The organism is Variovorax sp. 160MFSha2.1 (assembly GCF_048305075.1).
In the GTDB taxonomy this organism is placed as follows: Bacteria; Pseudomonadota; Gammaproteobacteria; order Burkholderiales; family Burkholderiaceae_C; genus Variovorax; species Variovorax guangxiensis.
On sequence record NZ_CP157624.1, the window covers coordinates 5,529,024 to 5,584,727 of the forward strand.

The window sequence follows — 55,704 nt, forward strand, 5'->3', positions numbered from 1 at the left end:
AGTAGAAGGCGAGCCGGAAGCCGACCGAGCGCCATAGCCGGCGCAGAGCCGCGGTCATTGCGGCGCTGCCAGCGTGTAGCCCACGCCGCGCACGGTGTGGATCAGCGTGGGGGCGCCGCCCGCGTCGAGCTTGCCGCGCAGCCGGCTGACCTGCACGTCGATCACGTTGGTCTGCGGATCGAACTGGTAGTCCCACACCGCCTCCAGCAGCATGGTGCGCGTGACCACCTGGCCCGGATGCATCATGAGATAGGCCAGCAGCCTGAACTCGCGCGGCTGCAGCGCGATGGCCCGGCCGCCGCGCTCGACATGGCGGCGCGTGAGGTCGAGCGTGAGGTCGGCGATCTGCAGCATGCGTATCTCGGGCCCGGTGCGGGAGCGCCGTACCAGCGCTTCGGCGCGCGCTGCAAGCTCCGAGAAAGCGAAGGGCTTGGCCAGGTAGTCGTCGCCGCCGGCCTTGAGCCCGCGCACGCGCTCGTCGAGCGCATTCAGCGCGCTGAGCACCAGCACCGGCGTCTTCTTGCCGAGCGCGCGCATGGTCGAGAGGATCGAGAGGCCGTCCACCTCGTTGGGCAGCATGCGGTCGAGGATGACGATGTCCCACTGCTCGCCGGTGGCGCGAGCGAGCGCGTCGGCGCCGTCGCGGCTGATCACCGCCACGTGGCCGAGCGAGCGAAAGCCGTCGGCGATGTAGCGCGCGTTGTCGGCGTCGTCCTCGACGATGAGGCAGCGCCACATGGCGGTGGGGCCTAGCACCCCTGCGCGGCGCTCCGGCAGGGAGCGGCGATGGAGGCTGGCGACGGAGGATGAAGACGGGGAAGAGGCTGCGTTCTGATGATGCTCATGGCGACGGGGTCGGCCGGCGCCCATCGTCACGTTCACGCGGGCGCCGCCGGGGCCATCCTAGCCGCCATTGGATCAGAGAAAGCGCTGCCCCATCATTACCGTTTGTCCATGTTCGAAAGCCGCGCTCAGGCCCGCAGCAGCGGCAGGCGCAGCGTGAGCCCCAGCACGCCGCCGCCATGCGGCGCCGAGTAGATGCGCCCGCCATGGTGGCCGGCGATGCGCTCGCAGGCCTTGGCGCTGGCCGCCATTGCGGCCGGGAGCCTGCCGTCGAAGAACCTCGCGAGCGGCGGATGGGCATCGACTGCATCGAGGTCTCGCCAGTGGACTACCGCCTGCTCGCCATCGGCATGCGCGGACACCTGCAGCGTCGCGCCGGCGCGCATCACGCTGGCCGCGTAGGCCGTGACCTTCGCGAGCAGCTCGCGCAGCTCGGCCTCGATCGCGAACACGCGCACCGCTTCCTGCGGCAGCTGGATGTCGAGGCGGATGGCCTTGCCGTCGGCCTGGGCCGAGGCGGCGCCGAGCAGCGCACCGATGTCCTGCGCGCGGCTCGCGCTCATGCGCTGCCGCGCTTCCCCGCGGGCCTGCGCGGCGAGTTCGCGCGCCTTGGCGCTCTGCCGCAGGTTGGCGACGAACAGCGAGAACATCATGCCGGCCACGCCGCCGAGCCCCAGCAGGATCGCGGCGGCGATGATGAATCCGAGGTTGCCCGATTGCAGCTGCCCTCCGCCCGTCATCAGCGCGCTCCCGGCGGCTGCGGCGCGGGTTCGCCCGGCAGGTCGCGCGCGCAACGCTCCTGCGCCGGTGCGCGGCCGGCCTCGCATGCGCCCCAGCCCGGAGGCGGGCGGCGCGCATCGCCGAAGAGCATTGGAAGCGGCGGTCCCTCGCCGCGGAAGCCGTGCGGCGGCGGACGATAGGGCATGGGCGGCGGGGGCAGCATGATGCAGCCGGCCAGCCCGGAGGCCGCCAGCACGCCCGCGAGAAGTCGGACTCGGTTCATCGGTCGAAGCTCACTGCTGGTTGTGTGGAATGAGGAATACAGGCGCAAACGAAAAAGCCGCGCGGAAAAAAAAGGGCAGCGCGTGCATGCCCCTTCCCTTCCGCGCGGCGCGCGTTCGATATCAGAACGCGTGGCGGATGCCGAAGTCGTAGCCGGTGGAAGAACGCGGCAGGCCGGTGTAGCTGGTGCCCGTGCTGCCGTAGCCGGTGGTGCTGGCCGACACCAGGCTGCCCGTGTAGTTCACGTCGTTGCGGTTGTTCACGCGCGCCACCGTCGCATACAGCGCCGTGCGCTTGGACAGGTTGTGCACGTAGCCGATGGCGAACTTGCGCGCCAGCGGGTCCTCGCCCGTGATGCCGGCCGCGCCTTCGTTGTAGCGCACCTGCGAGTACGCCACGCGGATCAGGCCCGCGCCCACCGGCACCGTCGCGCCGATCAGGTAGCCGTTGTAGCTGTCGTGCGTGTCGGCCACTGCCGCGTAGTCGAACTTGTTCTTCACGTTCGACAGCTCCCCGAACAGCTTCACGGGACCGAAGTCGTACGAGGCGCCCAGGTTGATGGTCTGCACGCTGCGCTGCAGCGCGGTCGTGTCCACGACGGTGCTGCGGCCCACGCCCAGGGCGACGTCCAGCGGGCCGTTGGCGTAGCCGAAGCGGCCACCCACGTAGCGGCCCGCGCTGCTGCTCGAGGCGGCGGTGGTGCTGGTGGCGTCGGTGCTGGCGTTCTCGTGCAGCGCGTACTGGAACTGGCCGTAGAAGCCGCCCAGGTTCGGCGGCAGGAAGTAGCCGATCGAGTTGCTGGCGCGCACGTAGTTGGCGTTGTTGAGGGTGGTGTTGCCGCTGACGGTGCTGATGACGTTGGTGCCCGAGCCGTTGGTGCCGAACGGGTCGAAGACGGTGTCGTTCCAGAAGGTGGGCGTGTAGTCGCGGCCCAGGCGCAGCTCGCCGAAGCCACCCGACAGGCTCACGGTGGAGCGGCGCGCGAAGGTGGAGATGCCGGTGGCGCCGTCGTCGTTGGTGATGGGCGCTTCGAGCCAGAAGCTCGCGGCCAACCCGCCGCCGAGGTCTTCGGTGCCGCGGAAGCCGATGCGGCTGGAGTTGTAGCCGGAGTTGCCCAGGCTGGTCTTGCTTTGCTTGACCGACGCGCCGGTGGTGGTGTCGCGCGAGGTCGTCGACTGGTAGGTCAGGCCGGCGTCCACGACGCCGAACAACGTGACGGACGATTGGGCACAAGCCAGGCCGCAGACGGCCAGGGCAGCGAATGCCGTGAGGGTTTTCTTCATTCAGGTTCTCCAGTTGCAGCGGCTCTACATCGAGCAGCAGACACGCATGGTCCCGTTCAAATTCGGAGGAATCTTGTGATTGACCATTGCTTTGGGAGAACTGTTGTTTGCACGCAAACCATGGCGCTCCACCGAAGGAAACACCTCGTTCAAGAAGTCTCCCAAAAGCGGCGCGATGCTCCCTCGATCGAAGGAGCCCTCCATGACCGTCGCCTTGCCGCCGAGCACTACCGCCACCTCGCTGGGCGTGCAGCAGCTCGCCAGCGCATTCAGCCCCACCTTTTCGTACCTGCGCATTCTTCGCAACCTCATCATCCCGATGCCGGAGGGCCACACGGTGCCCACCGCGCGCGTCGACGCGGTGCTGGTGTGCGAGACCGGCGTGTATCTCTTCGAGATCAAGGCCTGGCGCAACGCGTTCGTCTACCGCAAGAAATCGGACCAGTCGCCGCCGCGCTGGTTTCTGCGCCTGCACGGCGGCAAGAGCGCGCGCGAGGTGAAAGACCCCGCATGGCAAGGGGGGCGCAAGACCACGCAGCTGCGCAGCCTGCTGTCCGACGAGTTGCGGCTGCAGTACTTCGTCCTGCTGCCCTGCGAGGGCATCGAACTGGAAGGCGTGATGCCTGCGGCCGTCATCACGCAGCAGGACCTGCCCTACATCGCGCGCCTGGTTCGCAACAACGGCCGCCTCGCGCGCAACTACCCGCTGCTGGACGAGCGGGCCATCGACCGCACCGTGGAGCGCCTGCTGGAGATACAGGGCAGCCTGACGATCGAGGACCACCTGCGCAACTGCCGCGAAAGAAGCGCGCAGATGCCGGAAGCCGCCGCCGCGCCGGCATGGGCGGCATCGAACGCAATGGGGTTGCAGTAAGCCGCAGGTAAAGACCCCGGCCGGTCCGGGGCAGCCCGGAGAAAGTCCCAAATTTCTCCGACATTGGCGGGAACCATGCGGCGATGCAGTTTCCCAAGTCACTCGCAGCTGCCGCCGCGCTGCTTGCCTCCATCGCCACATCTTCCGCCTGGGCGGTCGAGCCCTTCACCGTCAGGGACATCAGGCTCGAAGGCCTGCAGCGCGTCGAGCCCGGCACCGTCTTCGCCACCATGGGCCTGCGAGCCGGCGACACCTACAGCGACGAACGCGGCAGCGCGGCCATCCGCAAGCTGTTCGAACTCGGTCTCTTCAAGGACGTGCGCATCGACGTGAATGGCAACGTGCTGGTGGTGGTTGTGGAAGAACGCCCCTCCATCGCCGACGTGGATTTCGTGGGCACCAAGGAATTCGACAAGGCGGCGCTGCAGAAAGCGCTGCGCGAGGTGGGGCTGTCCGAAGGGCAGGCCTACGACAAGGCGCTGACCGACCGCGCCGAGCAGGAGCTCAAGCGGCAGTACATCAGCCGCAGCCTCTACAACGCGCAGGTCATCACCACCGTCACGCCGCTGGAGAGGAACCGGGTGAACATCACCTTCACCGTGACCGAAGGCGAGCCCGCTCGCATCAAGGAAGTGCACGTGGTCGGCAACAAGACCTTCAGCGAGAGCACGCTGCTCGATCTCTTCGACCAGGACACGGGCGGCTGGCTCGACTGGTACACCAAGTCCAACCAGTACTCGCGCACCAAGTTCAACGGCGACCTGGAGACGCTGCGCTCCTACTACATCACGCGCGGGTATCTGGAGTTCCGCATCGACTCCACGCAGGTCGCCATCTCGCCCGACCGGCAGACGCTGACCCTCACGATCAACATCACCGAGGGCGAGAAGTTCGTGGTGGCCGGCGTGAAGCTCGCTGGCGACTACATGGGCCACGAGGACGAGTTCAAGACGCTGGTGACCATCCGCCCCGGCAAACCCTACAACGGCGAGGACGTGGCCGCCACCACCAAGGCCTTCACCGACTACTTCGGCACCTTCGGCTATGCCTTCGCGCGCGTGAAGGCCGAGCCGGAGATCGACCGGCAGAACAACCGCGTGACGCTGGTGCTCAAGGCGGAAGCCTCGCGCCGCGCCTATGTGCGCCGAATCAACATCGGCGGCAACACCAGGACGCGCGACGAGGTGATCCGCCGCGAGTTCCGCCAGTACGAGGGCGCCTGGTACGACGGCAACAAGATCCGCGCCTCGCGCGACCGCATCGACCGCCTGGGTTTCTTCACCGACGTGAACGTCGACACCGTCGACGTACCCGGCTCGCCCGACCAGGTCGACCTGGCGGTGAACGTGACCGAGAAGCCCACCGGATCGCTGCAGCTGGGCGCGGGCTATTCGTCGACCGACAAGGTCTCGCTGACCTTCGGCATCACGCAGGAGAACGTGTTCGGCAGCGGCAACTACCTGGGACTGAACGTGAACACCAGCTCGTACAACCGCACCATCTCGCTCACGGCCACCGACCCGTACTTCACCAAGGACGGCATCTCGCGCACGATCAACGTGTTCCACACCACCACGCGGCCCTACTACGAGGCCGACGGCAACTACAAGCTCGCGAGCGACGGCGGCTCCATCCGATTCGGCTTCCCGGTGGGCGAGCAGGACACGGTGTTCCTCGGCATCGGCCTGGAGCGCTGGTCGTTCACGCCGGGCACCAACGGCACCTACACGCTGGTCGACGGCTCGTACGTGTACACCGCCACGCCGCAGGCCTACCTCGACTACTTCAAGTGCACGGGCACGGCGCCGAGCGTGAGCTGCGCCAAGTCGAGCATGATCGCCATCCCGGCCACGCTGGGCTGGTCGCGCGACGACCGCGACAGCGCCCTGGTTCCCACGCGCGGACGCCTGCAGAGCGCAAACCTCGAGATGGGCGTCGGCAGCGAGCTGCGCTACCTCAAGACCAACTACCAGTACCAGCAGTATTTCCCGCTGTCCAAGCAGTACACGCTGGCCATCAACGGGCAGCTGGGCTATGCGCGCGCGCTGGGCGACAGCACCTACCCGATCTTCAAGAACTTCTACGCCGGCGGCCTGGGCTCGATCCGCGGGTTCGAGCAGAACTCGCTCGGCCCAGCCGACTCGGTCACGGGAGGCGCGCTGGGCGGCACGCGCAAGGCGATCTTCAACATGGAGTTCAGCACGCCCTTCCCTGGCGCGGGCAACGACAAGACGCTGCGCCTGTACACCTTCCTCGACGCGGGCAACGTGTTCGCCGACCGCACCGCGAGCATGACCGACGCGCAGTGGAAGGCGCAGAACCGCATCCGCGCCTCCACCGGCATCGGCATCAGCTGGATCTCCCCGCTGGGCCCGTTGCGGCTGGCCTACGCGGTGCCGCTGATCTACCAGAAGGCCGACACCGCGAACAACATCGCGGCCGACCGCACGCAGCGCTTCCAGTTCCAGATCGGAACCTCGTTCTGAGCACGGGGGGTCCTGGCCATGGGTCGCATCCTGCTGGTGGAGGACAAGAGGCACGACAGCGCCTCGCTGCTGCTGGGCCACCTGCACGGCGCGGGCCATGAGATCGAGCAGGTCGGCGACGGAGAGGCCGCGCTCGAGCGCATCCTGGGCGAACCGCCCGCGCTCACCCTGCTCGACGTGGTGCTGCCGCGCATCGACGGCATCCAGGTGCTGGAGAAGGTGCGTTCCTGCGGCAAGCACCCGATCATCATGCTGACCGGGCGCACGCACGAGGCCGACCGGCTGCTGGCGCTGGACATGGGCGCGGACGACTATGTCTGCAAGCCCTTCTCGCCGCGCGAGGTGGTGGCGCGCATCCAGACGGTTTTGCGCCGGCATGCACAGTGGCGCGACAGCGTGGCGCGGCCCTCGACCGCCGTGCGCTTCGACGACCCTCGCGGCAACGCCTGCCTCGAAGGCCGCGCGCTGACGCTCACGCGCCGCGAGCTGCTGCTGTTGCGGGCACTGTCGCGCGACCCCGGACGGGTGTTCACCCGCTCCAAGCTGCTGGAGGCAGCCTTTCCCGAGGCCTTCGACGTGAACGAGCGCGCCGTGGACGGGCACATCAAGAACCTGCGCAGGAAGCTCGCGGCGGCCGTGCCTTCGCACGACTGGATCCGCTCGGTCTACGGCGTTGGCTTCAGCTTCGCGGAGCGGCCGATCGTCAGCTCGTGGTGCGCGGCGGCACCAGCGCCTTGAGGCGCGCGGCGCCGGCCAGCGCGCGCGGATGCATGGGCGGCCAGCCGCCTGCGCCTCCTGCGCCTCCTGCGCCTCCTGCGCCTCCTGCACCGCCTGTTGGCGGCATGCCCTGCGCGCCCGGCGGCATGCCGCCCGCGGAAGGCGGTGGCGGCCGATCGATCGCGGGGTTCGCGGCCGGATCGACCACCAGCGCGAGCGTGGCCACATAGCGCTGCCGCTCCTCGCGCACCGCGCCGAGCACGGTGTCGCCGGCCTTCAGCGCGATGCCGTCGACGCTGTTGAGCGTGTCGCGCACCCGCGTGCGCTGGTAGAGCGGAACCTGCGTGTACAGGAACTCGCTGAGCGCATCGGGCAGGAAGAACTGCGAGGTGAGCACCGCACGCGTTCCGTCGAGCACCTTCATGTGGATGTGCGTGGTGCGCCCCGCGTACCAGCCCGGGTAGATGGTGGCGAAGGCGGCGACGCCCTCGCGGTCGGTGAGCTGGCTGCCCCGCAGGAAGGTCTTGCCCTCGAAGGCGAGCGAGCGGTCGTCGCCCTGCTCGCCGAAGCCGGAATAGCGGCCCTGCATGTCGCAATGCCAGATGTCCACGCGCAGCCCAGGCAGCGGCTTTCCGGTGGCGTCGCAGACGTTGAAGCGCACTTCCAGCGGCACGCCCTCGAGCCCCTCGGTGATGTCCCGGCGCATCCGGTCCAGGTCGAGGTAGTAGGGGCCTTCGGTGGTCTGCGCGGTCAGCAGCAGCTTCTTCAGCGCGGTGGCGGCCCCGGCGGGCCGGGCGGAGGCTGCAGCCAGCGTGGCGGCGCCCAAGGTGGCCAGCAGGCCGCGGCGGCCGATGGCGGTGTCGTCGTGACTTGTCACTCTTCCTCCCTGTGAACGTTGGAGCCTGTGAGTTGCGTACCGGCCGGCCGCGTGACCCGGACCTCGGCCCAGAGCACCAGCAGCACCCACGCCTGGGCAAGGAGGCAGAAAGACACGACGATCGCCCCTCGCAGCGCAAGGCTCGGTTCCGGATTCATGGCCTCATGCTGGGGCCGCATGGTGGAGAAAAGATGGAGATCCCCGAGCGGATTTCCTCCCAGATTCCTCCACATTCGGCCGCGATGATCGGTGGCCGTCCCCTCCAGCCGTCCTCAGCCCGCCTCCCCTCGCCCGCCATGCATGCCGCAGAATGCGGCACTGCCCCTCCGAGCCATGCCTCACCTGACCCTTTCCAGAAAGATCTTCCTGGCGCTGGCCGCCTTGTTGATCGTGCTGCTGATCAGCTTCGCGGGCCTGTCGATCATCGCGCTGCAGCGCGGGCTGGGCTCCTACGTGGCCGAGATCGAGATCCGGCGCATGGACTGGCTCTCGCAGATCCTCCTGAAGTACTACGTGGCCAACGGCGACTGGAAGGGCCTGCACGACAACGAAGACGCATGGCGCCGCCTGCAGATGGGCCGGCTGGCCGCCGCGCTCGACAACGGCACCGGCGGCGCCGACGAAAGGCGCCTGCCGCCCTGGTACGAGCACCGCGCCATGCGCGGCAACCCGCCGCCGGAGGGCAATCGCGGCAATGCCGGCGACGGCAACAACGAGGACGAGGGCCGCCCGCCTCCACCCCCGCCACCGCCGGAATCCGGCCTGCAGTCGCAGCAGCTCGACCTGGTGCCGCGCCGGCTGCCGACGATGCCGCCGCCGTGGTTCTTCCGCGATCCGCGCGAGATGCCGGACTCCATCTTCCAGCGGCTGGCCCTGCTCGACGCGCATGGCGCGCGCGTAGTGGGCGCCGAGGGCGACCTGGCGAGCGCGGCGCGCATACCGATACGGCGCGACCGAAGCGTCATCGGCTACCTGGCGCTGACGCCGATGCAGGGCCTGGAGAGCGAGGCCGACCGGGCCTTCGTCGCGCGGCAGTCGGGCGTGATCGTGCTCACCGGCCTGTGCGGGCTCGGCTTCGCGCTGGTGCTGTCGTGGCTCCTGGCGCGCCGCTGGTTCAGGCCCATCGACGAACTCACGCAGGCAGCGCAGGACGTGGCGCGCGGCCGGCTCTCCACCCGCGTCGCGGTGCAGGGCTCCGACGAACTGGCGCTGCTGGGCCGCACCTTCAACGACATGGCGCAGCGCCTGGACACGATGGAGGCCTCGCGCCGCGCCTGGCTGGCCGACGCGGCCCACGAGCTGCGCACTCCGCTGGCCGCCATGCGCGCAGAAATCGAGGCGCTGCAGGACGGCGTGCGCACCTTCGACGAGCGCACCGCGCTGCGGCTGCACCGGCAGGTGATCCGCCTGGGCCAGCTGGTCGACGACCTGCGCAGCAGCATGCGCGAGCCGCAGAGCGACCTGCTCGCGACCACCGTGTTCCCGCTCTCGCTGCTGAAGGAAGCGCTCGACCACACCCGCGACCGCTTCGACGCGCGCAACATCACGGTGGACCGCCGCGCGGTCGACCGCATCGGCGCCTCCGCGCAGCCCGTGATCGAGGGCGACGCGCACCGGCTGCACCAGGTCTTCATGAACCTGCTGGAGAACGCGCTGGCCTACACCGACGAGGGCGGCGAGCTGCGCATCGACGTCATCGTCGAAGGCGCGTGGACGGGCAACCGCCTCACGCTGGTGTTCGACGACAGCGCGCCGGGCGTGCCCGAGTCCGAGCTGCCGCGCCTGTTCGACCGCCTCTTCCGCGGCGAGAGCTCTCGCAGCCGCGAACACGGCGGCTCCGGGCTCGGCCTTTCCATCTGCCGCGCGACCGTCGAGGCGCACGGCGGCACCATCGACGCGTCGGCGTCGCCACTGGGCGGCCTGCGCCTGACCATCACCCTTCCACTGGCAGCAACGTCATGACACGCATCGTCATCGTCGAAGACGAAACCGACATCGCCTCGGTGGTGCAGGACTACCTGCGCCACGCGGGCTACGACACCGAACTCTTCACCGACGGGCAGAGCGCGCTCGAAAGCATCGTCGCCTCGCCGCCCGGCCTCACGCTGCTGGACATCATGCTGCCGCGTCTCGACGGCATCGAGGTGCTGCGCCGCGCGCGCGAACACACGGCGCACCCGATCATCATGCTGACCGCGCGCATCGAGGAAGTCGACCGGCTGCTGGGCCTGGAGCTGGGTGCCGACGACTACGTGTGCAAGCCCTTCTCGCCGCGCGAGCTGGTGGCGCGGGTGCGCGCCGTGCTGCGCCGCACCGCGCCGGGCCTCGCACAGGGAGCGTCCCCGCAGGGCGACGCGCCGGGACTGGTGCTGGACGACGTGCACTGGCGTGCCTCGCTCGAAGGCACGCCGCTGAACCTCACGCGGCGCGAATTCGGGCTGCTGCAGGTGCTGTCGCGGCACCCGGGGCGCATCTTCTCGCGCGCCCGCCTGCTCGAACTGGCCTACGACGACACGGTGGACGTGACCGAACGCGCCATCGACAGCCACGTGAAGAACCTGCGCCGCAAGCTCGGCGTGGTGACGCCGGAGCACGACTGGATACGGTCGGTGTACGGCGTCGGTTTCGCCTGGGAAGCGCCGGCGGGCTAGCTCCCGTTGTCGACGAGGCTCGAGGCGCGGATCTGCGTCGCGCTCTTCGCCCAGGTCTTCTCCAGCATCCGGGACAGGTACGAGCCCGACTCCCAGCCCACCTGCAGCGCAATGGAAAGCACCGAATCCCGCGTGTTCCTCAGCAGATATTCCGCGCGCTCCAGCCGCCTGCGCTGCAGGTAGGCCAGCGGCGACACGCCGTACTTCGCGCGGAAGACGCGCTCCACCTGGCGACGCGAAAGGCGGTGCTGCTGCGCGAAGGCTTCGAGCGAGAGCGGCTGCGACAGGTCGGCGTCGATGGCCTCCGCCAGCAGTTCGGCCACCAGCAGCGCCGATGAAGGATCGCCGTCGGACAGCGGATTGCCGCCGAGACGCGCAGCCTCCATGACGAGCGCGCCGCACAGCGCGTAGTTCTCGGCGGTGCCTGCTTTCGCCGACTCGAACATCCGCTGCGACAGCGCACGCAGCGCCGTGCTGCCCGCGCGCATGCCCTGCGGCGGCGCCGAGACGCCCTGCGCCTGCAGCGCGGTCGCCCACAGCGCAGGGTCCACATAGACCGCGATGTGCGTCTGCCCCGCAGTGAGCGTGGTCGTCGAATGCGCGCTGCCGGCAGCGAACCAGAGGAAATGCCCGGGGCCCAGGGTCTGCGCGCCGCCCTGCGCATTGCCCACGCTGAAGCGTCCCGCCAGGGGCACGAAGAGCATGTCGCAATCGTGCACGTGGGTGTCGGTGGCGTAGCGCTCGCGGGCGTTCGCGACCATGGTGGCGTGGTGCGACAGCCGCTCGACGAACAGCGACTGGCGCGGCGCCGGTATCCGGGTGTTCGTCAGGTGCATGGGCACTCCTTGTCGCAATTGAACTCGTGCATGTCGCAATCGGCCGCGCGCGTTCGCGCACGCTCAACAGAATCGGGAAACACCACTTCCGCAAGCAAGAAACATGAAACCCCAAGCACTGCGCCGCCGCGCGCTCCTCGGGCTGGCAGCCGCCGGCATCCTGTACGGCCCCGCCGCCTCGTGGTCTGCCCCCGAGGCGGGTTATCCGGCCAAGCCGGTCACGATCATCGTACCCTTCCCCGCCGGCGGCGGCACGGACGTGATCTTCCGCTCTGTGCAGCAGCGGCTGCAGGCTGCCCTCGGCGTGTCGGTGATCATCGACAACCGCTCGGGCGCGGGCGGCACCGTGGGCACGGGCTTCGGCGCCAAGGCGAACCCCGACGGCTACACGCTGGTGGCCGCCACCACCTCGACCATCGCCTCCGCAGACGCGGTGTACCCCAAGCTGCCCTACGACCCGGTCAAGGACCTGGTGCCGATCGGCACCATCGGCACCACGCCCTTCGTGCTGGTGGTGACGCCTTCGCTGGCGGCGCGCGACGTGAAGGGCTTCATCGACTACGCCAAGGCCCATCCGCAGGCGCTCAACTACGGCAGCATCGGCAACGGCAGCCTGAGCCACCTCGCGGGCGAACTCTTCAAGCAGCGCACCGGCATCGAGATGATCCACGTGCCCTACCGCGGCGCGGCGCCCGCGCAGGCCGACCTGATGGCCGGGCAGATCCAGGCGCTGTTCGACAACCCGCCTTCGCTGCTGGCGCAGGTGCGCGGCGGCCGCATGCGGGCACTGGCGATCAGCGAATCCTCCGCCGGCTTCGAGGGGCTGCCGACCTTCGAGCAGGCCGGCATCAAGGGCTTCAAGCCGCAGCTCTGGTATGGACTGATGGCGCCCGCGGCCACGCCACAGCCGGTGGTGCAGCGCCTGCGCACGGCCCTCGACGCCGCCATGCGCGACTCTGCCCTGCGCGCCGACATGCAGTCCAAGGGCGTGACGCCGTGGACCGTGCCGCCCGACGCATTCCAGGCGCAGATCCGCAGCGACATCCAGCTCTGGGGCGGCATCGCGCGCTCGGTGAACGCGAAGGCGGAGTGACGATGGCGACGATTCCTTTCCCCAGCGTTCACGACATCCGCGTCTTCGTGGGGGCCCACCCGAAGGCCGGTGGCAATCCCGCGCCGGTCTGGCTCGATGCCGATGTGCTTTCCGCCGCGCAGATGCAGGAATACACACGGCGCAGCGGGCACGAATCGGTCTTCGTACTCAAGCCGGAAACGCCCGCGCACGCCCTGCGCATGCGCTACTTCGTGCCGAACCACGAGATGGAGATGTGCGGCCACGCCACCGTCGGCGCGCTGTGGCTGCTGCACCGGCGCGGCGAATGGGACGGCTCGCCGGTCGCCATCCAGACGCGGAGCGGCACCGTGACGGGCCAGCGCGTCGACGGCACGGTGCAGATCAGCCAGCCGTGCGCGGTGGTGGAGGAAGTGACGCAGCAGGCTCTGCTCGACGAGATCGCGCAGTGCCTGGGCATCGATGCGGCGCGCATCGTGGGGCCGGTGCTCAATGCCGCGACCAGTCGCGTGAAGACGCTGGTGCGGCTGGCGGACATGGAGCAGCTGCATGGCCTGCGCGTGGACTTCGCGCGCGTCGAGTCGCTGTGCGAGCGGCTGGGCTCCACGGGGCTCTATCCGTACGCGATGTCGGCGCATGAGGCCGGCACGGTCAGCGCGCGACAGTTTCCGAAATCGTCCGGCTACCCGGAAGATGCGGCCACCGGCATCGCCGCGGCGGCGCTCGCGTGGGGCCTGCGCCGCCTGGGCCTGGTCGGCAACGGGGCTTTGACGGTGACGGTGCGACAGGGCGAGGCCATGGGCTCGCCATCCGCCATCCATGTCGGCCTGCCTTCGGAAACGGCCGCGCGGGAAGGCTGTCGCGTCGGCGGCGAGTGCGTCGGGGAGCCCTCGGAGGATCTGCGTCTGGACGTGCTCTGTCCGCCGGAAGCGGCACGCGCCAGCCCCTCGGGCTCCTATGCCACCTTCTCGAAGGTAGGCAATCTGTGGCATTCCAGCGGGATGGTCGGACGCGAGAACGGCGAGGTCATCGCCGGGCCGCTGCGGAGCGCGGACGACATGGCGCATGGGCAGCGTGCGGCAGTGGCCGCAGTTGGCGCGCTGCTGCGCGCGGCGCGCGAGGAACTGGGCAGCCTCGCGCGCGTCGCTCGCATCGTCGCACTGACCGGATATCTCCAGACCGGCAGCGATTTCGCGGAGCACGCGAAGGTGATGGACGCGGCCTCGGAGCTGCTGCGGCAGGTCTTTCCGGAGGCGCCGCTGCCGGCCCGCACCACGGTCGGCGTCGCATCGCTGCCGCGCGGTGGCGCCGCCGAGGTGTCGATGACGCTGGAAGTGCGCGGCTGAGCGGCGCGGCCGCCTCCCTGCTTCCGCTCCTTCCTACTTGTACGCCGCCAGCTCCTGCTTCGCAATCGCGTTGCGATGCACCTCGTCGGGACCATCCGCCACGCGCAGGTGCCGCTCATACGCGTAGAAGTTCGTGAGCAGCGTGTCCTGGCTCAGGCCCATCGCGCCGAAGGCCTGCATGGCCCAGTCGACCACCTTCACGCAGTTGTTGGGCGTGAGCACCTTGATCATCGCGATCTCCTTGGCGGCGACCTTGTTGCCCACGGTGTCCATGCGGTAGGCGGCGTTGAGCACCATCCAGCGCGACTGCTCGATGAGCATGCGCGACTCGGCGATGCGCTCGCGCCACACGCCCTGCTCCGACAGCGGCTTGTGGAAGGCGGTGCGCGACACGAGGCGCTGGCACATCATCTCCAGCGCGGCCTCGGCCATGCCGATGGCGCGCATGCAGTGATGGATGCGGCCGGGGCCAAGGCGGCCCTGCGCGATCTCGAAGCCGCGGCCCTCGCCGAGCAGGATGTTCTCGACCGGCACGCGCACGTTCTCGAACACGATCTCGGGGTGGCCGAAGGGCGGGTCGTACACGCCGAGCAGCGCCATGTCGCGCACGATGGTCACGCCGGGCGTGTTCTTCGGCACGAGGATCATCGACTGCTGCCTGTGGCGGTCGGCGTTGTCGGGGTCGGTCTTGCCCATGAGCACGAAGATCTCGCAGCGCTCGTTCATCGCGCCGGTGATGTACCACTTGCGGCCGTTGATGACGTACTCGTCGCCCTCGCGGCGAATACTGCAGCGGATGTTGGTGGCGTCGCTGGAAGCCACCTCGGGCTCGGTCATCGCAAAGGAGGAGCGGATCTCGCCGGCCAGCAGCGGCTTGAGCCAGCGCTCCTGCTGCGCCTTGGTGCCGTAGCGCGCCAGCACTTCCATGTTGCCGGTGTCGGGGGCGGAGCAGTTGAAGATCTCGGAGGACCAGTAGCGCCGGCCCATGATCTCGCACAGCGGCGCGTACTCGACGTTGCTCAGGCCGGGGCCGTGCTCCGACTCGGGCAGGAACAGGTTCCACAGACCGCGCTCGCGTGCCTTGGCCTTGAGGCCGGCCATCATCGGCAGCTCGGCGTACGGCCGGCCGGCGCGGGCGTTGGCGGCGAGTTCCTCCTCGTGGCGCTTCTCGTTGGGGTAGACGTACTCGTCCATGAACCTGAGCAGTTCCTCGCGCAGCGCGATCACCCGGGGCGTGAATTCGAAATGCATGGTGCGTCCTTCAGCAAGAGTCGGTGTTGTGCATGTGCGCCTTGAAGGTACGTTGCGCGCGGCGTTTCGCACGGTCTTCCGGGTGACAGCGCGGGGCCGGTGCTGTCACCTTGGCAGCACCGGCCGGCGCGACAATGGGGGCATGACAGCCAGCCCCACGCACGACACGCCCCCCTCCGCACAGCCACGCCCCGTGCGCATGGCGGCCACCCTCATCGTGCTGCGCGACGCAAGTGCCGGCCTGGAAGTGCTGATGCTGCGGCGTGCCGAGAAGGCCAACGACCAGAACAGCGGCGCGAGCGTGTTCCCGGGCGGTGTGATCGACGCGCACGACCGCGGCCTGCACGGCTGCTGCAGCGGCCTCGACGACCGGGCCGCGAGCGAACGGCTCGAAGTGCCCGAGGGCGGCCTGGACTACTACGCAGCGGCGATCCGCGAATGCTTCGAGGAAGCCGGGCTTCTGTTCGCGACCGACGACGTCGGACGGCCGGTGGCGCTGGACGGCCTGCCCTCCGGCCAGCTCGCCGAAATGCGCCATGCCGCCGAGCAAGGCACCGACGCGCTGCTGTCGCTGTGCGCGCGGCACGGCTGGAAGCTCGCAGCCGACCGGCTCGCGTACTTCTCGCACTGGCTCACGCCGCCGGGCATGCCGCGCCGCTTCGACACGCGCTTCTTCCTCGCCACCATGCCCGAGTCGCAGAGCGTGCAGCCCGACGGACGCGAGACGGTCGAGCACATGTGGCTGCGTCCCGCCGATGCCGTGGACCCGGCGCGCGGGCTCAAGCTGATGAACGTGACGCGCCGCATCCTGCTGGAACTCGCGCGGTTCGAATGCGTGGGCGAGCTCATGGCGCATGCGCGCGGCCTGAAGCACATTCCACGCGCGATGCCGCGGCTGGCGGACGGTCCGAAGGGACGGCGGCCGGTGAACATGGAGGAGCCTTCGTACGAGGAAGTCGGCTTTGTCGATCCCGATGGCGAAGGCGGCGGCCGCTACGCGCACGAGGCCGGACTGGCGATGCGGCTTTCTGCGCGGGTGCTGCGGGTGACCGGAGAAGCCGGCGACGGATCGGGAACGCTGGTGCACAGCTACTTCGTGGGAACGGCGGGCGGCGATTGCGCCTTGATCGACGCATCGCCCGCGGGCCCCGCGCATGCCGAGGCGCTTGCCGCCGCCGCGCCGGGGCGTGTGCGATGGCTTCTGTCGACGCAGGCGGCTTCCGATGCGGCCACCGTGGTGCCGGTACCGGGCGAGCAGATCCGTATCGGCGACGCCACGCTGCGCGTGCTGCCGGACGATGGCAATGCGCAGGCGCGCCGGTACCTGCTGGTCGAGGAGCGAATGCTGTTCGTGGGCACTTCTGACGCGCCCACGGCCGACGACGAACAGGTGCGGTGGATCGCGCCGCGCCACGGATTCCTGCGCAGCCGGCGCTGACCACCCCGCAGCGCCTCATCCCGCCACATGGCCGTGGCATGCATCGTGCAAGATCGGCCCATCATGCTTCCCCTGTCTCCCGACGCGCTGCGCCAGCGGCTGCGGTCTTTCGCCTCTCGCGCGCAGCCCGTGCGCATCCTTCTCACCCTCGGCAGCCTCATGGCGGGCTGCGCCTGGAGCGGCCACGCCGATGCGGTGATCCCCCTCTTCCTCGGTGCCATCGCCAGCGCGCTCGCCGAGACCGACGACAGCTGGCGCGGCAGGCTGCGTGCGCAGGTGGTAACGCTGGCCTGCTTCGCGGCCATCGCGTTCGCGGTGGAGGCGGCCTTCGGCATGCCGCTGCTGTTCATCGCCGGACTCGCGCTCGCGGCCTTCTGGCTCACCATGCTCGGCGCCGTGGAGGCACGCTACAAGGCGATCGCGTACGCGACGCTGATCCTCGCGATGTACGCCACGCTGGGCATCGAGAACATGGGCGCGCACGGCGTGGCGCATCGCGGCCGCGAGCCCCTGCTGCTGGTGGCGGGCGCCGCCTGGTACGGCGTGTTCTCTGTACTGTGGTGCGCGGCCTTTCCGGCGCAGCCCGTGCAGGCGCGACTGGTGATGCTGTTCACGGTGCTGGGCAACTACGTGCGCTTCAAGGCGTCGCTCTTCGAGCCGCTGCGCGGCATCGACATAGAGCGCAAGCGGCTCGCGCTCGCGCAGCTCAATGCCGAGGTGGTGACGGAGCTCAACGCGGCCAAGGAGAGCATCTTCCGCCGCATCGGCGCGCGGGCACCTACTGGGCGCATCTCGCGCTACCGGGGGCTTTACCTGATCGCGCAGGACGTGCACGAGCGCGCCAGTTCCTCGCACGACGACTACAACGCGCTGGCCGATGCCTTCTTCCACAGCGACCTGCTCTACCGCTGCCAGCGCGTGCTGGGCCTGCAAGGGCTGGCCTGCCAACGGCTGGCCGATTCGGTGGAGCGGCGCGAGCCCTTCGAGGTGGGAACCGAGACCGTGCAGGCGCTGGCCGATCTGCGCAGCGCCATCGAGCACGAACGCGCACGGGCCGACACGCCCGCCCGGCTGGTTCTGCTGGCCTCGGTGGAGGCGCTGGCGCGCAATCTCGCGCTGCTCGATGGCCAGCTCGCGGGGGCCAGCCAGCCTTCGGCGCGCGCGGGCCGCACGGAGATGGGTTTGTTCGACCGCTCGCCACGCTCCTGGCGCGACGCGGTGGAGCGGGTGCGGCGGCAGCTCACGGTGCGATCGCCGCTCTTCCGGCATGCGCTGCGGTTGTCGATCGCGCTGGTGGCGGGCTACGGGGTGATGCATGTCATCCACCCGGCGCAGGGCTACTGGATCCTGCTGACCACGCTCTTCGTCTGCCAGCAGACGTATGGCGACACCATCGCGCGCATGGGGCAGCGCATTGCCGGCACCGCCCTCGGCGTGGTGGCGGGCTGGGCGCTGCTGCAGCTCTTTCCGCAGCCGCTGGTGCAGTCGGTGCTCGCGGTGATCGCGGGGGTGCTCTTCTTCGCGACTCGCGCCACGCGCTACCTGCTGGCCACCGCATCGATGACGCTGCTGGTGCTGATGTGCTTCAACCAGGTCGGCGACAGCGGCGTGCTGCTGTTGCCGCGGCTGGTCGACACCGCCATCGGCAGCGCCATCGCCGGGCTGGCGGTGCTGCTGGTGCTGCCTCACTGGCAGGCCCGCCGCATCAACGAGCTCGCGGCGGCCGCCATGCGCGGCCACGCGGGCTACCTGCGGCAGATCGTCGGCCAGTACCGCACCGGCGCGCGCGACCACCTCGACTACCGGCTGGCGCGGCGCAACGACCACAACGCGGATGCGGCGCTGTCCACCGCCGTGTCGGACATGTTCCGCGAGCCGGGCTACGTGAGGCCGCGCGCGGGGGTGGCGCTGCGCTTCCTGATCCGCTCGCACACGCTGCTGAGCTACCTGTCAGCGCTGGGCGCCCACCGCTCGGCGCTGCCCGATTCGGCCCAGATGGCGGTGCTGCATGCCTCTGCCGAGGGGGCGATCGCGGCGCTGGAGGCGCTGGCGACCGGGCTGGAAAAGGGCGTGGTGGATGCAACAGGCGGCACGGAAGATGAAGCCGCAGCGCGGGCCGCGCTGGCACAGGCCGCAGCCGAAGGCGGGGAAAGCGCCGACCCGCAGGCGCGAACTTTCCATACCGAACTCGGTCTGATCTGGCTGCAGATAGACGCCCTGCGCACCCACGCAAGCGAATGGCTGCAGCCCGAAGGCGGTGATACGACGACCGCGCCAGCCTGAGGAACATCCATGCGATCCGGTCGGTTGAAACCGCCGCCGCGAAGAAAGGCCCGGCGCGGCAGGTAAAATACCCCTACATGTCCCGCTGGTTTGCCGCTACCGTCCTCGCAATCATGTTGTCCTGCTACGGCTTCGCCGTGCTTGCCCACAACATGCTCGGTGCCGGCCATTCGCATGCCGAACCACAGGCGGCACAGGCGACCCAGACGCTGATCGTCAGCGTCGCCTTCTCAGACATCTCCGATCTCTCCGAAGCCAGGAAGCCGGCAGGCGATGCCGACAAGGCATCGGACGACGCCCTCTCCATCGATGAAGCCGGCTCCGAACACGCCGAGCTGGTCGATGCACGCAACGGCGCGCCCGCGCTGCTGCGCTTCACGGAACAGCCGCCGAAACTCGGCCTGACCACCATCGTCTCGCCGTTCCTGGCGCGACCCAAGCGGCCACCCCGCGCCGCGTCCCTCGTCGCCTAGGCCCCAAAAGCCTTCGCGACCGGGAGCCGCCATGGCTCCCGCTCCCCTGTTGTGACCAGGGCCGGCCGCCATCGGGCGGCACCCGCATCGCAACCGCCGCTACCTGATCTCTCTCATTCACGGCCCTGTGCCCCTTTGCGCGCGCCATCCAGTGCGCGCACCCGGCGCCGGTCCAGCTTCAAGGAATCAACACAGAATGAACAACAGCCCTACCACCTATCACGACGGCATCGAGCTGCCGATCGCCTCGCCGCAGGAGCGCAACCGCGTCCTGCGCAACACCTACTGGCTGCTCGCGCTGTCGATGCTGCCGACCGTGCTCGGCGCCTGGATCGGCGTCTCCACCGGCTTCTCGCGCGCCATGTCGCCGGGCATCGGCCTGATGGTCTTCCTCGGCGGCGCCTTCGGCTTCATGTACGCCATCGAGAAGACGAAGGAGTCGGCCGCCGGCGTGCCGGTGCTGCTGGCCTTCACCTTCTTCATGGGCCTGATGCTGTCGCGCCTGGTCGGCACCGTGCTCGGCCTGGCCAATGGCGCCAGCCTGGTGATGACGGCCTTCGCCGGCACCGGCGCGATCTTCTTCGGCATGGCCACGCTGTCGTCGGTCATCAAGCGCGACCTGTCGGCCATGGGCAAGTGGCTCTTCATCGGCGCCATCCTGCTGCTGGTGGCGGGCATCGCCAACTTCTTCATCAAGTCGAGCGCGCTGATGATGACGCTGTCGGTCCTGGCCATCGGCATCTTCTCGGCCTTCATCCTGCACGACCTCAAGCGCGTGAAGGACGGCCTGGAGACCAACTACATCTCCGCCACGCTGGGTGTGTATCTCAGCATCTACAACGTCTTCCAGTCGCTGCTGGCCCTGCTGGGCATCGCCGGCGGCCGGGACGAGTGATTCCCCACGAAGGAAGAAAAGGAAGGAACATCCCATGCGTCTCACCACCAAAGGCCGCTTCGCGGTCACCGCGATGATCGACATCGCCCTTCATGGGCGTTCGGGCCCCGTCACGCTGGCTTCGATCAGCCTGCGCCAGCGCGTGTCGCTGTCGTACCTGGAGCTGCTGTTCGGCAAGCTGCGCCGCGCCAGCCTGGTCGAATCGACCCGCGGCCCGGGCGGCGGGTATTCGCTCAGCCGCAAGGCGGCCGAGATTTCCGTGGCCGACATCGTCCTCTCGATCGAGGACCACGATGCCGAAACCACCCGCCAGCGCGATGCCGACGCGCCGGGCGAGGCCGGCCGCTGCGAGATCGACGAACTCTGGGCCACCGTGAATCTGCGGGCGGTCGAGTTCCTCAAGTCGATCTCGCTGCAGAGCCTGGTCGACGAGCAGAAGGCCAAGGGTGTGCAGGCGGCGGTTCGCAGCGAAGTGCGGCGTTCGCCCAGCGGCCAGCCCGCCACGCGCAAGCCCTTCGTCGTCGACGCGCCGAACTCGGTGTTCGCGCTGGGACGGCGACAGCAAAGCGCCAGCTAGCTCCGAGCCAGCCAGCCCGCCCGGCCCATGCGGCAGGGCCCGTTGCCACGGATCGACGTGGCGGCGGGCTCTCGCCCGCATGGGCTTTTTTCGTTCGCTTCCCCAAGGAAGCCTCAGGAACCCTTCATGTTGCGACGCAACACGGCAGGCAGAATGCACCATAACAGTGCAAATCAACACAGACGCGCGACCCGGGCGATCCCGGCTCGCGCCGCAGCGCGTTTCCGGACGGCCATGACTTTCAAGCTTCTGCTTCTACCCCTCTCCCTGCTCGTGCTCGCCGCGTGCGGCGCCCGGCAGGCCCCTCAAACCGAGACCGCGCCGCCCGAAGTCGGCGTGATGGCGATGCACGCGGGCGATGTGCCCGTGCACACCGAGCTTTCGGGCCGCACGGCCGCGTTCCGCGTGTCCGACGTGCGCCCGCAGGTCAACGGCATCGTGCGCAAGCGCCTGTTCGAGGAAGGCAGCATGGTCCGCGCGGGCCAGGTGCTGTACGAGATCGAGCCCGGCCCCTTCGAAGCGGCGCACGAGCAGGCGCAGGCCGCGCTCGCGACCGCGCAGGCCGGTATCGCGAGCCTGCGCGGCAAGGCCGAGCGATTCGGCGAACTGGTGAAGGCCAATGCCGTGAGCAGGCAGGAGCACGAGGAGGCGCAGGCCGCGCTCGTGCAGGCGCAGGCCGGCGTGAAGGCCGCGCAGGCTGCCCTGAAGGCGGCGCGCATCAACCTCGAATTCACGCGCATCGAGGCGCCCATCTCGGGCCGCATCGGCCGCTCCAGCGTGACCGAGGGCGCGCTGGTGGCGCCGGGCCAGGCCACGGCGCTGGCGACGATCCAGCGCATCGACCCGATCTATGTCGACGTGGTGCAGTCCAGCCTCGAACTCACGCGGCTCAAGCGCCGCTTCATCTCGGGCGACATGGCGCCTGCGAGCACGCGCGTGAGCCTGCGCATGGAAGACGGCCTGCCCTACCCGCACGCCGGCACGCTGAAGTTCACGGAAGTGGCGGTCGACGCCGCGACCGGCTCGGTCACGCTGCGCGCGGAGTTTCCGAACCCGCAGGGGCTGCTGCTGCCCGGCATGTACGTGCGCGCGCAGGTCGAGGCCGGCGTCGAACGGCAGGCCGTGCTCGCGCCGCAGCGCGGCGTGGCGCGCAACGACAAGGGCGAGCCGACCGCACTGGTGGTGGGCAAGGACGACAAGGTCGAACTGCGCGCGCTCGAAGTGCGCGGCGCCTCGGGCGACCAGTGGATCGTGACCGGCGGCCTGCGCGAAGGCGACCGGCTCGTGGTCGACGGCCTGCAGCGCGCGCACCCGGGCGACAAGGTGAAGCCGGTGCCGGTATCGGCGGCGCCGACGCCCGCCTCGGCCGACTGAAGAAAAGACAACACCCGTGATAGCCAACTTCTTCATCCAGCGGCCCGTGTTCGCATGGGTCATCGCCATCCTGATCATGCTGGCCGGCGGCGTGGCCATCCGCACGCTGCCGGTCTCGCAGTACCCGGACATCGCGCCGCCCACCGTCGTGGTCTCGGCCAACTACCCCGGCGCCTCGGCGCAGGCGGTGGAAAGCAGTGTCACGCAGGTGCTGGAGCAGCAGCTCAAGGGCATCGACGGGCTGCTGTATTTCAAGTCGACGAGCAGCTCGGCCGGCTGGGCCGAGATCGCCGTCACCTTCCGCCAGGGCATCAACCCCGACACCGCCCAGGTGCAGGTGCAGAACAAGGTCAGCCAGGCCACCAGCCGCCTGCCGCAGGCGGTGCAGCAGCAGGGTGTGACGGTTGCGAAGTCGCAGAACAACTTCCTGCTGATCGTCGCGCTCTACGACCAGACCGACCGCCGCACCGACACCGACGTGGCCGACTGGATGGCGAGCAACCTGCGCGATCCCATCAGCCGCGTCGACGGCGTGGGCTCGGTGCAGGCCTTCGGCGCTTCGTACGCGATGCGCATCTGGCTCGATCCGCACCGGCTCGCGAGCTACCAGCTGATGCCCTCTGACGTGACCGCCGCCATCGCCGCGCAGAACACGCAGGTGTCGGTCGGCGAGATCGGCGCGCGGCCCTCGCCCGCGAAGCAGCAGCTCACCGCCACCGTGACGGCCCTGTCACGGCTGCAGACGCCGGAGCAGTTCCGCGACATCGTGCTGAAGACGCAGGCCGACGGCGCCGTGGTGCGCCTGGGCGACGTGGCGCGCGTGGAGATGGGCAGCGAGTCGTATGCCGAGACCACGCGCCTGAACGGCCACCCCGCCGCAGGCGCCGCGATCATGCTGGCGCCCGGCGCCAACGCGCTGACCACCGCCAGCGCGGTGAAGGCTCGCATCGCCGAGATGGAGCCCTCGCTGCCCGCCGGCCTGCGCGTGGCCTACGCCGAGGACACGACGCGCTTCGTGAAGATCTCGATCAGGTCGGTCATCAAGACGCTGCTGGAGGCCATCGCGCTGGTGGTGGTCGTCATGTACCTGTTTCTGCAGAACTGGCGCGCCACGGTCATCCCGGCCATCACCGTGCCGGTGGTGCTGCTGGGCACCTTCGGCGTGCTCGCGGCCTTCGGGTATTCGATCAACGTGCTCACGCTCTTCGGCATGGTGCTGGCCATCGGCCTGCTGGTGGACGACGCCATCGTGGTGGTGGAGAACGTCGAGCGCGTGATGCACGAGGAAGGGCTGGACCCGAAGGCCGCCACCATCAAGTCGATGCAGGAAATCACCGGCGCGCTGGTGGGCATCGCGGTGGTGGTTTCGGCGGTGTTCCTGCCGATGGCCTTCTTCGGCGGCTCCGTGGGCGTGATCTACCGGCAGTTCTCGGTGACCATCATCGCGTCGATGGCGCTGTCGGTGGTGGTGGCCATCGTGCTGATTCCGGCGCTGTGCGCACGCTTCCTGCGGGCCAGCGACGCGCCGCGCACGCGCGGTTTTCTGGGCGCCTTCAACCGCCGCTTCGACGCCGCGCAGGGCCGCTACGTGGGCCTGCTGGGCCGCATCCTGCGCAAGCCGCTGCGCTTCGCGGCCGTGTACGCGGCCATCGTGGCCGGCATGGGCCTGCTGTACCTCGGCCTGCCCGGCGGCTTCCTGCCCGAGGAAGACCAGGGCAGCGTGATGGTGCAGCTCACGCTGCCGGCGGGCTCCACCATTGGCCGCACCGATGCGGTGAACCGCATGGTCGAGAGGCACTTCCTCGAAACCGAGAAGGACACGACCGACACCATCTTCACGCTCTCGGGCTGGAGCTATGGCGGCTCGGGGCAGAACATGGGCATGGCCTTCGTCTCGCTCAAGGACTGGTCCGAGCGCGGCCATGCCGACCAGCGCGCCCAGGCCATCGTCGAGCGTGCCGGCACAGCGCTGGGCAGGCAGCAGCGCGACGCCGAGGTCTACGGCATGGTGCCGCCGCCCATCGAGGGGCTGGGGCAGTCGAACGGCTTCGAGTTCTGGCTGCAGGACACCTCGGGCATGGGCGCGCAGAAGCTGGTGCAGGCGCGCGAGTCATTGCTGCGCGACGCGGGCAAGGACACGCGGCTGCAATCGGTGCGCGCCAACAGCGTGGCCGGCACGCCGCAGTTGCAGATCGACATCGACCAGCTCAAGGCCTCGGCCCTGCGGCTGTCGCTGGACGACGTGAACACCACGCTGGGCATCGCCTGGGGCGGCAGCTACGTCAACGACTTCATCGACCGCGGCCGCGTCAAGCGCGTGTACGTGCAGGCCGACGCACCCTACCGCTCCGACCCGGACGACATCCGCCAGTGGTTCGTGCGCGGCGCCACCGGCGCGATGACGCCGTTCTCGGCCTTCGCGACCACGCGCTGGTCGCAAGGCGCGCCGCAGCTGGAGCGCTACAACGGCCTTCCGGCGGTGCAGATCCAGGGCGCGGCCGCGCACGGCACGAGCTCGGGCACGGCGATGTCGGCCATCGAGACCATCGCGAAGAAGCAGCACGGCACCGGCCATGCGTGGAGCGGCCTGTCGTACCAGGAGCGGCTGTCGGGCGGGCAGGCGCCGCTGCTGTTCGCGCTGTCGATCCTCGTGGTGTTCCTGTGCCTGGCGGCGCTGTACGAGAGCTGGTCGGTGCCGTTCTCGGTGATGCTGGTGATTCCGCTTGGCGTACTCGGCGCAGTGATCGCGGCGGCGCTGCGGGGCCTCTCGAACGACATCTACTTCCAGGTCGGCCTGCTCGCGACCATCGGGCTGTCGGCGAAAAACGCGATCCTCATCATCGAGTTCGCCGAAGCCGCGCTGCGCCGGGGCATACCGCTGCTCGACGCGGTGGCCGAAGGCGCGCGCCTGCGGCTGCGGCCGATCCTGATGACTTCGCTGGCCTTCCTGGCCGGCGTGGTGCCGCTGGCGCTGGCCACCGGCGCTGGATCGGCGAGCCAGGTGGCCATCGGTACGGGCGTGTTCGGTGGCGTGCTGGCCGCGACGGCGCTGGGGATCTTCTTCGTGCCGCTGTTCTATCTGCTGGTGAAGCGGGCGGCTGGCACGCTCTTCAGGCGCAGCAGCGGCGTCACCGCCGCATCCTGAGCGAAGCGAAGACGCTGGATCAGTTCTTTCCGGCGGCGGGCACCTGCCTCGGCAGGCCCGGCAGGGTCCATCCGAAAGTCATGCCCGCCGCCGAGATCAGGATGGCCGCTGCGCCCACCAGTTGCAGCGCGCCCAGCCGCTGTCCGAAGACGGCGTAGTCGACACCGATCGCCACCAGCGGATAGATGAACGAGAGCGCCCCCGCCACCGGCGTCGACAGCTTCTGCAGCGCGCCGTACAGCAGCACGAACACCAGCCCCGTGTAGACAACGCCCATCGTCAGGTGCACGCCCCAGGTGGCCGCGTCGGTGGGCAGCGCCTTCAGGTTCGCGAAGGGGGCGAGCATCACGATGCCCACGCACACCTGTATCAGCGCGATGAGGTGCGGCGCGATGCCGTCGAGCTTCTTCGCGACGAAGGCGGCCACCGCGTAGCAGAAGGCCGCACCCAGCGCCATGAGCACCCCGATGAAATACGTGGAACCATCGGCGCCGCCGCCCGGCTTGGCCTGCGCCACCAGCACCACGCCGGCGAACGCGATGCACAGCCAGATCGCCTTCATCGCAGTGAGCCGCTCCGACAGCAGCAACGCACCCAGCGCCACCAGCATGAAGGGCTGCGTGTTGTAGACCGCCGTGGCGATCGAGATCGATGCGCGCGAGAAGGACGCGAAGATCAGCACCCAGTTGACCACCAGGGCCACGCCACCGAATGCGGCCAGCGCGAACTTGCGCGGCGCGAGGCCCCGCTGGAGCAGACCCAGCGCAAGGCACACGACCAGCAGCGTCACCGCGCCGAACACGCAGCGCCAGAACAGCAGGTCGAACAGGGGCTGGTCGAAGCGCACCACGAACCAGCCGATGGTTCCCGAGATCGCCATGGCCGCGCTCATCTCGAGCGCGCCGCGAAGCTGGGTCTGCATGTCCGTCCGTTGTCGCCGCTGTTCAGGGGAAACAAGAGTGCCATGGATCGTGTCGCATGGATATGCTGCGAAGAAGGCGAAAGCCACTGATGGCCTTCGAAAAGAAGGCGTCCATGCCCTTGCACCGGAGAACAGGAAAATACTCGACGCAACCGACGAAGCCATCGTGCTGGCCCTCTCGGGCAATGCGCGCATGTCGCTGAAGGAACTGGCCCGTCACGTGGGGCTGTCGTCGCCCAGCGTGTCGGAGCGGCTGCGCCGGCTCGAGGAGCGCGACGTGATCCGCGGCTACACTCTCGAGCTGAACCCGAAGGCGCTGGGCTATCAGTTCCAGGCCATCGTGCGCATCCGGCCGCTGCCGGGGCAGCTGAAGGCGGTGCAGGAGCTGATCGCGGGCACGCCCGAGTTCTGCGAGTGCGACAAGGTCACGGGAGAAGACTGCTTCGTCGCGCGGCTCCATCTGCAGTCGCTCGAGCAGCTCGACGGCATCCTCGACCGCATCGCGGCCAGGGCGGAGACCAACACCTCCATCGTGAAGGCCCAGACGATCCCGAGGCGGCTGCCGCCCTTCGCGGCGCGGTGAGGCGCCGCAGCCGATCGGCGGCGCCTTCCGGTGGGTTATGTCCTGTTTTTGCATAGATGCGCACCATCGCCACGCGATGCGCCCTTCCAGAATCGATCGGCCGTGAGAGGCACGGCGCACGACGTCCATCCACAAGACCAAGGAGACACATGCCCATGATCACTTCCCGCCGCGGCCTGCTGGCCGGTTCCGCCGCCATGGCCACCGGTGCCATCGCCGGCTGTGCTCTGCCCGCCGGGGCCGGCCGCTCGGCCGCCACGCCGTTCGACGTCGCATCGTCGACCATTCCGATCGTCGGCAGCGACCAGGTCTTCCCGGTGCGGCGCATCTACTGCATCGGCCGAAACTACGAGGCGCACGCGCGCGAGATGGGCTCGGACCCGAGCCGCGAGCCGCCCTTCTTCTTCCAGAAGCCCGCCGATGCGATCCAGGTGGTGACGCCGGGCGTGGTGGCCGACCATCCCTACCCCACGCTCACGAAGAACTACCACTACGAGGTCGAGCTGGTGGTGGCGCTGGGCAAGGGCGGACGCAACATCGCGACGAGCGCAGCGCTCGACCACGTGTACGGCTACTCGCTTGGCCTGGACATGACGCGCCGCGACCTGCAGCGCGAGATGGGCGACCAGAAGAAGCCCTGGGAGATCGGCAAGAGCTTCGACCACTCGGCGCCCGTCGGGCCGATCCACCCGGTGGCGAAGGTCGGGCACTTCAGCGACGGCGCGATCTGGCTCAAGGTGAACGGACAGACGAAGCAGAACGCCACGCTCAGGCACATGATCTGGTCGGTGGCCGAGCAGATCAGCCGGCTGTCGCAGGCCTTCGAGCTGAAGCCGGGCGACATCATCTACTCGGGCACGCCGGAGAACGTCGGGCCGGTGGTGCGCGGCGACCTGATCCAGATCCACATCGACCGGCTGCCGGAGCTGTCGGTGAGGATCGTCTGAGGAAGACGCCAAGGGTGCCGGGGGCTGGGCCGGGGCACCATTTTTTCTACGAGATTGGTGTCGATCATCGGGGCTCACGCAAACACCGAGCCACCATGTCCCAGCAACAGCAGCAGACCCCGCAAGCCACCTACATCGACGACCTGCACGCCCCGCAGGTGTTCGCGGACGAAGTCTCGGGCTACTGGGTCAACGCGGGCTGCGTGCACATCACCTTCGACGCCAGCCGCGTGGACCACAGCTCCGACCGGTGCCCGGTACACCGGGCCGCGGTGCTGCGCGTGACGCTGCCGATACCCATCGCGCAGGTGCTGGCGGTCAGCCTCTACGACTTCCTGAAGCAGCGCGGGCTGGCGCCCTCGCCGGGCAACGGGCACTGAGCGGCGGACAACGGACAGGAGGTCAAACCGTACTCGCCGAAGGGGCAAGCTCCAATATTCCTGCCAGATTCATCGCGAAAATGAGATTCATTCTTATCTACAGAGTGAGTCAACGTTGAACCCCGGACGCAAGAAATCCGCCGCCGCAGCCTCGGTCCTTTCCTTTCCCTCCTTCCTATCTCCTTCTTCTCCCTCCCCGGTTTCATTCCGGCGCAGCCCGTTCGGCCCGCCCGCGCGAGCCACGCTGCTGGTGCTGTGGGCCGCCACGCTGGTCGGGCGCACGCACGCGCAGGAAGCGGCTGCCTCCGCCTCGCTGCCGACGGTGACCGTCACGGCCGAATCGCAGGACGGCACGCAGCAGCATCTGGGCGCCAAGGTGAGCAGCGGCGCGCTCGGTGCGCGCTCGCAGCTGGAAACGCCTTTCTCCACCAGCGTGGTCCGAGGCGAGGACATGGCCGAGCGCCAGGTGTCGAAGCTCGGTGACGTGTTCGCGCTCGACGCGTCGGTGTCCGACAACAGCGGCGCCTACAGCGCCTGGGCCAGCTACATCACGGTGCGCGGCCTGCCGCTGGACTGGCAGAACGGCTACCGCATCAACGGCCAGCCTTTCCTCAGCTACGCCATCACCTTGCCCTACGAACACTTCGAGCAGATCGAGCTGCTCAAGGGCTCGTCGGGCTTCATGTACGGCTTCGGCGCGCCGGGCGGCATCGTCAACTACGTGACGAAGAAGCCGACCGACCAGCCGGTGCGCAGCATCGAGGTCGGCTACAAGACCGCAGGCATCTGGAGCGAGCACGTCGACCTCGGCGGGCGCTTCGGCACCGACAACCGCTTCGGCTACCGGCTCAACGCCACGCACGAGGAAGGCAAGACCTACAACGACGGCAACGTGCGCCGCAACTCGGTGTCGCTCGGCCTCGACGCGAAGCTCACCGACAAGCTCACCTGGACCTTCGACTCGCTCTACCAGAAGCGCAACACCTCCGGCCAGACGCCCTCGATCTACCTCGGCAGCTACACCGGCACGCAGCTGCCCTCCACCATCAGCGCCAACGACCAACGCCTGGTGGGCCCGGGCCAGCACCTGAATACCGACTTCAGGCTCTATTCGACCGGCCTGCAGTACCAGCTCGCGCCCGACTGGACATTGAGCACCAGCTACAGCCACAGCAGCGCCACCCGCAGCCGCAACGAAGGCATCGCCTACCTGCAGGACGCCGGCGGCAGCTATGACGACTACCGCTCCGACAGCGCCGAGGGCCACCGCTTCAACCAGTGGCAGGCGATGGTCAACGGCAAGCTGCGCACCGGCGACTTCGAGCACCGGATCACGCTGGGCACCTCGTGGCAGAAGCAGGCCAACTACTACAGCAGCAACGCCGTCTACCAGCTGATCGGCACCGGCAGCATCTTCGGCCAGAACACCAACAGCTACGCCACCTCTACCGACTTCAGGACCTACCGCAACAGCGACATCACGCAGCGCGCGCTGTTCGCGAGCGACACGCTGAAGCTGTCCGACAGGTGGTCGGTGCTAGCCGGCCTGCGCAGCACCACCTACGAACAGATCGGCTACGACACCACCGGCGCGCGGAACTCCAGCTACCGCAAGAGCGGCGTGATCACGCCCACGCTCGCGCTGATGTACAAGCCCGCGCCCGACACCACGCTCTACACCAGCTATGTCGAGTCGCTGGAGCCGGGCAGCACGGTGAGCACCATGTACGCCAACAACGGCCAGCTGCTCAATCCGCTGAAGAGCAAGCAGTACGAACTGGGCGTGAAGACCGAGCACGACCGCTGGAGCGCGACTGCCGCGCTGTTCCGCATCGAGCGCGGCGCCGAGTACGCCAACAGCTCCAACGTGCTGGTGCAGGACGGCCGGTCGATCTACCAGGGCCTGGAAGTCGGCGCTTCCACCTGGCTGGGTTCGCAGTGGCAGATCGGCGGCAACCTGATGCTGCTCGACAGCTCGTACGAGCGCGGCAGCAGCTACATCGGCAACCGTGTGGCGGGCGCGCCCAAGCTGGTGGCGACCGCGCAAGTGTCGTACCTCGTGCCGCAGGTGCCGGGCCTGAAGCTCTCGGCCGACATGAAGTACACGGGCAACACCATGCTCAACGCATCGAACCAGCTGAACCTGCCGGGCTATACCGTCGCCAACATCGGCGCGAGCTACACGACGCGCATCGCGGGCCACAGCACGACCTTCCGCGCCGCGATCAACAACGTGACGAACCGCCGCTACTGGGAATACCAGTACGACAACTACATCAAGCCCGGCGATCCGCGCACCTTCAGCCTGAGCGCCAAGCTCGACTTCTAGTGCGCAGGATGGCCGCAGCGCAGCGCAGCGCAGCGCAGCGCAGCGCGGCCATCCAATTTTTCTCCCCCTTTGAAATTCACGATACGGGTCATGAACAGTCCCAGGTATCGCAACCCACACAGCGCCTCGCGCGAGTCCCTCGCGGCACTGCGCGCCTTCCGCCTCGACGGCCTGCCGGCATTGGCGCACGCGCAGGGCTTCCCTCCGGAGCTCACCGTGCGGGCCCGATGGGACGGCAGGACGCAGTCTTCTTCCATTGCCACGGCGCGTTCCCGCAAGTCCTCCTGGCTGCCGCGCATCGCGGGTCTGCTGGCCTTCGGTGCGCTGGCCTTCGGCATCTTCTTGGCCGGCAGCGACACCTGCACGCGGCGCGAACCTGCCGCGGGCGGCAGCTACAGCCGATCGACCCTCGCACCGATCACCGCGAGCGACACCGCAAGCACGAGCCCGCGCGACGGCGGCTGCAAGCGCAGCCCAGGCGGCTTCGGGCAATCGAAGACTCGCTCGGTGTCTCCGAGCGGAAGGAGCGATGGCTTTTCTGGAGCGGGCTCGCTGGCGCCCTGCTGTCTCTGATCATCGAAGGGCTGCGCCAGATCCTGCGCCTGGCCGTCCACGGCTAGCCGACGGCAGCCGATGAGCCGGGCGCTTCCCGTTCGATCGCGGGCCGCCTGAAGAAGCCGCGCAAGGCTCCCACATGGCCCGGTACATGGACCGGGCCGACACGGCTCACCGCGCCGCGTTCCGATCCGAAATCATCTTCGGGCTGATGAAGATCAGCATCTCGGTCTTGTTGTTGACCCGGCTGCGGGTTCGGAACAGCGCGCCGACCATCGGAAGTTCGCCCAGCACCGGCACGCGCGATTCCGAGTTGGTGTCGGTCAGCTCGAAGACGCCGCCGATGACGACGGTGCCGCCGTTCTCCACCAGCACTTCGGTCTGGATGTGCTTGGTGTTGATGGCATAGCCCGCGGTGGTCGACTGGCCCACGGTGTCCTTGTTGACGTCCAGCGCCAGGATGATGTTGCCCTCGGGCGTGATCTGCGGCGTCACTTCCAGCTTGAGGTTGGCCTTGCGGAAGGCGATGGACGTCGCGCCACTCGAAGTCGCGACCTGGTAGGGCAGCTCGGTACCCTGCTCGATCAGTGCCTTGGTCTGGTCGGCCGTCACCACGCGCGGGCTCGACACCACCTTGCCCTTGCCGTCCGCTTCCAGCGCCGAGATCTCGAGGTTGAGCATCTTCGTCAGGCCCGAGTTGAAGAGCGACAGCGCGAAGGTGCCGACCGCGTCGCCCGTCGTGCTGGTCGCCGGCAGGTTGACGAAGCTGGTGCTCGAATAGGTGTTGGTGCTCGTGGTGGTCGTCACGCCGCTCGTGGTACTTGAACTCACGGAAGGCGTCACGCCCACCGACGAGTTCGCGTTGACGAAACCGCCGCCCAGCTTCGCGCCCAGGGACTTGCTGAAGGTGTCGGTCGCCTCGACGAAGCGCGCCTCGATCAGCACCTGCCGTATCGGCACGTCCAGCTTCTGGATGAGTTCGGCCACCTGCGAAAGACGCGAGGGAATGTCGGTCACGAAGAGCTGGTTGGTGCGCACCTCCGCCAGCACGCTGCCGCGCGAACTCAATATGCGCGTCGCGCCGCCCGAGCTGCCGCTGCCTCCGCCGGCGCTCGTGCCGGTGCCGGAGAGCCCCTGCGCCACCGTGGCCGCCTTCGCATAGTTGAGCTGGAACGACTGCGTGCGCAGTTGCTCGAGCCCCTGCAAGGTGGCCTGGGCCTCGGCCTTTATCTTGTCCTTGGCGTTGAGTTCGTCCTCGGGCGCGATGCGCAGCACGCTGCCGTTCTTGCGCATGCCGAGGTTCTTCGCCTCCAGGATGATGTCCAGCGCCTGGTCCCACGGCACGTCCTTCAGCCGCAGCGTGAGCGAGCCGGTGACCGAGTCGGAGGTGACGATGTTGAAGCTGGTGAAGTCCGCGATCACCTGCAGCAGCGAGCGGATCTCGATGTTCTGGAAATTCAGCGACAGCTTCTCGCCGTTGTAGCCCACGCCCTGCGTCAGCTTGGTCGGATCGACCTTGCGCGGGCGCACCTCCACCACGAACTGGCTGTTGCTCTGGTAGGCGCTGTGGTCCCAGTCGCCGCGCGGCTCGATCAGCATGCGCACGCGGTCGCCGGCCTGCTGCATGCTCACCGTCTGCACGGGCGTGCCGAAGTCGGCCACGTCGAGCTTGCGGTTCAGGCCCTCGGGCAGCAGCGACTTCGTGAATTCGACGACGAGGTTCTTGCCCTGCTGGCGGATGTCCACGCCGACCTGGTCGTTGGGCAGGCTCACGATCACGCGGCCCGCGCCTTCGGTGCCCAGGCGGAAGTCGACGTCGCGCAGCGGCAGCACGTCGCGGTTGCGGTTCTCCGCGAATTCGAAGGGCGTGGCGGCCACCAGAGCCGGGCCCGCCGCGGATTGCAGCGACACCAGCAGCGACTTGCCGCGCACCTCGGTCTTGTAGGCGGTGGCCTCTTTCAGGTTGAGCACGAGGCGCGTGCGTTCACCCGCCTGCACCACGTTCACGGAACGCAGGTTGCCCTGGTTCATCTCGATGGCCTCGCGGCCCAGGCTACTGCGCATGCCCGGAAAATCGAGCGCGATGCGCGCGGGCGACTGGATGGCGAAGCCGTTGGGCGCTGCGGCCAGCGGCTCGGAGAAATCGACACGCAGCACTTCGCTGCCTGCCTGCAAGGAGCCCGTGACCGACTCGATCCTGTTCTGCGCCTGCGCCGCCGTGAGCGACCCGAACGCGACGAGCAGGAACACGGACGCGCGCAACCAGCGCGCGATCGCGAATATCTGTTTGTTCATTTGACTGCCTTGAAATGCGGCACCTTCTCCTCGCTGCCCTGAGCTTCCCTCCCGAGTGCAGCGTGTTCCGGAGACCGCGCAAGCCGTTGCGCGCGGCCGGAACGGGCAGCGCGGCGCCTCTGCGGCGGCCGCGCTGCCCCGTCACATCCTCACGCGATCAGAACGCGTGGCGGATGCCGAAGTCGTAGCCGGTGGAAGAACGCGGCAGGCCGGTGTAGCTGGTGCCCGTGCTGCCGTAGCCGGTGGTGCTGGCCGACACCAGGCTGCCCGTGTAGTTCACGTCGTTGCGGTTGTTCACGCGCGCCACCGTCGCATACAGCGCCGTGCGCTTGGACAGGTTGTGCACGTAGCCGATCGCGAACTTGCGCGCCAGCGGGTCCTCGCCCGTGATGCCGGCCGCGCCTTCGTTGTAGCGCACCTGCGAGTACGCCACGCGGATCAGGCCCGCGCCCACCGGCACCGTCGCGCCGATCAGGTAGCCGTTGTAGCTGTCGTGCGTGTCGGCCACTGCCGCGTAGTCGAACTTGTTCTTCACGTTCGACAGCTCCCCGAACAGCTTCACGGGACCGAAGTCGTACGAGGCGCCCAGGTTGATGGTCTGCACGCTGCGCTGCAGCGCGGTCGTGTCCACGACGGTGCTGCGGCCCACGCCCAGGGCGACGTCCAGCGGGCCGTTGGCGTAGCCGAAGCGGCCACCCACGTAGCGGCCAGCGCTGCTGCTCGAGGCGGCCGTGGTGCTGGTGGCGTCGGTGCTGGCGTTCTCGTGCAGCGCGTACTGGAACTGGCCGTAGAAGCCGCCCAGGTTCGGCGGCAGGAAGTAGCCGATCGAGTTGCTGGCGCGCACGTAGTTGGCGTTGTTGAGGGTGGTGTTGCCGCTGACGGTGCTGATGACGTTGGTGCCCGAGCCGTTGGTGCCGAACGGGTCGAAGACGGTGTCGTTCCAGAAGGTGGGCGTGTAATCGCGGCCCAGGCGCAGTTCGCCGAAGCCACCCGACAGGCTCACGGTGGAGCGGCGCGCGAAGGTGGAGATGCCGGTGGCGCCGTCGTCGTTGGTGATGGGCGCTTCGAGCCAGAAGCTCGCGGCCAGCCCGCCGCCGAGGTCTTCGGTGCCGCGGAAGCCGATGCGGCTGGAGTTGTAGCCGGAGTTGCCCAGGCTGGTCTTGCTTTGCTTGACCGACGCGCCGGTGGTGGTGTCGCGCGAGGTCGTCGACTGGTAGGTCAGGCCGGCGTCCACGACGCCGAACAACGTGACGGACGATTGGGCACAAGCCAGGCCGCAGACGGCCAGGGCAGCGAATGCCGTGAGGGTTTTCTTCATTCAGGGTTCTCCAGTTTCAGGTCTGTTGCGGCCGCTCGGTATCGACCGGCTGTACGCATCGTTTCGTCCAATTCGGGAGGAATTTGGTGGTTTGGTTTTCCTGCGCGCGGAGTGTTGTTCGCGCACATCAGACCTCTTCGCGTGAGCGTTACACCGCCCTTCAAATTTCTCCCAGATCGCCTGAAAAGATCCGTGCATGACGAAGCTGGAGACCCGAAGGTGATGCGTTCACGAACCCTGCTGGCGGCCGTGTGCGGCGCACTCGCCATCGCCTGCGCCAGCACGAGCATCGCGATGGTCCATCGCACTTCGCAGCAGCTTGCCGCGCACATGCTCGCCGGCCATGCCGCGCAAGGAGCACCCACTGCGCCACGCGCACAGGCGGACACACGCTCCTGGTGGTCCGCCTTCGAAGACCCCGCGCTGGACAGGTTGATTGCCGCGTCGCGCGACGGCAATGCCGAAGCCGGCATCGCCGCGACCTACATCGCGCTCAAGGTGAAGACGCTGGAGTCGAGCTACCTGGAGAACACGCGCGCGGCCATCGCGCGGCAGACGATGCTGATCAAGGGCGCGAAGCTGCCGTACGACGACTTTGCGAAACAGCTCGCGCAGCGCCAGTCGGGCGCGCAGGCCACCATCGAGAAGCTGCAGGCACAGCGCGCGAGCTACGTCGCCTACCTCGCGAAACAGTGCCACATGAGCGAAGCGGCGCTCGGCGAGATGCTCGCCGATGCATTGCAGGACAAATCGCTTCCCCGCTTCGCGGCCGAGGTGCCGCGCGAGCTGCCGATGACGGTGCTCGCCAACAGGAACGACATCAACCTGACTGCCGCGCTCTACGACGCCGACCCGGCGGCGATGCCCGCGGGCACCATCGATGCGGCGGCAACCGACGAAGCGCAGGACATCGAAGTGCCCGGCAAGCCACTCTATGCACGCGCGGTCGCACAGGCGCGCGAGCAGGTCGCCGAGGCGCTGCGCCGCCTGCAGATGCAGAGCGACATCGCAAACACCGCCTACGCGCGCGTGGTGAATGCGCGCGCGGGCTTCGAGGTGTCGAAGCGGCGGCGCGACCGTGGAGAGATTTCAGAAGTGCAGCTCATGGAGGACTTCCAGGGCCTGCTGCTCGACCTGCATGTGCTGGCCGCGGCCAACGGCGAGCTCGCGCTCGCATGGGTCGTTCTCATGAGAAGCATCGGAAGCGGTGCATCCATCGACACCGTCGCCGACCCGCGCTCCGCACAAGCCGAGTGCACAGGACAGAACGAGCAAATTCCGTTTCTGCACAAAGTCTCCCGAAAGTTGCGCAATCCTTGAGTTCCGAAGGAGCACCGAATGACCACAGCCCTGCACAAAGTTCCGGCCCGCCCCGTGCTGACACTGGCCGGCCACGGACACAAGAAGCCGGACCCCGCCGCGCTCGCGCGCCGCGCCTGCTCCCCCGACAGCGAACCCGCGACCAGCGCCGCCACCACGCTGGCCATCCAGCAGCTCGCCGCCGCGTTCCAGCCTGCGTTCGGACGCATGCACGTGCTGCGCGACCTCGTCATTCCCATGTACGAAGGCAGCGCCGTTCCCACGGCCCGCTTCGACGTCGCGCTGGTTTGCGAGGCCGGCGTGTACCTGTTCGAGGTGAAGGGCTGGCGCAACGCGGTGGTGTATCGCAAGACCTCCACGCAAACGGTGCCGCGCTGGTTCCTGCGCCAGCACGGGCACTCTCTGGCCCGCGAGGTGAAGGACCCGGCCTGGCAGTGCGGCCGCAAGACCACGCACCTGCGCAGCCTGATGCCTTCCGACCTGCGCGTGCAGTACTTCGTGATGCTGCCCTTCGACGGCGTGGAGCTCGAAGGCGTGATGCCCACCGTCGTCATCACGCCGCAAGACCTTCCCTACATCGCGCGCGTGGCGCGCAACAACGGCCGCAGCGAGCAGGGCTACCCCATGCTCGACAACGCCGCCATCGACCGCACGCTGCAGTTGCTGACCGACCTGCAGGGCGAGCTCACGGTGGACGACCACATGCGCAACTGCCGCGAGCGCACCGCGCAGCCCGGGGCCCTGAAGCTGCAATGACGCGATGAGCCGCATCCTGCTGGTGGAGGAAGGCCACGACGCCGCCTCGGTGCTGCTCGACGAACTGCGCCGCGCGGGGCACGAGACCGAGCACATCGAGGACGGCGCGGTCGCGCTGCACCGCATCCTGACCTCGCCGCCCGCGCTCACCCTGCTCGACGTGGAACTGCCGCGCGTCAGCGGCCTGCAGATACTGGAGAAGATCCGCGCACGCAGCGACCACCCGATCATCATGCTGACCGCGCTCGCGCAGGAGGCCGACCGGCTGCGCGGCTTCGAGCTCGGCGCCGACGACTACGTGTGCAAGCCCTTCTCGCCGCGCGAGGTGGCGGTGCGCATCGGCACGGTGCTGCGCCGCTACGCGCAGCGCCAGCGCGTCGCGCGCCCGGGCATGCCGATCACCTTCGGCGCGGTACGCGGCTGCGCGATCCTCGACGGGCACTACCTGCCGCTGACGCGCCGCGAATCGCTGCTGCTGCGCGCGCTCTCCAGGGAGCCGGGCAAGGTGCTGACGCGCTCCAAGCTGCTGGAGGCCGCCTTCCCGGAAGCGCTGGACGTCAACGAGCGCGTGGTCGATACGCACATCAAGAACCTCAGGAAGAAGCTGGCCACCGTCTCGGCCGCGCACGACTGGATCCGCTCGGTCTACGGCGTCGGCTTCGCATGGGAATCGCAGGCCAGGCAGGACGCCTGAGCGGATACCGGCCTCTCTCCGCACACTCTTCTCTTCACATGAAACTACGCTGGCGCGGTTTGTTTCCGCTGCCGCCGATGGTGCTGCTTTCGCTGCTCATGCTGCGCGCGCAGGCGGCCACGGCACAGGAAGACACATGGACCGAGGCGCCGCTCACGCTGCACCGAACGCCCGAGCTGGCAGAGACCATCCCGCCGGCCGAGCGCGGTCTGCGCCCCAGCATCGTCGACGGCGACAGGCTCGGCGGCCGGCCCGACCTCGAAGTGACGGTGGAGGGCAATGCCGCGCTGCGGCGCGGCGACACGCGCATCACCGCCGACCGGCTCGAATACCAGCCGCCGGGCGACCTCGCCACGGCCACCGGCAACGTGCACCTGAACCAGGCCGGCAACGTGTACGAGGGCCCCGAGCTGCATCTGAAGGTCGAGAGTTTCGAGGGCTTCTTCGACCACGTGCGCTACACGCTGCTGGCCAACGGCGCGCACGGCGAGGCCGAGCGCATCGACTTCGTCGATCCGAAGGTGTCTGTGGCGCGGCATGTCACCTACACCACCTGCCTGCGCGAGAACTACCCGGGCTGGATGCCCGCGTGGATGCTCACGGCGGTCACGATGACCACCGACTCCGAGACCAACCTCGCGACCGCCACCGACGCGCAGATCGCCTTCCTCGGCATCACCACCCCGCCCATACCGTCGGTGAGCTTCCCGCTGAGCAACGCGCGCCAGAGCGGCCTGCTGCCGCCGGTGATCGGCTTCGACACCACCAACGGCTTCGAGTATCTGCAGCCCTACTACTGGAACATCGCGCCGAACCGCGACCTCACGCTGTACCCGGAACTCATGAGCAACCGGGGTGTGAACTTGGGCACCGAGTTCCGCTACCTGGAGAAGACCTACAGCGGCCAGATCCGCATCGACGAGATGCCCAGCGACAGCCTGCGCGACCGCAACCGCTGGGGCCTGTGGGCCAGGCACAGCCAGCAGTTCGACCCCAAGCCCTTCGGGCTGGATTCGCTGAGCACCTCGTTCAACATCAACCGCGTGAGCGACGACGACTACTGGCGCGACTTCACGCACTCGCCCACGCTGACCTCGCGCACGCTCACCAACGAGGTGGACCTCAACTGGAGCAAGGGCGACTGGAGCGGCCAGGCGCGCACCCTCTCCTACCAGACGCTGCAATACGCGGCCTCGCCGATCACGCCCTCGTACAACCGCGTGCCTCAGATCACGGCCAACTACAACAAGTACGACTGGCACGGCTTCGACGTGTCGGGCACGCTGGACTACTCGCGCTTCGAGGTCGACTCGGCCTATTCGCCCACGCTCAACGGCATCAAGCAGCCCAATGGCGAGCGCATGGTGGGCAACCTGCAGATCAGCCGGCCGTGGATCACGCCGGGCGGCTACGTCATTCCGAAGCTGCTGCTGCACACGGCCTCCTACCAGCTCGACTCGGCGCTGGCCAGCGGTGCGACCTCCATCAGCAGCGTGGTGCCCACCGTGAGCCTCGACAGCGGCCTGGTGTTCGAGCGCGACACCAATCTCTTCGGCCGCGCATGGCGCCAGACGCTGGAACCGCGAGCTTTCTACGTGCGCACGCCCTACCGCGACCAGAGCCAGCTGCCGGTGTACGACACGGCCGCCAACGACATCAGCTTCGCCACCCTCTACACGGAGAACGCGTTTTCGGGCAACGACCGCATCTCCGACACCAACACGCTGACCACGGGCGTGACCACGCGGCTGATCGACCCCACCACCGGCGCCGAGTCGGCGCGCTTCGGCGTCGCGCAGCGCTTGCGCTTCAGCGACCAGAACGTCACGCTGCCGGGCGGCACCGCAGTGACCGACCGCTCGGGCGACTTCATCCTCGGCGGGCAGGTGCACTGGAACCCCAAGTGGAGCATCGACGGCCTGGCCCAGTACAACATGGACACCGGCAAGAGCACGCGCGACGCGCTCACCCTGCGCTACACGCCCGCGCCGTATCACACGCTCACCGCGGCCTTCCGCTACCAGGCCGACAGCACCACCACCGCGAACGACGGCACGAAGACGGTGGACTTCAACTGGCAGTGGCCGCTGAGCGAGCTGACCAGGGGGCTCTTCGGCGAAAGAAAGCCCGGCGATCCGGGCCGCTGGTACGCGGTGGGCCGGCTGAGCTACAGCCTGCACGACCGCGCGATGTCAGACAGCCTGATCGGCGCCGAGTACAACGCCTGCTGCTGGGTCGGCCGCGTGGTGCTGGAGCGGCTGGTGTCGGGCCGCACGACGCCCGATACGCGGCTGATGTTCCAGATCCAGTTCAACGGCTTCGGCAACATCGGCTCGAACCCGACGAGCACGCTGCTGCAGAACATCCAGGGCTATCAGCCGCTGAATCCGCAGACGCAGGAGCCCAGCCGTTTCACCAACTACGACTGAGGTTCAGCTCAGGGCAGCATCTCGAACTTGAGCTCGGCAAGCGGCGTGACCTTCTCTTCACGCACCATCTTGTATTCGGTGTTCGGGCCCAGCCACTTGGCCCAGAGGCGGTCGAGCTCGCCCGACTTCTCCAGCGCATAGAGGGCCGCGTTCACCTTCGACAGCAGCACGGGCTCGTCCTTCTTCATGCCGATGCCCACGGGCTGCAGCACCATCGGCTCGCTGATCATCTTCAGCGCCACGCCGCCGGTCTTCGACTGGTTGACCAGCTTGGTGATGGTCATGGTGTTGGCGACCATGCCCACCGACTTGTTCTGCTGCACAGCCATGAAGGCCGAGCCGGTGTCCTGGAAGGTGACCGGCTCGGAGCCGTTCATCTTGATCGACAGCTCGGAGGTGGAACCCTTGGTCGAGCTAAGGCGCTTGCCCTTGAAGTCGGCCTTGGTGGTGCCGGGGTCGGAGACCTTCACGGCCAGCATCTCCTTGGCCACGTAGTACGGGTCGCTGAACTGGATCTGCTCGCCGCGGCTCTTGGTGTAGGCCAGGTTCGCGATGGTCACGTCGACGCGGCCGAGCTTCACCTCGGGCACGCGCGCTTCCACCGACAGCGGCGTGACCTTGGCGGTGAGGCCCAGTTCCTTGGCCAGCGCGTTGCACAGGTCGACGTCGTGGCCCACCATCTCGCGCGTCTTGGGGTCGGGCGCGGCAAATGGCGGAACGTCGGCGAAGGTGCCGCACCTGAGTTCCTTGCGCTGGCTGATGTCGCTCCACTGGTCGGCGTGCGCGAGCAGCGAGGCCGCGCCAAGACATGCACCGACGGCGCAGAGACGAAAGACGGTCTGGTTCGACATGGGGAACTCCTTGTGTGGGATTCGAGGCGAGAAAGCGGAGAGAAAGGCGAAGAGAAAACCGGTGCGGCTCAGTGCGCGCGCAGGTCCGACAGGAAGCGCTGCGCGCGCGGATGCTGCGGGCTGCCGAAGAAGGTGGCGGGGTCGGCCTTCTCGAGGATGCGCCCCGCGTCCATGAACCAGACGCGGTCGGCCACCTCGCGGGCGAAGTTCATCTCGTGGGTGACGCACATCATGGTCATGCCGTCGTGCGCCAGCGCGCGCATCACCGACAACACCTCGCCCACCATCTCGGGGTCGAGCGCGCTGGTGGGCTCGTCGAACAGCATGGCCGGCGGCTCCATCGCCAGCGCGCGGGCAATGGCCACGCGCTGCTGCTGGCCGCCGGAGAGCTGTGCCGGGTATGCGCCCGCCTTGTTCGACAGGCCCACGCGCTCCAGCAGCTGCCCGGCCTTGGCCTTCGCGTCGGCGCGCTTCACACCCAGCACGCGCATCGGCGACAGCATGATGTTCTCCATCACCGACAGGTGCGGAAACAGGTTGAAGCTCTGGAACACGAAGCCGATGCGGCTGCGCAGTTTGTTCAGCGCCGCGCCGCCCATGGGCGCGTGGATGTCGTGGCCATCGAAGAGCAGCTGCCCCGACTTCACTTCCTCCAGCCGGTTCACGGTGCGGATCAGCGTGGACTTGCCCGAGCCCGAAGGGCCGCAGACCACCACCACCTCGCCCTTCTTCACCTCGGCGTTGATGTCGGCCAGCGCCTGGTAGTCGCCGTACCACTTGTTGATGTTCGAGAACAGGATCATGGTGTCGTCCCTGGCGGGCGATGTGTAGGGAGCGGGCGTCGTCATGGTCATGGCTGTGGCGCCGCCACCGGCGAAGGAAGCGGCGTGCTGTCTCCGGCCGCGGGTTGGACCTGCACCGCGCCGAGCCGCTTGTGCGCGATGCGCCGTTCCAGCCACTGGGTGAGCTGGGTCAGGCTGAAGCAGACCACGTAGTAGGTCATCGCCAGGATGAAGAACACCTGGAAGGGCTTGGTCAGCAGCTGGTTGTTGATCTGGTTGGCCGCGAAGGTGAGTTCCTGCACGTTGATCACGTAGCCCAGCGTGGTCTCCTTGATGGTGGAGATGAACTGGCTCAGCATGCTCGGCAGCATGTTGTAGAGCGCCTGCGGCAGGATCACGAACCACATGGTTCCCAGGTGGCTGTGGCCCAGCGCGCGCGCCGCCTCGGTCTGGCCCTTGGGCAGGGCCTGGATGCCCGCGCGCACCACCTCGGAGAGATACGCGCCCTCGTAGATCACCAGCGTGCACAGCATGGTGGTGAAGCCCGACACCTCGCGCCCGATGAGAAGCGGCACCAGGAAATAGACCCACAGGATCACCATCAGCAGCGGCACGCCGCGCACCACGTACACCAGCACGGTGGCGGGCCAGCGCAGCACGCGCCAGGGCGACAACCGCGCCAGCGCGAGCAGCACCGACAGCGGAAAGGCCAGCACAATGCCCAGCACCGAGAGGATCAGCGTGGCGACGATGCCGCCGAGCGGACCGTTGGGGTACTGGCCGACCAGCAGCAGCAGCCAGTTGTCGCGAAGAATTTCGTAGACGCTGTACATGCGATGCCCCGCTTACCTTGTTCCCGCGATGCGATAGCGCCGCGACAGCCATCCGCCCACGGCCATGATGAGCAGCGAGCACACCAGGTACAGCACGGTGGCCACGCTGTAGGCCTCGAAGGTGCGGAAGCTCTGGCTCTCGATCTCCTTCACCGCGTGCGTCAGCTCGGCCACGCCGATGGCCATGGCCAGGCTGCTGTTCTTGAAGAGCGACACGCTGTGGTTGACCAGCGCCGGCACCGCATTGCGGATCGCCTGCGGCAGCATCACGTGGCGCATCGAGCCGATGTAGCCGTGGCCGAGCGCGCGAGCGGCCTCGGCCTGCCCCGCCGGCACGGCGCGCAGCCCCGAGCGCATGTCCTCGCTGAAGTAGGCGGCCTGGCACAGGCCGAGCGCGACGATCGACAGCAGCCGCTCCGCGTTGTTGGCCGACAGCCAGCCCTGCAGCGCGTCGGGCAGCAGGCTGAAGATGCCGAAGTACCAGAACATGAGCTGCACCAGCGTGGGCACGTTGCGGTGGTAGGAGACATAACCGGCCACCGCGCGTTCGGCGATGCGGTTCGGCGTGAGCCGCACCACCAGCAGCACGACAGCCATGGTCATCGCCAGCAGCCAGGAGCCGGCCGCGATCCTCAGCGTCTCCAGCATGCCGTGCAGCAGCATGTCGCCGAACTCCGGTTTCAGCAGGATCGCCAACAGGTCGAAGTCCTTCATGCGCTGTTCCTTTGGCTGGCGTGCATGGACCTGGGGGAATCAGCCGCGCGGAGTTTCGGGCCGGGTGGTCGAGAGGCCGCCGGGCACCTGCAGCGTGGGCGTGATCTCCATGTGCCCCACGTTCACCGCAATGGGCGCCGCGATGGCGAAGGCGATGGCGCCGGCGATGTCCTCGGCCTGCGGCAGCTCAAATCCCTCGACGAAGCGCTTGTAGGTGTCCTCGGAGTCGCCGTGCACGTGCGCGAAGATGTCCGTGGCCACGCGCCCCGGACAGATCTCGGTCACGCGCACGCGCTTGCCGAAGCAGTCGATGCGCAGCTGGCGCGACAGCATGCTCACCGCAGCCTTGGTCGCGTGGTAGGTGCTGTTGCCGCCGAAGTTGTAGGCGCCGGCGATGGAGCTGATGTTGACCACGTGCCCGCGGTCGCGCGCGACCATGCCCGGCACCACGAGCCGGCACAGGTGCAGCACGGCGCGCAGGTTCACGTCCACCAGCAGGTCGATGCCCTCGGCGTCGGCCTTGAGGATGGAGCCGGGGCGATCGACGCCGGCGTTGTTGACCAGCACGTCGAACTCGACTTCCTGCGCGAGCCGGGTGATGCCTGCGATGTCGCTCACGTCGACGGCGTGCGGAACGCAGCCGGTGCGCGCGGCCAGGTCGGCCAGCTTGCCGGCGCTGCGCGCCAGCGCATGCACCTTCAGGCCTTCCTTGCTCAGGCGCTCGACGACGGCGGCGCCGATGCCCGAGGAGGCTCCGGTCACGAGTGCGGTCTTGTAGTCGGAAAACGGCATGTTCGGTTCTTTCGTTGGGGGCAGATGACTGCCTGGATTTCACTGTAGCCAGCGCCCGCGGGCGGCGCCAAGACGGATTGGCTGTGGAGAGATAAGCCGCCCTTATGTCGCCCGCGATCCGTGTATATGGGTAAGGGTTAGCACCATGTTCGTGCCCCGACGCCCCACCGGTCAGGTGCACTCAGGTGCGGTCAGGTGGATTGCCTGGAGATGGGCACCACGCGCCCCGCCTGCTCCACCACGCCGCGCACGGCACGCGCCAGCTCCACAGCGCCGGGGGTGTCGCCGTGCAGCAGGATCGAATGCACGCGCATCGGGATCTTCCGGCCGGTGACGCTGGTGACGGTGCCCTCTTCCAGCAGCTGGCGCACGCGCGCCAGCACGGCGTCGCGCTCGTGGATGACGGCGCCGGGCAGCTTGCGCGGCACCAGCAGGCCGTCGTCTCCACAGGCGCGGTCGGCCAGGAAGGTCCGGCGCACGCGCAAGCCGCAGCGCTCGGCCGCGTCCTCGATGGCTCGGCTGGCGGAGGTGCTGACGGTGAGCGTGGGGTCGAAGTCGGCCACAGCCCGCACCAGCGGCTCGGCCAGCGCGGCATCTGCCGCGGCCATGTTGCCCAGTGCGCCATGAAAGCTCATGTGCGTCATGCGGTGGCCGGCGGTGCGGGCCATGCCGTCGAGCGCACTCAACTGGTAGAGCACATAGGCCACCAGTTCCTTCGTCTCGATCTGCATCTGGCGGCGCCCGAACCCCATCAGGTCGGGAAAGCCCACGTGCGCGCCCACGTCCACGCCGCGCTGGCGCGCCATGCGCACGGTGCGGTCCATGATGACCGGGTCGCCCGCGTGGAAACCGCAGGCCACGTTGGCGGAAGAGACGATGTCCAGCAGGGCTTCGTCCTCGCCCATGCGCCAGGGGCCGAAGCCTTCGCCGAGATCGGCGTTCAGGTCGATGTCCATGATGGGGAGTCCTTCTCTTTCTGTCAGAGGGGATGCAGGTCGATCAGCGGGCTGCCGTAGCCGACGGCGACACCGTCGGCCGCACGGATGCCGTCGACGATGCCCGCCTGCGGCGCCGTCACCGGAAGCAGCAGCGGGCCGATCTTCAGCAGGCCGACGGCCTGGCCAGCCGCCACGCGCGCGCCGATGCGTGCCAGCGGCACGGCGGCCATCGGATGGCCGTGCAGGAAGACGCCGAGCGAAGGGGCGCGGATCGATACGAGTTCGATCTCTTCTTCCTCCTCCTCTTCCGGCAGCTCGACGATGTAGTCGCCCTTCCGTCCGAGGCGCAGCGTGCCCTGCGGCGTGCGCAGTTCGAGCAAACCGATGTCGGTGCCGGCCAGCCAGGCGGCGAGTCGGGAAACGTCCTGCATGCCGGTCATTTCGTGGCGGCGGGCGCGCCGCGGTGCAGTTCGACCATTCGCGCCACCTTGTCGAGCCAGGCGCGCACCTCGTCCAGCGCGTCGAGCGCCTCGTCCCAGCTGGTCTCGATGAAGCGGATGCGGCTGCCGATGGGCGCCTGCCCCAGGCGCCACATGTCGGCCTCGATCACGGTGCCGAACTTGGGGTAGCCGCCCGAGGGCTGGGCGTCGCGCATCTGGATGATGGGCTGCCCGCTGTGCGGCACCTGGATCACGCCGGGCACGATGCCGTGCGAGCGCAGCTCCATCGGCGCGATGGGCCGCAGCGCCTCGCCTTCGAGCCGGTAGCCGTAGCGGTCGCTGTGCGGCGTGATCTTCCATTCGCCGGCCCAGAAGGCCTCGCGCGAGGTCGGCTCGAAGGCCATGTACTCGGCGGCGGGCAGCACGCGCACGGCCGCGACGCCGTCGCGCTCCAGCGGCAGCGCGAGCGACGGAGGAACCAGACCGAATCCGGTGCGGCACGCAGCCCCGGCGCCAGCCGCACGCAGCAGGTCGCCCTTGCGCAGCGCGCGGCCCTCATGGCCGCCGAAGGCGCCGCGCAGCTGCGTGCTGCGCGAGCCCAGCACCTCGGGCACGTCGATGCCGCCGGCCACGCACAGCATGGCGCGGCTGCCGCGCTGGGCACCGCCCCGCGGCAGGCCCAGCGTGAGCACCTGGCCTGCGCGGGCCTGGTGCACCCACCAAGGCAGCAGGGGCTGGTCGTCGAGCCGGGCCGCGCAGTCGGCGCCGGTGAGCGCGAAGGCGCAGTCATCGTCGAAGAGCACCTTGAACGGGAACACCGGCACCTCTATGGCGGCCGCGCCCAGCGCATTGCCCAGCAGCAGGTTGCCGGCGGCCAGCGCGAGGTTGTCCATGGCGCCCGAAGTGCCCACGCCCCAGCGCAGGCTGCCGGTGCGGCCCAGGTCCTGCACGGTGGCGAGCGCGGCGGAGGAAAGTATCTCGATCATCGGACGATGCCCTCCACGCGGAAGCGGATCATGTCGCCCGGCTGCAGCATCGCGGGCGGGTCCTGCGCGGGGTCGAAGAACACCATCGAGGTGGTGCCGATGGTGTTCCAGCCGCTGGGGCCGGCCGATGCCGACACGCCCGTCTGCGCGCCGCCGATGGACACGGCGCCGCCGGGAATGCTCAGCACCGGCACCTTGCGCCGGGGCGTGGCGATGCGCGGGTCCATGCCGCCCAGGTAGCAGTAGCCCGGGTGGCTGCCCAGCGCGTACACCGGATAGAGCGGCGTGCTGTGCAGCTCGACGATGACGTCGATGCCAAGCCCCGTGTGCGCCATCACGTCGGCCATGTGCGGACCGCCCTCGCCGCCGTAGACCACAGGCAGTTCGACGATGCGGCCCTCGCGCGGCAAGGCGGTGGCCGCGTCCCAGGCTTCGCACAGGCGCGTGCGCAACGCGTCGAGCTGGCGCGGCGCGCGCGTGAAGCTGAGCATCAGGTTGTTCATGCCCGGCACGGCCTCGCGCACCTCGGGCCAGCGCTCGGCCTCGCGCGCCAGCGCCCAGATTCGCTGCTGCGACGGCAGGTTCATGCCGCCGGGCGCCTCGAAGAGCAGCGCGGTGGTGCCCAGGAGGCTGATGGATGGTGCCGTGCTCACGCCGCGCTCCTTTGCTGCAGCCAGCGTTCGAGATGATGGATGTCGACGCCGCCGGCCGCGAAGCCCTCGTCGCTCAGCAGCGCGCGGTGCAGCGGCACGTTGGTGGCGATGCCTTCCACGAGCGTCTCGGCCAGCGCCAGGCGCATGCGCTCGAGCGCGTCGGCGCGGCTCGCGCCGTGCACGATGAGCTTGGCGATCATCGAGTCGTAGTACGGCGGCACGCGGTAGCCCGTGCCCGCGTGTGAATCGACGCGCACGCCGAAGCCGCCGGGCATCTGCCAGCCGGCGATGCGCCCCGGCGAGGGCGCGAAAGTGTCGGGGTTCTCGGCATTGATGCGGCACTCGATGGCGTGGCCCCGGCAGTGCACGTCGGCCTGCGCGATCGACAGGCGCTCGCCGCGCGCCATGCGAAGCTGCTGCTGCACGATGTCGATGCCGGCGGTCATCTCCGTCACCGGGTGCTCGACCTGCAGGCGGGTGTTCATCTCGATGAAGTAGAAGGCGCCCTTCTCGTACAGGAACTCGAAGGTGCCGACGCCGCAGTAGCCGATCTGCCGGCACGCCGCCGCGCAGCGCTCGCCTACCTCGGCCAAGAGCGCCTCGTCGATGCCGGGCGCGGGCGCTTCCTCGATCACCTTCTGGTGGCGCCGCTGCAGCGAGCAGTCGCGGCTGCCCAGCCACACGGCGTTGCCGTGGCTGTCGGCCAGCACCTGGATCTCGACGTGACGCGGGTGCAGCAGGAACTTCTCGATGTAGACCTCGGGGTTTCCGAAGGCCTGGCGGGCCTCCTCGCGCGTGAGCGCCATCGCCCCGGGCAGCGCCGCCTCGTCGTGCACCACGCGCATGCCGCGTCCGCCGCCGCCGCCCGCGGCCTTGACGATGACGGGGTAGCCGATCTCGCGCGCCAGCGCCTGCACGGCGGCGGCATCGTCGGGCAGCGCCTCGTCGGGGCCGGGCACGCAGGGCACGCCGGCCTTGCGCATCGCACGCTTGGCCGAGACCTTGTCGCCCATGGTGCGGATGCAGGCGGCGCTGGGGCCGATGAAGACCAGGCCGGCCTGCTCGACGCGCTGCGCGAAGCCCGCGTTCTCCGACAGGAAGCCGTAGCCGGGATGGATCGCCTGCGCGCCGCTCACTTCGGCGGCGAAAAGAATGGCGGACTGGTTGAGATAGCTCTGGCCCGGCGCGGCGGGGCCCAGGCACAGGGCCTGGTCTGCCTGCGCGACATACACCGCGTCGCGGTCGGCCTCGGAGTGCACGACCACGGTACGCAGGCCGAGCCCACGGCAGGCGCGCTGGATGCGCAGGGCGATCTCGCCCCGGTTGGCGATGAGGACGGTGTCGAAGGACATCGCGCGTGCCTCCTCAGGCGAAGCGGAACAGGGACTGCCCCGCTTCCACTTCCTGGCCCGACTGCACGAGCACCTGCTGCACGGTGCCGCCCGCGTCGGCGCGGACCTCGTTGAACATCTTCATCGCCTCGATCACGCACAGCAGCTGGCCGGCTTCCACGGCCTGGCCCTGCCGCACGAAAGGCGGTTCGCCCGGCGCGGGCTGCAGGTGCACCACGCCGTGCAGCGGCGCGAGGCATTCGGTGCCGGCAGCCGTCGGATCGGCACTTGCTTCCAGGGCCTGTCGCGGAGCCCTGCGTACGACGGAAGGCGCCCGTGCAGCGGGCGCAACGCCCAGCGCCGCGAGCTTCACCAGCCGCAGCGTGCTGCCGTTCTCGCTGAATTCCAGTTCCGCCAGGTCCGATGCGGCCAAAGCGTCGATGAGCGTCTTGATCTGTTCCTGCTTCATGCCGGGGCTTCGATGGCCGACGCGTTCCGCGAACGCGTGACGGCATGCATGAAAGGTAGCGGGCAGCGGGCACAAAGCCCAAGACGGATTGGCTGTGCCGGGATAAGGGCGGCTTATGACGCCCGGCTCAGGACAGGGCGGCGATCTCGGGCTCGGGCGTGGACGCGACGGTGCCCGCGAGGTCGGCCACCAGTTCGAGCAGGATGTCCTTCACCGCCTGCGCCGGCTCCGACAGTGGCAGGTGGTCGGACTGGCACAGCGCCAGCGGCGCCTCGATGACCGGATCGACGATGGGGAACTGCCATGCGCCGCAGCTCGCCACCACCTCGCGCGCCATCGACGCCGGCAGGATGGTGGCGCCCAGCCCGTCGGCAATGGCCGCCGTGAGGGTGAAGGCCGATTCGATCTCCGCCACCACGCGCGGCACCATGCCCGCGCGCACGAAGGCCGCGTCCACCAGCTTGCGCACCACGTTGTAGGGGCGCGGCAGGAAGAGTTCGATGTCGCGCAGGTCGGCCAGCTTCACCGGCTGCGAGGGCGCGGGCATCGAGGCCGGCCCGACCAGGAAGAGCGGTTCCTTCAGCAGCGGCAGGAAGCTCAGGCCGTGGATGGCCTTGTCGCCGTAGAGCACGGCCAGGTCCATGCGGCCGTTCATGATGAGCTCGCTGAGCGTGGTGCCGTAGTTCTCGTTCAGGTAGAGCAGGATGCCCGGGTGCCGCGCGCGCACGGTGCGCAAGAGCGGCAGCGAGAGCGCCGATGCCGCCGTACCCGGCGCCAGGCCCACCGACACCTGGCCCGACAGTCCTTCGCCGGCGGCTTCCATGTCGACGCGAGCCTGCTCGCACTGGCGCAGGATGATCTGCGCGTGGCGGTAGAGCACCTTGCCGGCCTCGGTGGGCGTCACGCCGCGCTTGGTGCGCACCAGCAGTTGCTGGCGCACTTCGCCTTCGAGCGTGGCCAGCTGCTGGCTCAGTGCGGGCTGGGCGATGAAAAGAACCTCGGCCGCCTGAGTGAGGCTTCCGATGTCCACGATCTTCACGAAGTATTTGAGGCGTCGCAGGTTCACGCCTTGTCCCCAAGCAAAAGCCAAGCCTAGCACCGGCCCCGCGCGGCGGATATGGGTGCTCACCATGAGTCATAAGCTGCGCCTATACGACCAGTGCAATCTCGTCTTGGCCTCGCGGGATCGATGTGCGTACCGTTCGGTCCATGCAAGCCACCAACCCACACGCTGCTTCCCACGCTGCCTCCAGAATCGCCACCCGCGTGCGGCGCATCAAGCCCTCGCCCAGCACCTCGGCCGCCGACCGCGCCAACGAACTGCGCAGGCAGGGCAAGTCGATCGTGAACCTCGTGGTGGGCGAGCCCGACTTCGACACGCCCGCGCACATCCGCCAGGCCGCGGCGGCCGCCATCGAGCGCGGCGCCACGCGCTACACGCTGATGGCGGGCACGGTGGAGCTGCGCGAAGCCATCGTCGCCAAGCTGCAGCGCGAGAACGGCCTGAGCTACGCGATGAACGAGATCATCGCCACCAGCGGCGCGAAGAGCGCGATCTACAACGCCTTCGCGGTCACGCTGGAGCCGGGCGACGAGGTGATCATCCCGGCGCCCTACTGGGTGTCGTATCCCGACATGGTTCTGGCCTGCGAGGGCACGCCCGTCACCGTGGCCTGCCCCGAGGCCAACGGCTTCAAGCTGACGCCCGCGCAGCTCGAGGCGGCCATCACGCCGCGCACGCGCTGGCTGCTGATCAACTCGCCGAGCAACCCGACCGGCGCGAGCTACACGGCCGCCGAATACCGCGCGCTGGCCGAGGTGCTGGAACGCCATCCGCAGGTGATGGTGATGACCGACGAGATCTACGAGCACATCCGCTTCGACGGCGAACCGCTGCCGCACATCCTCGGCGTGGCGCCTTCGCTGCGCGAGCGCACGCTGATCGTGAACGGCGTGTCCAAGACCTATGCGATGACGGGCTGGCGCATCGGCTACGCGGCCGGGCCGGTGGACCTGATCAAGGCGCTGGACACGCTGCTTTCGCAGTCCACCGGCAACTGCTGCTCGGTGAGCCAGGCGGCGGCAGCGGCGGCGCTCAACGGCGACCAGGCCTTCGTGACCGAGAGCGTGGCCGTCTACCGGCAGCGGCGCGACCGCACGCTGGCGCTGGTCAACGACATTCCCGGCCTGAGCTGCGCGACGCCGCCCGGCGCCTTCTACCTGTACATCAACTGCGGCGGCCTCATCGGCAAGACCACGCCCGAGGGCAGGCAGTTGCGCGAAGACGGCGACGTGGTGATGTACCTGCTCGAAAGCGAGGGCGTGGCGGTGGTGGCGGGCACGGCCTACGGGCTCTCGCCCTACTTCCGGCTTTCCATCGCCACGTCGCTCGAGACGCTGGAGGAAGGCTGCAAGCGCATCGCGCGCGCCGTGGCCGCATTGCGCTGAAGACTTCAAGACGAGGACGCTCCCCATGCCCTACAAAGCCATTCGCAAGAACCCGTCGGCACCGCAGGTGGCGCCACACATCATTGCCGCGCTGCGCGACATCCCGGTGGCCGCGCTCAGCGACAACATGCACCGCAACATCGGCAGCGTGGGCCTGCAGCCCTATCACCGCCCCGGCCACAAGACCATGGCGGGCACGGCCGTGACCGTGAAGACGCGCGGCGGCGACAACCTCACGCCCATGCGCGCCTTCGAGTTCTGCAGGCCCGGCGACGTGCTGGTGATCGACGCGGGCGGCGACCTCAACAACGCGGTGATCGGGGGCATCCTGTCGTTCTACACCGCGACCATCGGCACCGCCGGCCTGGTGCTCGACGGCGCCATCCGCGACGTGGCCGAGATCCGCGAGCGCGACTACCCGGTGTACGCGCGCGGCGTGAATCACCGCGGTCCCTACAAGGACGGCCCCGGCGAGATCAACGTTCCGGTGTCGGTCGGCGGAATGATCGTGAACCCCGGCGACATCGTGGTGGGCGACCAGGACGGCCTGATGGCCTTTTCGCCCGACGAGGCGGAGCTGCTGATCGAGAAGGCGCGCGCGCACCTGGAGACCGAGGCGCGCACCATCGCGGCGATGAAGGAAGGCCGCTGGGACCGCAGCTTCCTCGATGCGCTGGAAGCGCGCTGCGCCAACTGAAACGGACTGTGCTGATCAGCCGGCCTCGCTGACCAGCCCCCACAACGCCTCCGCCACCGGCGCCATCTGCGCCTGCTGGCGGTACAGGCGTATGTCCACCGGCACGCGCCAGCCGCCCGCGCCGGCATCGACCAGCGCGCCGCCGCGCAGGTCGCCCGACACCAGGCTCATCGGCAGCCATGCGAGACCGCGGCCTTCGAGCGCCATGGTGCGCAGCAGCGCTGCATGGTGGGCGGTGAAAACGATGGACAGCGACGCGGCGAAGTCCTTGCCGAACTCGATGTCCTGGATGGCACGCATGATGCGGCCCAGGCCCGAGGCCTCGCTGTAGGCCAGCACGGAAGGCGACTGGCCCTTGCCCAGCGCATGCAGCGGGGCGCCGCCGGTATCGGGCGCGCTCACTGGCACGAGCACGTCTTCGCTCAGCCGTCGCACGGGGTACTGTGCCTCGTCGAGCCGGCCCGGCGCGTCGGCATGGCCGTGGCACAGCACGAACTGCACGCGGCGCTGCAGCATCAGGTCTTCGCAGGCGTAGGAGCTGTCGGAAATCGTCTGGATCGGGCCCATGCTCAGCCGCGATTCGACGCTCGCGAGCCAGCGCGGAAAGAAGGTGAGCGAGAGCACGTGCGTGGCGGCAAAGCTCAGGCTGGCGGCTGCCAGGTCGTGCGCGGCGCGGGCCTTGATGCGCGCGGCCTCCAGGCCCGCCAGCACTTCCTGCAGCAGCGGCTGGAAGCGCTTGCCGGCGGCCGTGAGCGCAGTGGGGTGCGCGCTGCGGTCGAACAGATCGACGCCCACCCATTCCTCCAGCGAGCGGATGTGGCGGCTGAAGGCGGGCTGCGCGATGGAGCGCGCCTGCGCGGCGCGCGAGAAATTGCCGGTCTCGGCCAGGGCCAGGAAGTCTTCCAGCCATTCGAGGTCGAGGGGTCGGTTGCCGGGGCCCATGCGCTGCGCGGTCGGTCGGGTTGAATAGTTGTATGCGATTCGAGTATTGGACGGTCCGCACCCCGCCGGCAAAAGATGCACCCATTCCTGCACCTTGAACCACCACGGAGACACAGCATGCCTTCCATCGCGAATTATCGCGGGATCATTCCCGCCATTTCCTGCCCCTTCACGGCCGACCACCGCATCGACGAACCCGCGCTGCGCAAGCTGGCCTCCTGGCTCGCCGGCCATGACGGCGTGGTGGCGGTCATGACCAACGGCCACACCGGCGAGGTGTTCTCGCTCACGCCCTCGGAGCGCGCCGAGGTCACGCGCATCGTCGCCGACGAGCTGCGCGGCCGCATGCCGGTGATCTCGTCGATCGTCTGCGAAGGCCTGGCCGAAGCCGCCGAGCACGCCCGCGCCGCCCAGGCCGCCGGCGCGGTGGCGCTGGACGTGATGCCGCCGCACCACTGGCTGCGCTTCGGCTTCACGCCCGGCCACGCGCTGCAGTACTTCGAGGCCATCCACCGCGCCGCGCCCGAACTGGACCTGGTCTGCCACGTGTACCCGGCCTGGACGCGCGCCTCGTATTCGTCGCAGCTGCTGGCCGAACTGGCACGCCTGCCCTACCTGCAGGCCTTCAAGGTGGGCCAGCGCGACATGAACAAGTACGCCCGCGACATCCAGGCGATCCGCGAGGCCGATGCCTCCAAGGCCATCCTCACCTGCCACGACGAGTACCTGCTGGCGTCGATGGTGCAGGGCGTGGACGGCGCGCTGGTCGGCTTCGCGACCTTCATCCCGCAACTCATCATCGACCTGTGGAACGCGGTGAAGGCCGGCGACCTGAAGAAGGCGATGGCGGTGCAGGCGCTCATCACGCCGCTGAAGGACGCGGTGTACGGCGGCGGCGAGCCCACCGGCGAGGCCCACGCCCGCATGAAGGGCGGCATGTACCTGGCCGGCGTGCTGGAGAACGCCACGGTGCGCCCGCCCACGGAGGCGCCCAACGCGCGCGAGATGGACGCGCTGCGCGCCGCCGTCGAGCAGGCGGGCCTGTCGAAGCGCTGACAGCAGGGGGCCGCGCCCCTCGGTGAAAAGAAAACCAGGAGACAAGAGACATGCAACGCAAGCACTTCCTGCGCGCCACGCTGGCCGCGCTCGCACTGGCCGCCGTATCGACCGCCGGCCTCGCCCAGAACTGGCCCGCCCGCCCGGTGCGCATGGTGATTCCCTTCCCGCCCGGCGGCACGCTCGACACGGTCGGCCGCCTGCTGGCGCAGAAACTGGGCGAGCAGACGGGCCAGACCTTCATCGTGGAGAACCGCCCCGGCGGCAACGGCGTGATCGGCGCCGACGTGGTGTCGAAGGCGCCGGCCGACGGCTACACGCTGCTGTTCAACGCATCGACCTTCACCACCGCGCCGATGACCATGAAGTCGGTGCCCTACGAGGTGGTGCGCGACTTCACCCCGGTGGCGCTGGTGGCCAAGGCGCCGCTGTCGGTGGCGGTCAACAAGAACCTGCCGGTGAACGACGTGAAGTCGCTCATCGCCTACGCCAAGGCGCACCCCGGCAAGATGACCTTCGCGGTGGGCTCGATCGGCTCGGCGGGGCACCTGTCGACCGAGCTGCTCAAGCGCGCGGGCGGCGGGCTCGACTACCTGATCGTGCCGTACAAGGGCACGGCGCCTGCCTTCCAGGACCTGATCGGCGGGCAGATCGACGGCTTCATCGACCCCATCCTCGGCTCGCTGCAGTACCACAAGAGCGGCATGCTAAAGGTGATTGCCGTCACCTCGGCCACGCGCGCCACCAGCCTGCCGAACGTGCCCACGGTGGGCGAGAGCATCCCCGGCTACGAGTTCTACAGCTGGTACGGCCTGTGGGGCCCGGCGAAATTGCCGCCGGCCATCACGCAGCGGCTGAACGCCGAGGTCAACAAGGCGCTGGGCACCGACATGCGCGAGACGCTGAACGCGCAGGGCCTGCTGCTGACGCCGGGCAGCGTCGAGGACTTCGCGAAGTTCCAGGCCGAGGACATGGCGCGCTCGAAGAAGATCATCACCGAGGGCAACATCCATGTCGAATAAGGGAGCCCAGCTTCCGCACGCCGTGGTGACGGGCAGCAGCGGCGGCATCGGCCGCGCCATCGCCTCGCACCTGCTGCAGTCGGGCTGGCGCGTGAGCGGGCTGGACCTGGCCCCACCTACCCTGTCTTCTCACGCCGGCTTCTTGCATGTGGCGGTGGACCTCAGCGACGCCGCCGCCATCGCGCGCACCGCCTCGGCGCTGCAGGACGCGGGCGCGCTGGTGCACGCGGCCGGCGTGCTGCGCGTCGGCCCGCTGGGCGAACTCGACCATGCGGGCGGCGAACTGATGTGGCGCCTGCACGTGGACGCTGCCACGCGCCTGGCCGACGCGCTCGTGCCCGCGATGGCGGCGCGTGGCAACGGCCGCGTGGTGTTCGTCGGCAGCCGCGTCGCGCAGGGCCTGCCCGGGCGCGGCCAGTACGCCGCGACCAAGGCCGCGCTGATCGCGCTCGCGCGAAGCTGGGCGGCGGAAGTCGCCTCGCACGGCGTGACCGTCAACGTGGTGTCGCCCGGCGCGACGCAGACATCGATGCTTCAGGACCCGGCCCGCGCGGGCAGCGCACCGCGCCTGCCGCCCATCGGCCGGCTGATCCAGCCCGAGGAGATCGCGGCGCTCACCGGCTTTCTTCTTTCGCCGCAGGCGGCGGCCATCACGGGGCAGGACATCCCGATCTGCGGCGGCTCGTCGCTGCATCTCTGAACCTCTTTCGCTTTCCCTCTCTTCCACCCGGAACCCGACCATGAAAATCGTCAACATCCTCGAATCCACCCGCCCCATCAAGTCGGACATCCGCAACGC

The 55,704-nt window shown here is 68.8% G+C and carries 54 protein-coding genes (2 of these 54 running past the window's edge); 29 read left to right on the plus strand and 25 right to left on the minus strand.

Annotated elements, in window-relative coordinates; translation table 11 throughout:
• The 5 genes from ABL838_RS25295 to ABL838_RS25315 all read right to left on the minus strand — a co-directional run.
• A protein-coding gene (locus ABL838_RS25295; RefSeq protein WP_418122439.1) for a sensor histidine kinase crosses the window boundary here: on the minus strand, positions 1-58 show its start. The gene continues 1,313 nt to the left of window position 1, outside the view; 58 of the gene's 1,371 nt are visible here — the first part of the coding sequence; it begins with the start codon at positions 56-58; its stop codon lies off the left edge, out of view.
• Positions 55-738, minus strand: a complete 684-nt coding sequence (locus ABL838_RS25300) for a response regulator transcription factor (RefSeq protein ID WP_418122440.1) — start codon at positions 736-738, stop codon at positions 55-57. The genes ABL838_RS25295 and ABL838_RS25300 overlap by 4 nt, the downstream gene beginning before the upstream one ends.
• A 233-nt stretch (positions 739-971) precedes the next feature.
• Positions 972-1,583 (minus strand): ATP-binding protein, encoded by a 612-nt coding sequence (locus ABL838_RS25305; protein ID WP_418122442.1) that lies wholly within the window; start codon positions 1,581-1,583, stop codon positions 972-974.
• Positions 1,583-1,846 (minus strand): hypothetical protein, encoded by a 264-nt coding sequence (locus ABL838_RS25310; protein WP_369660976.1) that lies wholly within the window; start codon positions 1,844-1,846, stop codon positions 1,583-1,585. The genes ABL838_RS25305 and ABL838_RS25310 overlap by 1 nt, the downstream gene beginning before the upstream one ends.
• A 121-nt stretch (positions 1,847-1,967) precedes the next feature.
• On the minus strand, positions 1,968-3,128 hold the full coding sequence (locus tag ABL838_RS25315; RefSeq protein WP_184642193.1) for a porin: 1,161 nt from the start codon (positions 3,126-3,128) through the stop codon (positions 1,968-1,970).
• Between the two features lie 202 nt (positions 3,129-3,330).
• On the opposite strand from ABL838_RS25315, the gene ABL838_RS25320 reads away from it, so the two are divergent.
• From ABL838_RS25320 to ABL838_RS25330, 3 genes are all read left to right on the plus strand, one after another.
• Positions 3,331-4,002, plus strand: coding sequence for a nuclease-related domain-containing protein (locus ABL838_RS25320; RefSeq protein WP_418122443.1), 672 nt, complete (start codon positions 3,331-3,333; stop codon positions 4,000-4,002).
• 83 nt (positions 4,003-4,085) lie between these two features.
• The gene (bamA, locus tag ABL838_RS25325) at positions 4,086-6,488 is read left to right on the plus strand and encodes an outer membrane protein assembly factor BamA (protein ID WP_418122445.1); all 2,403 of its coding nucleotides are present in this window, start codon (positions 4,086-4,088) and stop codon (positions 6,486-6,488) included.
• An 18-nt stretch (positions 6,489-6,506) separates the two neighbouring features.
• Positions 6,507-7,226, plus strand: a complete 720-nt coding sequence (locus tag ABL838_RS25330) for a response regulator (protein WP_418122446.1) — start codon at positions 6,507-6,509, stop codon at positions 7,224-7,226.
• On the opposite strand, the gene ABL838_RS25335 is transcribed toward ABL838_RS25330, so the two are convergent.
• Positions 7,192-8,082 carry an intradiol ring-cleavage dioxygenase gene (locus tag ABL838_RS25335; protein WP_418122447.1) on the minus strand — a complete coding sequence of 297 codons (891 nt, stop codon included), beginning with the start codon at positions 8,080-8,082 and terminating at the stop codon, positions 7,192-7,194. The two genes, ABL838_RS25330 and ABL838_RS25335, sit on opposite strands and share 35 nt — an antisense overlap.
• Positions 8,079-8,240 (minus strand): hypothetical protein, encoded by a 162-nt coding sequence (locus tag ABL838_RS25340; protein WP_418122448.1) that lies wholly within the window; start codon positions 8,238-8,240, stop codon positions 8,079-8,081. Before ABL838_RS25340 ends, ABL838_RS25335 begins: the two co-directional genes overlap by 4 nt.
• 175 nt (positions 8,241-8,415) lie before the next feature.
• Between ABL838_RS25340 and ABL838_RS25345 the strand changes: the two genes are divergently transcribed.
• On the plus strand, positions 8,416-10,044 hold the full coding sequence (locus ABL838_RS25345; RefSeq protein WP_418122450.1) for an ATP-binding protein: 1,629 nt from the start codon (positions 8,416-8,418) through the stop codon (positions 10,042-10,044).
• Positions 10,041-10,733: a response regulator gene (locus ABL838_RS25350; RefSeq protein WP_369660969.1), complete on the plus strand. Its 693-nt coding sequence runs from the start codon at positions 10,041-10,043 to the stop codon at positions 10,731-10,733. Before ABL838_RS25345 ends, ABL838_RS25350 begins: the two co-directional genes overlap by 4 nt.
• Here ABL838_RS25350 and ABL838_RS25355 read toward each other — a convergent pair.
• A complete protein-coding gene (locus ABL838_RS25355; RefSeq protein WP_418122451.1) occupies positions 10,730-11,569 on the minus strand; it encodes a helix-turn-helix domain-containing protein in 840 nt (279 codons plus the stop codon). The two genes, ABL838_RS25350 and ABL838_RS25355, sit on opposite strands and share 4 nt — an antisense overlap.
• A gap of 103 nt (positions 11,570-11,672) precedes the next feature.
• Here ABL838_RS25355 and ABL838_RS25360 point away from each other — a divergent pair, with 103 nt between their 5' ends.
• The gene (locus ABL838_RS25360) at positions 11,673-12,662 is read left to right on the plus strand and encodes a Bug family tripartite tricarboxylate transporter substrate binding protein (protein ID WP_418122452.1); all 990 of its coding nucleotides are present in this window, start codon (positions 11,673-11,675) and stop codon (positions 12,660-12,662) included.
• A 2-nt stretch (positions 12,663-12,664) separates the two neighbouring features.
• Positions 12,665-13,987 carry a PhzF family phenazine biosynthesis isomerase gene (locus tag ABL838_RS25365; RefSeq protein WP_418122453.1) on the plus strand — a complete coding sequence of 441 codons (1,323 nt, stop codon included), beginning with the start codon at positions 12,665-12,667 and terminating at the stop codon, positions 13,985-13,987.
• Positions 13,988-14,020: 33 nt separating this feature from the next.
• Here ABL838_RS25365 and ABL838_RS25370 read toward each other — a convergent pair whose 3' ends face one another.
• Positions 14,021-15,238, minus strand: coding sequence for an acyl-CoA dehydrogenase family protein (locus ABL838_RS25370; RefSeq protein ID WP_418122454.1), 1,218 nt, complete (start codon positions 15,236-15,238; stop codon positions 14,021-14,023).
• Between the two features lie 142 nt (positions 15,239-15,380).
• Between ABL838_RS25370 and ABL838_RS25375 the strand changes: the two genes are divergently transcribed.
• The 7 genes from ABL838_RS25375 (at position 15,381) to ABL838_RS25405 (ending at position 25,423) form a co-directional block, all read left to right on the plus strand.
• The gene (locus tag ABL838_RS25375; RefSeq protein WP_418122456.1) at positions 15,381-16,676 is read left to right on the plus strand and encodes an NUDIX hydrolase; all 1,296 of its coding nucleotides are present in this window, start codon (positions 15,381-15,383) and stop codon (positions 16,674-16,676) included.
• A gap of 63 nt (positions 16,677-16,739) precedes the next feature.
• Entirely contained in the window at positions 16,740-18,959 is a 2,220-nt protein-coding gene (yccS, locus tag ABL838_RS25380; protein WP_418122458.1) for a YccS family putative transporter, read from the plus strand.
• A 77-nt stretch (positions 18,960-19,036) separates the two neighbouring features.
• Complete coding sequence (locus tag ABL838_RS25385; protein ID WP_240650806.1) at positions 19,037-19,432, plus strand: hypothetical protein; 396 nt, start codon at positions 19,037-19,039, stop codon at positions 19,430-19,432.
• 196 nt (positions 19,433-19,628) lie between these two features.
• The gene (locus ABL838_RS25390; RefSeq protein WP_126024971.1) at positions 19,629-20,327 is read left to right on the plus strand and encodes a Bax inhibitor-1/YccA family protein; all 699 of its coding nucleotides are present in this window, start codon (positions 19,629-19,631) and stop codon (positions 20,325-20,327) included.
• A 34-nt stretch (positions 20,328-20,361) separates the two neighbouring features.
• Complete coding sequence (locus tag ABL838_RS25395; RefSeq protein ID WP_418122459.1) at positions 20,362-20,904, plus strand: Rrf2 family transcriptional regulator; 543 nt, start codon at positions 20,362-20,364, stop codon at positions 20,902-20,904.
• Between the two features lie 234 nt (positions 20,905-21,138).
• On the plus strand, positions 21,139-22,278 hold the full coding sequence (locus ABL838_RS25400; RefSeq protein ID WP_184642206.1) for an efflux RND transporter periplasmic adaptor subunit: 1,140 nt from the start codon (positions 21,139-21,141) through the stop codon (positions 22,276-22,278).
• Positions 22,279-22,294: 16 nt separating this feature from the next.
• The gene (locus ABL838_RS25405; protein ID WP_418122460.1) at positions 22,295-25,423 is read left to right on the plus strand and encodes an efflux RND transporter permease subunit; all 3,129 of its coding nucleotides are present in this window, start codon (positions 22,295-22,297) and stop codon (positions 25,421-25,423) included.
• Between the two features lie 19 nt (positions 25,424-25,442).
• Here the strand turns inward: ABL838_RS25405 and ABL838_RS25410 are convergent, their stop codons facing one another.
• Positions 25,443-26,345 (minus strand): DMT family transporter, encoded by a 903-nt coding sequence (locus ABL838_RS25410; RefSeq protein ID WP_418122461.1) that lies wholly within the window; start codon positions 26,343-26,345, stop codon positions 25,443-25,445.
• A gap of 193 nt (positions 26,346-26,538) precedes the next feature.
• Between ABL838_RS25410 and ABL838_RS25415 the strand changes: the two genes are divergently transcribed.
• From ABL838_RS25415 to ABL838_RS25435, 5 genes are all read left to right on the plus strand, one after another.
• The gene (locus ABL838_RS25415) at positions 26,539-26,928 is read left to right on the plus strand and encodes an Lrp/AsnC family transcriptional regulator (RefSeq protein ID WP_418125910.1); all 390 of its coding nucleotides are present in this window, start codon (positions 26,539-26,541) and stop codon (positions 26,926-26,928) included.
• A 155-nt stretch (positions 26,929-27,083) separates the two neighbouring features.
• The gene (locus ABL838_RS25420; protein ID WP_418117714.1) at positions 27,084-27,875 is read left to right on the plus strand and encodes a fumarylacetoacetate hydrolase family protein; all 792 of its coding nucleotides are present in this window, start codon (positions 27,084-27,086) and stop codon (positions 27,873-27,875) included.
• 95 nt (positions 27,876-27,970) lie between these two features.
• Positions 27,971-28,255, plus strand: a complete 285-nt coding sequence (locus ABL838_RS25425) for a hypothetical protein (RefSeq protein ID WP_126024978.1) — start codon at positions 27,971-27,973, stop codon at positions 28,253-28,255.
• A gap of 244 nt (positions 28,256-28,499) precedes the next feature.
• Positions 28,500-30,584, plus strand: coding sequence for a TonB-dependent siderophore receptor (locus ABL838_RS25430; protein ID WP_418125911.1), 2,085 nt, complete (start codon positions 28,500-28,502; stop codon positions 30,582-30,584).
• Positions 30,585-30,674: 90 nt separating this feature from the next.
• Entirely contained in the window at positions 30,675-31,157 is a 483-nt protein-coding gene (locus tag ABL838_RS25435) for a hypothetical protein (protein WP_418122462.1), read from the plus strand.
• Between the two features lie 153 nt (positions 31,158-31,310).
• On the opposite strand, the gene pilQ is transcribed toward ABL838_RS25435, so the two are convergent.
• The gene (pilQ, locus tag ABL838_RS25440; protein WP_418122463.1) at positions 31,311-33,434 is read right to left on the minus strand and encodes a type IV pilus secretin PilQ; all 2,124 of its coding nucleotides are present in this window, start codon (positions 33,432-33,434) and stop codon (positions 31,311-31,313) included.
• 157 nt (positions 33,435-33,591) lie between these two features.
• Entirely contained in the window at positions 33,592-34,752 is a 1,161-nt protein-coding gene (locus tag ABL838_RS25445) for a porin (RefSeq protein ID WP_184642193.1), read from the minus strand.
• A 222-nt stretch (positions 34,753-34,974) separates the two neighbouring features.
• Between ABL838_RS25445 and ABL838_RS25450 the strand changes: the two genes are divergently transcribed.
• The 4 genes from ABL838_RS25450 to ABL838_RS25465 are packed head-to-tail and all read left to right on the plus strand — an operon-like array spanning position 34,975 to position 39,951.
• Entirely contained in the window at positions 34,975-36,072 is a 1,098-nt protein-coding gene (locus ABL838_RS25450) for a hypothetical protein (RefSeq protein WP_418122464.1), read from the plus strand.
• An 18-nt stretch (positions 36,073-36,090) separates the two neighbouring features.
• The gene (locus ABL838_RS25455) at positions 36,091-36,828 is read left to right on the plus strand and encodes a nuclease-related domain-containing protein (protein ID WP_184642215.1); all 738 of its coding nucleotides are present in this window, start codon (positions 36,091-36,093) and stop codon (positions 36,826-36,828) included.
• Between the two features lie 4 nt (positions 36,829-36,832).
• On the plus strand, positions 36,833-37,522 hold the full coding sequence (locus ABL838_RS25460) for a response regulator (protein ID WP_369660947.1): 690 nt from the start codon (positions 36,833-36,835) through the stop codon (positions 37,520-37,522).
• Positions 37,523-37,560: 38 nt separating this feature from the next.
• The gene (locus ABL838_RS25465) at positions 37,561-39,951 is read left to right on the plus strand and encodes an LPS-assembly protein LptD (protein ID WP_418122465.1); all 2,391 of its coding nucleotides are present in this window, start codon (positions 37,561-37,563) and stop codon (positions 39,949-39,951) included.
• A gap of 8 nt (positions 39,952-39,959) precedes the next feature.
• Here ABL838_RS25465 and ABL838_RS25470 read toward each other — a convergent pair whose 3' ends face one another.
• From ABL838_RS25470 to nac, 12 genes are all read right to left on the minus strand, one after another.
• On the minus strand, positions 39,960-40,802 hold the full coding sequence (locus tag ABL838_RS25470) for an ABC transporter substrate-binding protein (protein ID WP_418122466.1): 843 nt from the start codon (positions 40,800-40,802) through the stop codon (positions 39,960-39,962).
• A 68-nt stretch (positions 40,803-40,870) separates the two neighbouring features.
• A complete protein-coding gene (locus ABL838_RS25475; protein WP_184642271.1) occupies positions 40,871-41,605 on the minus strand; it encodes an amino acid ABC transporter ATP-binding protein in 735 nt (244 codons plus the stop codon).
• A 47-nt stretch (positions 41,606-41,652) separates the two neighbouring features.
• Complete coding sequence (locus ABL838_RS25480; protein WP_369660944.1) at positions 41,653-42,417, minus strand: amino acid ABC transporter permease; 765 nt, start codon at positions 42,415-42,417, stop codon at positions 41,653-41,655.
• A 12-nt stretch (positions 42,418-42,429) separates the two neighbouring features.
• On the minus strand, positions 42,430-43,131 hold the full coding sequence (locus ABL838_RS25485; RefSeq protein ID WP_184642220.1) for an amino acid ABC transporter permease: 702 nt from the start codon (positions 43,129-43,131) through the stop codon (positions 42,430-42,432).
• Positions 43,132-43,170: 39 nt separating this feature from the next.
• Positions 43,171-43,923, minus strand: a complete 753-nt coding sequence (locus ABL838_RS25490; protein ID WP_418122468.1) for an SDR family oxidoreductase — start codon at positions 43,921-43,923, stop codon at positions 43,171-43,173.
• A 191-nt stretch (positions 43,924-44,114) separates the two neighbouring features.
• The gene (locus tag ABL838_RS25495) at positions 44,115-44,879 is read right to left on the minus strand and encodes a LamB/YcsF family protein (RefSeq protein WP_418122470.1); all 765 of its coding nucleotides are present in this window, start codon (positions 44,877-44,879) and stop codon (positions 44,115-44,117) included.
• Between the two features lie 23 nt (positions 44,880-44,902).
• Positions 44,903-45,292 (minus strand): acetyl-CoA carboxylase biotin carboxyl carrier protein, encoded by a 390-nt coding sequence (locus tag ABL838_RS25500; protein ID WP_418122471.1) that lies wholly within the window; start codon positions 45,290-45,292, stop codon positions 44,903-44,905.
• Positions 45,293-45,297: 5 nt separating this feature from the next.
• Positions 45,298-46,287 (minus strand): biotin-dependent carboxyltransferase family protein, encoded by a 990-nt coding sequence (locus ABL838_RS25505; RefSeq protein WP_418122473.1) that lies wholly within the window; start codon positions 46,285-46,287, stop codon positions 45,298-45,300.
• Complete coding sequence (pxpB, locus tag ABL838_RS25510) at positions 46,284-46,940, minus strand: 5-oxoprolinase subunit PxpB (protein WP_418117741.1); 657 nt, start codon at positions 46,938-46,940, stop codon at positions 46,284-46,286. Before pxpB ends, ABL838_RS25505 begins: the two co-directional genes overlap by 4 nt.
• Positions 46,937-48,292 carry an acetyl-CoA carboxylase biotin carboxylase subunit gene (accC, locus tag ABL838_RS25515; protein WP_418122475.1) on the minus strand — a complete coding sequence of 452 codons (1,356 nt, stop codon included), beginning with the start codon at positions 48,290-48,292 and terminating at the stop codon, positions 46,937-46,939. Before accC ends, pxpB begins: the two co-directional genes overlap by 4 nt.
• Before the next feature lie 13 nt (positions 48,293-48,305).
• Entirely contained in the window at positions 48,306-48,740 is a 435-nt protein-coding gene (locus ABL838_RS25520) for an acetyl-CoA carboxylase biotin carboxyl carrier protein (protein WP_418122477.1), read from the minus strand.
• 127 nt (positions 48,741-48,867) lie between these two features.
• Complete coding sequence (gene nac, locus ABL838_RS25525; protein ID WP_184642227.1) at positions 48,868-49,806, minus strand: nitrogen assimilation transcriptional regulator NAC; 939 nt, start codon at positions 49,804-49,806, stop codon at positions 48,868-48,870.
• Positions 49,807-49,949: 143 nt separating this feature from the next.
• Between nac and ABL838_RS25530 the strand changes: the two genes are divergently transcribed.
• Both ABL838_RS25530 and ABL838_RS25535 read left to right on the plus strand, forming a co-directional pair.
• Complete coding sequence (locus ABL838_RS25530; RefSeq protein ID WP_418122480.1) at positions 49,950-51,188, plus strand: aspartate transaminase; 1,239 nt, start codon at positions 49,950-49,952, stop codon at positions 51,186-51,188.
• A 25-nt stretch (positions 51,189-51,213) separates the two neighbouring features.
• Positions 51,214-51,885: an RraA family protein gene (locus tag ABL838_RS25535; protein WP_418122482.1), complete on the plus strand. Its 672-nt coding sequence runs from the start codon at positions 51,214-51,216 to the stop codon at positions 51,883-51,885.
• A gap of 15 nt (positions 51,886-51,900) precedes the next feature.
• Here ABL838_RS25535 and ABL838_RS25540 read toward each other — a convergent pair whose 3' ends face one another.
• The gene (locus ABL838_RS25540) at positions 51,901-52,827 is read right to left on the minus strand and encodes a LysR family transcriptional regulator (protein WP_418122484.1); all 927 of its coding nucleotides are present in this window, start codon (positions 52,825-52,827) and stop codon (positions 51,901-51,903) included.
• 117 nt (positions 52,828-52,944) lie between these two features.
• Here ABL838_RS25540 and ABL838_RS25545 point away from each other — a divergent pair, with 117 nt between their 5' ends.
• The 4 genes in view from ABL838_RS25545 to ABL838_RS25560 are tightly spaced (at most 50 nt apart) and all read left to right on the plus strand, a layout consistent with a single transcriptional unit that may run on beyond the window.
• Positions 52,945-53,883: a dihydrodipicolinate synthase family protein gene (locus ABL838_RS25545; protein ID WP_126024994.1), complete on the plus strand. Its 939-nt coding sequence runs from the start codon at positions 52,945-52,947 to the stop codon at positions 53,881-53,883.
• Between the two features lie 50 nt (positions 53,884-53,933).
• Complete coding sequence (locus ABL838_RS25550; protein WP_369660932.1) at positions 53,934-54,905, plus strand: Bug family tripartite tricarboxylate transporter substrate binding protein; 972 nt, start codon at positions 53,934-53,936, stop codon at positions 54,903-54,905.
• Entirely contained in the window at positions 54,895-55,605 is a 711-nt protein-coding gene (locus ABL838_RS25555; protein WP_418122487.1) for an SDR family NAD(P)-dependent oxidoreductase, read from the plus strand. Before ABL838_RS25550 ends, ABL838_RS25555 begins: the two co-directional genes overlap by 11 nt.
• Before the next feature lie 40 nt (positions 55,606-55,645).
• On the plus strand, positions 55,646-55,704 hold the 5' portion of the coding sequence (locus tag ABL838_RS25560; RefSeq protein ID WP_418122489.1) for a mandelate racemase/muconate lactonizing enzyme family protein. It continues 1,108 nt past the right edge of the window; only the first 59 of its 1,167 coding nucleotides appear in the window; its start codon is at positions 55,646-55,648; the stop codon falls past the right edge of the window.

What these genes read in the sequence shown, in the direction of transcription:
- ABL838_RS25300 (WP_418122440.1), bottom strand. Translation starts at nt 738, where the DNA reads ATGTGGCGCTGCCTCATCGTCGAGGACGACGCCGACAACGCGCGCTAC.
- ABL838_RS25305 (WP_418122442.1), bottom strand. Translation starts at nt 1,583, where the DNA reads ATGACGGGCGGAGGGCAGCTGCAATCGGGCAACCTCGGATTCATCATC.
- ABL838_RS25310 (WP_369660976.1), bottom strand. Translation starts at nt 1,846, where the DNA reads ATGAACCGAGTCCGACTTCTCGCGGGCGTGCTGGCGGCCTCCGGGCTG.
- ABL838_RS25315 (WP_184642193.1), bottom strand. Translation starts at nt 3,128, where the DNA reads ATGAAGAAAACCCTCACGGCATTCGCTGCCCTGGCCGTCTGCGGCCTG.
- ABL838_RS25320 (WP_418122443.1), top strand. Translation starts at nt 3,331, where the DNA reads ATGACCGTCGCCTTGCCGCCGAGCACTACCGCCACCTCGCTGGGCGTG.
- bamA (WP_418122445.1), top strand. Translation starts at nt 4,086, where the DNA reads ATGCAGTTTCCCAAGTCACTCGCAGCTGCCGCCGCGCTGCTTGCCTCC.
- ABL838_RS25330 (WP_418122446.1), top strand. Translation starts at nt 6,507, where the DNA reads ATGGGTCGCATCCTGCTGGTGGAGGACAAGAGGCACGACAGCGCCTCG.
- ABL838_RS25340 (WP_418122448.1), bottom strand. Translation starts at nt 8,240, where the DNA reads ATGAATCCGGAACCGAGCCTTGCGCTGCGAGGGGCGATCGTCGTGTCT.
- ABL838_RS25345 (WP_418122450.1), top strand. Translation starts at nt 8,416, where the DNA reads ATGCCTCACCTGACCCTTTCCAGAAAGATCTTCCTGGCGCTGGCCGCC.
- ABL838_RS25350 (WP_369660969.1), top strand. Translation starts at nt 10,041, where the DNA reads ATGACACGCATCGTCATCGTCGAAGACGAAACCGACATCGCCTCGGTG.
- ABL838_RS25355 (WP_418122451.1), bottom strand. Translation starts at nt 11,569, where the DNA reads ATGCACCTGACGAACACCCGGATACCGGCGCCGCGCCAGTCGCTGTTC.
- ABL838_RS25360 (WP_418122452.1), top strand. Translation starts at nt 11,673, where the DNA reads ATGAAACCCCAAGCACTGCGCCGCCGCGCGCTCCTCGGGCTGGCAGCC.
- ABL838_RS25365 (WP_418122453.1), top strand. Translation starts at nt 12,665, where the DNA reads ATGGCGACGATTCCTTTCCCCAGCGTTCACGACATCCGCGTCTTCGTG.
- ABL838_RS25370 (WP_418122454.1), bottom strand. Translation starts at nt 15,238, where the DNA reads ATGCATTTCGAATTCACGCCCCGGGTGATCGCGCTGCGCGAGGAACTG.
- ABL838_RS25375 (WP_418122456.1), top strand. Translation starts at nt 15,381, where the DNA reads ATGACAGCCAGCCCCACGCACGACACGCCCCCCTCCGCACAGCCACGC.
- yccS (WP_418122458.1), top strand. Translation starts at nt 16,740, where the DNA reads ATGCTTCCCCTGTCTCCCGACGCGCTGCGCCAGCGGCTGCGGTCTTTC.
- ABL838_RS25385 (WP_240650806.1), top strand. Translation starts at nt 19,037, where the DNA reads ATGTCCCGCTGGTTTGCCGCTACCGTCCTCGCAATCATGTTGTCCTGC.
- ABL838_RS25390 (WP_126024971.1), top strand. Translation starts at nt 19,629, where the DNA reads ATGAACAACAGCCCTACCACCTATCACGACGGCATCGAGCTGCCGATC.
- ABL838_RS25395 (WP_418122459.1), top strand. Translation starts at nt 20,362, where the DNA reads ATGCGTCTCACCACCAAAGGCCGCTTCGCGGTCACCGCGATGATCGAC.
- ABL838_RS25400 (WP_184642206.1), top strand. Translation starts at nt 21,139, where the DNA reads ATGACTTTCAAGCTTCTGCTTCTACCCCTCTCCCTGCTCGTGCTCGCC.
- ABL838_RS25410 (WP_418122461.1), bottom strand. Translation starts at nt 26,345, where the DNA reads ATGCAGACCCAGCTTCGCGGCGCGCTCGAGATGAGCGCGGCCATGGCG.
- ABL838_RS25415 (WP_418125910.1), top strand. Translation starts at nt 26,539, where the DNA reads ATGTCGCTGAAGGAACTGGCCCGTCACGTGGGGCTGTCGTCGCCCAGC.
- ABL838_RS25420 (WP_418117714.1), top strand. Translation starts at nt 27,084, where the DNA reads ATGATCACTTCCCGCCGCGGCCTGCTGGCCGGTTCCGCCGCCATGGCC.
- ABL838_RS25425 (WP_126024978.1), top strand. Translation starts at nt 27,971, where the DNA reads ATGTCCCAGCAACAGCAGCAGACCCCGCAAGCCACCTACATCGACGAC.
- ABL838_RS25435 (WP_418122462.1), top strand. Translation starts at nt 30,675, where the DNA reads ATGAACAGTCCCAGGTATCGCAACCCACACAGCGCCTCGCGCGAGTCC.
- pilQ (WP_418122463.1), bottom strand. Translation starts at nt 33,434, where the DNA reads ATGAACAAACAGATATTCGCGATCGCGCGCTGGTTGCGCGCGTCCGTG.
- ABL838_RS25445 (WP_184642193.1), bottom strand. Translation starts at nt 34,752, where the DNA reads ATGAAGAAAACCCTCACGGCATTCGCTGCCCTGGCCGTCTGCGGCCTG.
- ABL838_RS25450 (WP_418122464.1), top strand. Translation starts at nt 34,975, where the DNA reads ATGCGTTCACGAACCCTGCTGGCGGCCGTGTGCGGCGCACTCGCCATC.
- ABL838_RS25455 (WP_184642215.1), top strand. Translation starts at nt 36,091, where the DNA reads ATGACCACAGCCCTGCACAAAGTTCCGGCCCGCCCCGTGCTGACACTG.
- ABL838_RS25460 (WP_369660947.1), top strand. Translation starts at nt 36,833, where the DNA reads ATGAGCCGCATCCTGCTGGTGGAGGAAGGCCACGACGCCGCCTCGGTG.
- ABL838_RS25465 (WP_418122465.1), top strand. Translation starts at nt 37,561, where the DNA reads ATGAAACTACGCTGGCGCGGTTTGTTTCCGCTGCCGCCGATGGTGCTG.
- ABL838_RS25470 (WP_418122466.1), bottom strand. Translation starts at nt 40,802, where the DNA reads ATGTCGAACCAGACCGTCTTTCGTCTCTGCGCCGTCGGTGCATGTCTT.
- ABL838_RS25475 (WP_184642271.1), bottom strand. Translation starts at nt 41,605, where the DNA reads ATGATCCTGTTCTCGAACATCAACAAGTGGTACGGCGACTACCAGGCG.
- ABL838_RS25480 (WP_369660944.1), bottom strand. Translation starts at nt 42,417, where the DNA reads ATGTACAGCGTCTACGAAATTCTTCGCGACAACTGGCTGCTGCTGCTG.
- ABL838_RS25485 (WP_184642220.1), bottom strand. Translation starts at nt 43,131, where the DNA reads ATGAAGGACTTCGACCTGTTGGCGATCCTGCTGAAACCGGAGTTCGGC.
- ABL838_RS25490 (WP_418122468.1), bottom strand. Translation starts at nt 43,923, where the DNA reads ATGCCGTTTTCCGACTACAAGACCGCACTCGTGACCGGAGCCTCCTCG.
- ABL838_RS25495 (WP_418122470.1), bottom strand. Translation starts at nt 44,879, where the DNA reads ATGGACATCGACCTGAACGCCGATCTCGGCGAAGGCTTCGGCCCCTGG.
- ABL838_RS25500 (WP_418122471.1), bottom strand. Translation starts at nt 45,292, where the DNA reads ATGCAGGACGTTTCCCGACTCGCCGCCTGGCTGGCCGGCACCGACATC.
- ABL838_RS25505 (WP_418122473.1), bottom strand. Translation starts at nt 46,287, where the DNA reads ATGATCGAGATACTTTCCTCCGCCGCGCTCGCCACCGTGCAGGACCTG.
- accC (WP_418122475.1), bottom strand. Translation starts at nt 48,292, where the DNA reads ATGTCCTTCGACACCGTCCTCATCGCCAACCGGGGCGAGATCGCCCTG.
- ABL838_RS25520 (WP_418122477.1), bottom strand. Translation starts at nt 48,740, where the DNA reads ATGAAGCAGGAACAGATCAAGACGCTCATCGACGCTTTGGCCGCATCG.
- ABL838_RS25530 (WP_418122480.1), top strand. Translation starts at nt 49,950, where the DNA reads ATGCAAGCCACCAACCCACACGCTGCTTCCCACGCTGCCTCCAGAATC.
- ABL838_RS25535 (WP_418122482.1), top strand. Translation starts at nt 51,214, where the DNA reads ATGCCCTACAAAGCCATTCGCAAGAACCCGTCGGCACCGCAGGTGGCG.
- ABL838_RS25540 (WP_418122484.1), bottom strand. Translation starts at nt 52,827, where the DNA reads ATGGGCCCCGGCAACCGACCCCTCGACCTCGAATGGCTGGAAGACTTC.
- ABL838_RS25545 (WP_126024994.1), top strand. Translation starts at nt 52,945, where the DNA reads ATGCCTTCCATCGCGAATTATCGCGGGATCATTCCCGCCATTTCCTGC.
- ABL838_RS25550 (WP_369660932.1), top strand. Translation starts at nt 53,934, where the DNA reads ATGCAACGCAAGCACTTCCTGCGCGCCACGCTGGCCGCGCTCGCACTG.
- ABL838_RS25555 (WP_418122487.1), top strand. Translation starts at nt 54,895, where the DNA reads ATGTCGAATAAGGGAGCCCAGCTTCCGCACGCCGTGGTGACGGGCAGC.